The sequence below is a fragment of the Furfurilactobacillus rossiae DSM 15814 genome (assembly GCF_000428925.1).
In the GTDB taxonomy this organism is placed as follows: Bacteria; Bacillota; Bacilli; order Lactobacillales; family Lactobacillaceae; genus Furfurilactobacillus; species Furfurilactobacillus rossiae.
In genome coordinates this window covers 57,672-109,607 of record NZ_AUAW01000009.1, presented here as the reverse complement: position 1 = coordinate 109,607, position 51,936 = coordinate 57,672, and the positions used below count along the sequence as shown (strand labels likewise).

The 51,936-nt window shown below is 43.6% G+C and carries 49 protein-coding genes and 1 pseudogene; 27 read left to right on the top strand and 23 right to left on the bottom strand.

Going from position 1 to position 51,936, the window contains the following annotated elements:
• Together G400_RS0107485 and G400_RS16295 are read right to left on the bottom strand one after the other, a co-directional pair.
• Positions 1-265, bottom strand: a 265-nt coding sequence (locus tag G400_RS0107485) for a hypothetical protein (protein WP_027827217.1), incomplete at its 3' end; no start/stop codon positions are given.
• Between the two features lie 72 nt (positions 266-337).
• Positions 338-433, bottom strand: a pseudogene (locus G400_RS16295) (TMEM175 family protein); the annotation flags it as partial.
• Positions 434-537: 104 nt separating this feature from the next.
• Between G400_RS16295 and G400_RS14770 the strand changes: the two are divergent.
• Both G400_RS14770 and G400_RS0107470 read left to right on the top strand, forming a co-directional pair.
• Positions 538-1,014 carry a flavodoxin gene (locus G400_RS14770; RefSeq protein ID WP_017260936.1) on the top strand — a complete coding sequence of 159 codons (477 nt, stop codon included), beginning with the start codon at positions 538-540 and terminating at the stop codon, positions 1,012-1,014.
• Positions 1,015-1,050: 36 nt separating this feature from the next.
• Positions 1,051-1,701 carry an NAD(P)H-binding protein gene (locus G400_RS0107470; protein WP_017260935.1) on the top strand — a complete coding sequence of 217 codons (651 nt, stop codon included), beginning with the start codon at positions 1,051-1,053 and terminating at the stop codon, positions 1,699-1,701.
• 84 nt (positions 1,702-1,785) lie between these two features.
• Here G400_RS0107470 and G400_RS0107465 read toward each other — a convergent pair whose 3' ends face one another.
• The gene (locus G400_RS0107465) at positions 1,786-2,796 is read right to left on the bottom strand and encodes an adenosine deaminase (RefSeq protein ID WP_017260934.1); all 1,011 of its coding nucleotides are present in this window, start codon (positions 2,794-2,796) and stop codon (positions 1,786-1,788) included.
• Between the two features lie 174 nt (positions 2,797-2,970).
• Here G400_RS0107465 and G400_RS0107460 point away from each other — a divergent pair, with 174 nt between their 5' ends.
• From G400_RS0107460 to G400_RS0107440, 5 genes are all read left to right on the top strand, one after another.
• The gene (locus G400_RS0107460; RefSeq protein WP_042655268.1) at positions 2,971-4,326 is read left to right on the top strand and encodes an NCS2 family permease; all 1,356 of its coding nucleotides are present in this window, start codon (positions 2,971-2,973) and stop codon (positions 4,324-4,326) included.
• A gap of 63 nt (positions 4,327-4,389) precedes the next feature.
• Positions 4,390-6,162, top strand: a complete 1,773-nt coding sequence (locus G400_RS0107455; protein WP_017260932.1) for an adenine deaminase C-terminal domain-containing protein — start codon at positions 4,390-4,392, stop codon at positions 6,160-6,162.
• A gap of 189 nt (positions 6,163-6,351) precedes the next feature.
• Positions 6,352-6,891 (top strand): helix-turn-helix domain-containing protein, encoded by a 540-nt coding sequence (locus G400_RS15735; RefSeq protein ID WP_017260931.1) that lies wholly within the window; start codon positions 6,352-6,354, stop codon positions 6,889-6,891.
• A gap of 93 nt (positions 6,892-6,984) precedes the next feature.
• The gene (locus G400_RS16290) at positions 6,985-7,143 is read left to right on the top strand and encodes a hypothetical protein (RefSeq protein WP_017260930.1); all 159 of its coding nucleotides are present in this window, start codon (positions 6,985-6,987) and stop codon (positions 7,141-7,143) included.
• Position 7,144: 1 nt separating this feature from the next.
• Positions 7,145-8,110 (top strand): alpha/beta hydrolase, encoded by a 966-nt coding sequence (locus tag G400_RS0107440; protein WP_017260929.1) that lies wholly within the window; start codon positions 7,145-7,147, stop codon positions 8,108-8,110.
• An 81-nt stretch (positions 8,111-8,191) separates the two neighbouring features.
• Here the strand turns inward: G400_RS0107440 and G400_RS14760 are convergent, their stop codons facing one another.
• Complete coding sequence (locus tag G400_RS14760; protein ID WP_017260928.1) at positions 8,192-8,632, bottom strand: VOC family protein; 441 nt, start codon at positions 8,630-8,632, stop codon at positions 8,192-8,194.
• A gap of 275 nt (positions 8,633-8,907) precedes the next feature.
• Between G400_RS14760 and G400_RS0107430 the strand changes: the two genes are divergently transcribed.
• Entirely contained in the window at positions 8,908-9,675 is a 768-nt protein-coding gene (locus tag G400_RS0107430; RefSeq protein WP_017260927.1) for a flavodoxin family protein, read from the top strand.
• A gap of 14 nt (positions 9,676-9,689) precedes the next feature.
• Here G400_RS0107430 and G400_RS0107425 read toward each other — a convergent pair whose 3' ends face one another.
• Positions 9,690-10,277, bottom strand: coding sequence for a TetR family transcriptional regulator (locus tag G400_RS0107425; RefSeq protein WP_017260926.1), 588 nt, complete (start codon positions 10,275-10,277; stop codon positions 9,690-9,692).
• Between the two features lie 345 nt (positions 10,278-10,622).
• Between G400_RS0107425 and G400_RS0107415 the strand changes: the two genes are divergently transcribed.
• Positions 10,623-12,533, top strand: coding sequence for an ABC transporter ATP-binding protein/permease (locus G400_RS0107415; RefSeq protein ID WP_017260924.1), 1,911 nt, complete (start codon positions 10,623-10,625; stop codon positions 12,531-12,533).
• A gap of 25 nt (positions 12,534-12,558) precedes the next feature.
• Here the strand turns inward: G400_RS0107415 and G400_RS15730 are convergent, their stop codons facing one another.
• Positions 12,559-13,173, bottom strand: a complete 615-nt coding sequence (locus G400_RS15730; protein ID WP_017260923.1) for a TetR/AcrR family transcriptional regulator — start codon at positions 13,171-13,173, stop codon at positions 12,559-12,561.
• Positions 13,174-13,315: 142 nt separating this feature from the next.
• On the opposite strand from G400_RS15730, the gene G400_RS0107405 reads away from it, so the two are divergent.
• The 9 genes from G400_RS0107405 (at position 13,316) to G400_RS0107360 (ending at position 24,437) form a co-directional block, all read left to right on the top strand.
• Positions 13,316-14,017, top strand: a complete 702-nt coding sequence (locus tag G400_RS0107405; protein WP_017260922.1) for an ABC transporter ATP-binding protein — start codon at positions 13,316-13,318, stop codon at positions 14,015-14,017.
• 15 nt (positions 14,018-14,032) lie between these two features.
• Positions 14,033-16,684, top strand: coding sequence for an ABC transporter permease (locus G400_RS0107400; protein WP_017260921.1), 2,652 nt, complete (start codon positions 14,033-14,035; stop codon positions 16,682-16,684).
• A gap of 359 nt (positions 16,685-17,043) precedes the next feature.
• Positions 17,044-17,790 (top strand): polyphosphate polymerase domain-containing protein, encoded by a 747-nt coding sequence (locus tag G400_RS0107395; RefSeq protein ID WP_017260920.1) that lies wholly within the window; start codon positions 17,044-17,046, stop codon positions 17,788-17,790.
• A complete protein-coding gene (locus G400_RS0107390) occupies positions 17,772-18,446 on the top strand; it encodes a DUF4956 domain-containing protein (RefSeq protein WP_017260919.1) in 675 nt (224 codons plus the stop codon). The genes G400_RS0107395 and G400_RS0107390 overlap by 19 nt, the downstream gene beginning before the upstream one ends.
• A gap of 52 nt (positions 18,447-18,498) precedes the next feature.
• On the top strand, positions 18,499-19,071 hold the full coding sequence (locus G400_RS0107385; RefSeq protein WP_017260918.1) for a TetR/AcrR family transcriptional regulator: 573 nt from the start codon (positions 18,499-18,501) through the stop codon (positions 19,069-19,071).
• A 20-nt stretch (positions 19,072-19,091) separates the two neighbouring features.
• Positions 19,092-20,558 carry a CotH kinase family protein gene (locus tag G400_RS0107380; protein WP_017260917.1) on the top strand — a complete coding sequence of 489 codons (1,467 nt, stop codon included), beginning with the start codon at positions 19,092-19,094 and terminating at the stop codon, positions 20,556-20,558.
• 100 nt (positions 20,559-20,658) lie between these two features.
• Positions 20,659-21,414 (top strand): DNA/RNA nuclease SfsA, encoded by a 756-nt coding sequence (gene sfsA / locus G400_RS0107375; protein ID WP_017260916.1) that lies wholly within the window; start codon positions 20,659-20,661, stop codon positions 21,412-21,414.
• Between the two features lie 86 nt (positions 21,415-21,500).
• Positions 21,501-21,770 (top strand): zinc ribbon domain-containing protein, encoded by a 270-nt coding sequence (locus G400_RS0107370; RefSeq protein WP_035143719.1) that lies wholly within the window; start codon positions 21,501-21,503, stop codon positions 21,768-21,770.
• A 480-nt stretch (positions 21,771-22,250) separates the two neighbouring features.
• Complete coding sequence (locus tag G400_RS0107360; RefSeq protein WP_017260914.1) at positions 22,251-24,437, top strand: Tex family protein; 2,187 nt, start codon at positions 22,251-22,253, stop codon at positions 24,435-24,437.
• Positions 24,438-24,531: 94 nt separating this feature from the next.
• Here the strand turns inward: G400_RS0107360 and G400_RS0107355 are convergent, their stop codons facing one another.
• The 3 genes from G400_RS0107355 to G400_RS0107345 all read right to left on the bottom strand — a co-directional run bounded on the left by G400_RS0107355 (position 24,532) and on the right by G400_RS0107345 (position 26,933).
• Positions 24,532-25,689 carry an MFS transporter gene (locus G400_RS0107355; protein ID WP_017260913.1) on the bottom strand — a complete coding sequence of 386 codons (1,158 nt, stop codon included), beginning with the start codon at positions 25,687-25,689 and terminating at the stop codon, positions 24,532-24,534.
• A gap of 6 nt (positions 25,690-25,695) precedes the next feature.
• Positions 25,696-26,121, bottom strand: a complete 426-nt coding sequence (locus tag G400_RS0107350; RefSeq protein ID WP_017260912.1) for a MarR family winged helix-turn-helix transcriptional regulator — start codon at positions 26,119-26,121, stop codon at positions 25,696-25,698.
• Between the two features lie 416 nt (positions 26,122-26,537).
• The gene (locus G400_RS0107345) at positions 26,538-26,933 is read right to left on the bottom strand and encodes a type II toxin-antitoxin system HicB family antitoxin (protein ID WP_017260911.1); all 396 of its coding nucleotides are present in this window, start codon (positions 26,931-26,933) and stop codon (positions 26,538-26,540) included.
• 241 nt (positions 26,934-27,174) lie between these two features.
• Here G400_RS0107345 and G400_RS0107340 point away from each other — a divergent pair, with 241 nt between their 5' ends.
• Entirely contained in the window at positions 27,175-27,447 is a 273-nt protein-coding gene (locus G400_RS0107340) for a helix-turn-helix domain-containing protein (protein WP_026017048.1), read from the top strand.
• A gap of 60 nt (positions 27,448-27,507) precedes the next feature.
• On the opposite strand, the gene G400_RS0107335 is transcribed toward G400_RS0107340, so the two are convergent.
• The 3 genes from G400_RS0107335 to G400_RS14750 form a co-directional block, all read right to left on the bottom strand.
• Positions 27,508-29,145 (bottom strand): glycosyltransferase family protein, encoded by a 1,638-nt coding sequence (locus G400_RS0107335; RefSeq protein WP_017260909.1) that lies wholly within the window; start codon positions 29,143-29,145, stop codon positions 27,508-27,510.
• 101 nt (positions 29,146-29,246) lie between these two features.
• Positions 29,247-29,717 (bottom strand): hypothetical protein, encoded by a 471-nt coding sequence (locus G400_RS0107330; RefSeq protein WP_017260908.1) that lies wholly within the window; start codon positions 29,715-29,717, stop codon positions 29,247-29,249.
• Between the two features lie 100 nt (positions 29,718-29,817).
• Entirely contained in the window at positions 29,818-31,713 is a 1,896-nt protein-coding gene (locus G400_RS14750; protein WP_017260907.1) for an endonuclease MutS2, read from the bottom strand.
• 349 nt (positions 31,714-32,062) lie between these two features.
• On the opposite strand from G400_RS14750, the gene G400_RS0107320 reads away from it, so the two are divergent.
• The 3 genes from G400_RS0107320 (at position 32,063) to G400_RS16280 (ending at position 32,950) form a co-directional block, all read left to right on the top strand.
• Positions 32,063-32,392, top strand: a complete 330-nt coding sequence (locus tag G400_RS0107320) for a bacteriocin immunity protein (protein WP_017260906.1) — start codon at positions 32,063-32,065, stop codon at positions 32,390-32,392.
• Positions 32,393-32,500: 108 nt separating this feature from the next.
• Positions 32,501-32,668 (top strand): hypothetical protein, encoded by a 168-nt coding sequence (locus tag G400_RS16285; protein ID WP_017260905.1) that lies wholly within the window; start codon positions 32,501-32,503, stop codon positions 32,666-32,668.
• A gap of 108 nt (positions 32,669-32,776) precedes the next feature.
• Positions 32,777-32,950: a hypothetical protein gene (locus G400_RS16280; RefSeq protein WP_017260904.1), complete on the top strand. Its 174-nt coding sequence runs from the start codon at positions 32,777-32,779 to the stop codon at positions 32,948-32,950.
• Between the two features lie 62 nt (positions 32,951-33,012).
• Here the strand turns inward: G400_RS16280 and G400_RS0107305 are convergent, their stop codons facing one another.
• Entirely contained in the window at positions 33,013-34,362 is a 1,350-nt protein-coding gene (locus tag G400_RS0107305) for an FAD-dependent oxidoreductase (protein ID WP_017260903.1), read from the bottom strand.
• A 278-nt stretch (positions 34,363-34,640) separates the two neighbouring features.
• On the opposite strand from G400_RS0107305, the gene G400_RS0107300 reads away from it, so the two are divergent.
• A complete protein-coding gene (locus G400_RS0107300) occupies positions 34,641-35,210 on the top strand; it encodes an SdpI family protein (protein WP_017260902.1) in 570 nt (189 codons plus the stop codon).
• A 287-nt stretch (positions 35,211-35,497) separates the two neighbouring features.
• On the opposite strand, the gene G400_RS0107295 is transcribed toward G400_RS0107300, so the two are convergent.
• The 4 genes from G400_RS0107295 to G400_RS15725 all read right to left on the bottom strand — a co-directional run bounded on the left by G400_RS0107295 (position 35,498) and on the right by G400_RS15725 (position 40,304).
• Positions 35,498-35,860: a type II toxin-antitoxin system PemK/MazF family toxin gene (locus G400_RS0107295; protein WP_017260901.1), complete on the bottom strand. Its 363-nt coding sequence runs from the start codon at positions 35,858-35,860 to the stop codon at positions 35,498-35,500.
• A 2-nt stretch (positions 35,861-35,862) separates the two neighbouring features.
• On the bottom strand, positions 35,863-36,123 hold the full coding sequence (locus tag G400_RS0107290; RefSeq protein WP_017260900.1) for a hypothetical protein: 261 nt from the start codon (positions 36,121-36,123) through the stop codon (positions 35,863-35,865).
• Between the two features lie 278 nt (positions 36,124-36,401).
• Positions 36,402-39,659 (bottom strand): MMPL/RND family transporter, encoded by a 3,258-nt coding sequence (locus tag G400_RS0107285; RefSeq protein ID WP_017260899.1) that lies wholly within the window; start codon positions 39,657-39,659, stop codon positions 36,402-36,404.
• Positions 39,660-39,749: 90 nt separating this feature from the next.
• A complete protein-coding gene (locus G400_RS15725) occupies positions 39,750-40,304 on the bottom strand; it encodes an RrF2 family transcriptional regulator (protein WP_017260898.1) in 555 nt (184 codons plus the stop codon).
• Positions 40,305-40,498: 194 nt separating this feature from the next.
• Here G400_RS15725 and glpK point away from each other — a divergent pair, with 194 nt between their 5' ends.
• Together glpK and zwf are read left to right on the top strand one after the other, a co-directional pair.
• Complete coding sequence (gene glpK, locus G400_RS0107275; protein ID WP_017260897.1) at positions 40,499-42,004, top strand: glycerol kinase GlpK; 1,506 nt, start codon at positions 40,499-40,501, stop codon at positions 42,002-42,004.
• Positions 42,005-42,467: 463 nt separating this feature from the next.
• Entirely contained in the window at positions 42,468-43,949 is a 1,482-nt protein-coding gene (gene zwf, locus G400_RS0107270; protein ID WP_017260896.1) for a glucose-6-phosphate dehydrogenase, read from the top strand.
• A gap of 209 nt (positions 43,950-44,158) precedes the next feature.
• On the opposite strand, the gene G400_RS0107265 is transcribed toward zwf, so the two are convergent.
• The gene (locus G400_RS0107265) at positions 44,159-44,764 is read right to left on the bottom strand and encodes an NAD(P)H-binding protein (protein ID WP_026017045.1); all 606 of its coding nucleotides are present in this window, start codon (positions 44,762-44,764) and stop codon (positions 44,159-44,161) included.
• A gap of 58 nt (positions 44,765-44,822) precedes the next feature.
• Here G400_RS0107265 and G400_RS14740 point away from each other — a divergent pair, with 58 nt between their 5' ends.
• The gene (locus G400_RS14740; RefSeq protein ID WP_017260894.1) at positions 44,823-45,392 is read left to right on the top strand and encodes a TMEM175 family protein; all 570 of its coding nucleotides are present in this window, start codon (positions 44,823-44,825) and stop codon (positions 45,390-45,392) included.
• On the opposite strand, the gene G400_RS0107255 is transcribed toward G400_RS14740, so the two are convergent.
• Positions 45,379-46,026, bottom strand: a complete 648-nt coding sequence (locus G400_RS0107255; RefSeq protein WP_017260893.1) for an SDR family NAD(P)-dependent oxidoreductase — start codon at positions 46,024-46,026, stop codon at positions 45,379-45,381. The genes G400_RS14740 and G400_RS0107255 overlap by 14 nt on opposite strands.
• Before the next feature lie 87 nt (positions 46,027-46,113).
• Between G400_RS0107255 and G400_RS14735 the strand changes: the two genes are divergently transcribed.
• A complete protein-coding gene (locus G400_RS14735; protein WP_017260892.1) occupies positions 46,114-46,971 on the top strand; it encodes a LysR family transcriptional regulator in 858 nt (285 codons plus the stop codon).
• An 84-nt stretch (positions 46,972-47,055) separates the two neighbouring features.
• On the opposite strand, the gene G400_RS0107245 is transcribed toward G400_RS14735, so the two are convergent.
• The 4 genes from G400_RS0107245 to G400_RS0107230 all read right to left on the bottom strand — a co-directional run bounded on the left by G400_RS0107245 (position 47,056) and on the right by G400_RS0107230 (position 51,394).
• Positions 47,056-47,838, bottom strand: a complete 783-nt coding sequence (locus G400_RS0107245; RefSeq protein ID WP_017260891.1) for a matrixin family metalloprotease — start codon at positions 47,836-47,838, stop codon at positions 47,056-47,058.
• A gap of 335 nt (positions 47,839-48,173) precedes the next feature.
• The gene (locus tag G400_RS0107240) at positions 48,174-48,404 is read right to left on the bottom strand and encodes a cytochrome b5 domain-containing protein (RefSeq protein ID WP_017260890.1); all 231 of its coding nucleotides are present in this window, start codon (positions 48,402-48,404) and stop codon (positions 48,174-48,176) included.
• Positions 48,405-48,707: 303 nt separating this feature from the next.
• On the bottom strand, positions 48,708-50,180 hold the full coding sequence (gene aldA / locus G400_RS0107235; RefSeq protein WP_017260889.1) for an aldehyde dehydrogenase: 1,473 nt from the start codon (positions 50,178-50,180) through the stop codon (positions 48,708-48,710).
• Positions 50,181-50,275: 95 nt separating this feature from the next.
• A complete protein-coding gene (locus tag G400_RS0107230; protein ID WP_017260888.1) occupies positions 50,276-51,394 on the bottom strand; it encodes an NAD(P)-dependent alcohol dehydrogenase in 1,119 nt (372 codons plus the stop codon).
• Positions 51,395-51,936: the final 542 nt, after the last annotated feature.

The window sequence follows — 51,936 nt, the reverse complement described above, 5'->3', positions numbered from 1 at the left end:
TAACGATATCTAGTTGAGACAGTCCATTGACTAAGCGATCATGAACTGCGGCATTCTTTGTATCTTGCGAATACCGTTTCCATTCATGACTTGGTTCAAGCGCTTTAAAATCTTCTAATTGTTCAAGGCCAAGCCACTTTTTAAGTGTTACAAATGCGATTCCAAAGTCCTTGGTGAACGCCCTCATGCTTTTGCCTGAGTGTTTGAACTGATAAAGAGTGTCTAGCTTTTGTTCAAGACTATACGAACGTCCTTGTTTTTCCATACAAAAATCCCCTTAGAAATAGATAGACGATTTATTATTTCGTCTGTCTACTCTAAGGGGACAATAACAAGGTGTCACACTTGCTGGCTTTTTTAATTCCAGTACTAGAATGGTCATCACAATTGCAAGAACCGCGTCCGTAAATGCAGCCAATCTATCTTTATCCATAAATACCTCCTACATGGGTTGCCTTAAACTGTACTTTAAGGTGTATTGTGCGTTTGTAAATGACCAGCAAAACCGTTTGCTAGAAAGGAAACTCAAACTATATTATGAATCAACAATCCATTATTCTCTATTTCACTAGTTCCGGTACCACCCGTCAAGCGGCAAACAATATTGCGCAGTTGACCGGTGCGAAAGCATTCGCCGTCCAGTCAACACCACCGTATCCCCAAGGGTACGATGCCGTTGTTGAAGTTGGCAAACATGAACTGGATGCTCAAATCCATCCCCAACTAGATTTAACTACTCTTCCAGATATTACATCTTTTAAGAACATTTTTATCGGCTTTCCAACATGGTGGCAACAACCACCAATGATTATCCATTCTTTATTTGATCAGTTGGATTTTAAAAATAAAACTATCATTCCCTTTACTACAAGCATGAGTACGCCTATCACCGACTCAATGCCATATTTGCAAAAAATGGCTGCATCCTTTAGTGGCATCACCGTCGTTGATGGTATTCGCTACACAAATGACAAGGCACTTAGAGACTATCTAAAACAACACGAATTACTTTAATTAACACTAATCGTTCTTTCAAACGGAGGTAAGACAATGAACTTATTAATTTTGGCCGCAAATGGACAGATTGCCAGAATCATTGAGCATCGTATTTTGACTGAGCCAACCTTTAAAGATATCAATCTGACACTTGGCTTGCGCAATGTCAGTCGTTTAAACACTTTATCAAATAATCCGCGAGTTCGGCTAATTGAAGTTAATCTTGATGATACTGATGAAGTGAAAAGCGCCATGGCTAATCAGGACATGGTGTTCTCTGCCGTTGTTGACCACGATAAAACCAATCGACCCACAAAGAACATTATCGCTGCTGCCAAAGAAACGGGCACGAAACGAATTATTTCGACCAGTCTATTAGGCCTGTACAACGAAGTTCCCGGTGAGTTTGGCCAGTGGAATCAACAAATGGTTGCCGGCGGTTTAGCCGCAGCCATTAACGCTGACAAACTGCTATCAGAATCAGGTATTATTTACACAACGCTTCGTTTGCCTTGGCTAAACGACCGCGATGAGGTTAATTATCACATTACAACGCGTCATGAACCTTATGTCGGTGTTTCTGGCTCGCGCCAAAGCATCGCTGATGTCGTGTTGAAAATTGTTGCCGATCCCACCTTTGCAGCAAATGACAGCATTGGAATTGCTGATCCAGCCACTCAAGGTGAAAATCGGCCCGTTTACTAAAATAAACAGCAAATGAAAATACGGATTGGTTAGCTCTCAAAACGAGGCTACCCAATCCGTATTTTTGTATTCACACTCTATATATTAATGCGTTGCTACATACTCATCCAATTCTTTCAGGTAAAGTGCCTTTTGTTCCTTGCTAATCCATGAGCTTTCAAACGAATTCTTTGCCAATTGAACGACCTGTTCCTTCGTTAAATCAAATTTGCTGGCAATTGCATAATAGTTATCGGCAATATATCCACCAAAATAAGCAGGATCATCTGAGTGAATTGAAACTTTGACGCCCTTTGCCAGTAACTCGAGTACTTCTTTACCCTTCATTTCAGGGGAAATAAAGGCATTGGACAGTGGACAAGAAGTAAGCCCAATCTGATTTTTACTAACAAAATCTACGAGGTCAGGATCTTCAACAATATTTGTCCCGTGATCTAATCGCTCAACACCAATAATCTCTAATGCCTGTCGAATATGCTCGATAGAATCCTTTTGGTCAATATCCGCGTGAGCAGTTAAATGTAGACCAGCAGCAGCCGCATCAGCGAACTGACGTGCAAACTTAAGAGGTGGATTGTTGTGTTCGTCAGAATCCAATCCGACACCCACCAACTGATCCTTGTACGGCAATGCTTCAATCAAAGTCTGTCGAGCAGATTCACTAGTAAAGTCACGCAGGAAACACATGATCAGTGCTGCATCAATATTCAGTGCCCGAGCATCAACGATTGCGCGATGCAGTCCGTGAAGCACTGTTTCAAACGCAATCCCACGACTTGTATGCGCCTGTGGGTCGAAGAACATTTCCACATGCCGAACGTTATTAGCAGCGGCTCGTTGCAAGTATGCAAAAGCTAAGTCATAGAAGTCCTGTTCTTTTTGTAAAACATCCATTGCTGGATAATACACGGCCAAAAACGAGGCCAAGTCATCGTAATCATATGTCTTTTGAACTTCTTCGACGTTCTGTTGACCGATATCGATATGATTTCTTTGTGCCAATTTCAACTTCAAATCTGGTTCCAGTGTTCCTTCAATATGTACATGTAGTTCCGCTTTGGGTAAACCACTAGTAAATTCACGGGTAATTGGCATCGCTTGAAATCCTCCTAATATTGTTCGTGTATTACGGTTAAAAACATCATATCACATTTTTTGAATGTGTAAATACAGCAAAACACGAAATATGATATTGATTTAGTTTGTGATGTATGGAATACTTTTGTCACATTCAAAATACATTAAAACAATTTGAAGGAGTATATCGCCCTGCTAGGATTAAGCAATCAGCACAGTCTCGTTGAATCGACATTTCTAGAGCGTACATTCCATCTTTCGGAGCAAGGTACAACAATTCGGCGTGAGTTATTGGCAGGTCTTACGACTTTTGTATCAATGGCCTATATTCTGTTTGTTAACCCAACTATTCTCGGTGCTTCTGGAATGAATAAAGGAGCCGTTTTCACTGCAACTGCCTTATCTGCTATTATTGGCTGTTTACTAATGGCCTTTTTAGCGAACTATCCAATTGCTATTGCACCTGGACTAGGCGATAATGCATTTTTCACCTATTCTGTTGTTCTCGGAATGGGTATTTCTTGGGAAAAAGCAATGACCGGTGTCGTAGTCGCCGCCATTTTATTTACCATCCTGTCGTTTCTGAAAATTCGTGAAATTGTTATTGATGCCATTCCCCGTGACCTAAAGTTAGCAATGGCCGCAGGGATTGGTATTTTTATTGCCTTCGTTGGTCTACAAGGCGGCGGTCTCGTAGTGGCAAATAAATCCTCACTCGTAGCCATTGGCGCACTCAACGTACCGACAACATGGCTCACAATTTTCGGTATTCTCGTTATTGGTATGTTGATGGCACGCAAAATTCCCGGAGCCATCTTCATCGGTCTAGTATCAACTACTGTCGTTGGTCTAATAACCGGACTAATCAAGGCCCCTTCCAAAATCATCTCTTTGGCACCAAGTCTCGGGCCCACATTTGGTGCTGGCCTCAAACATTTTCCATCCCTAGTTGATCCACAAATGTGGGCCGTCGTTCTAATTTTCCTGCTCGTCGCATTCTTTGATACGGCAGGCACTTTAATCGGTCTCGCACAACAGGCTGGCATTATGAAAGACAATAAAATGCCGCGAATTGGCCGCGCACTTATGGCTGATTCACTCTCCATGCTGGCAGGATCTGTAATGGGCACAACGCCGACCTCTGCCTACGTTGAATCATCGGCTGGTATCGCTGTCGGTGGTCGAACCGGATTAACAGCTTTAACGACCGGATTATTATTCGTATTGAGTATGTTGTTTTCACCACTGCTGACTGTTGTCACCAGTCAAGTAACCGCACCTGCATTAATTATTGTCGGTGTTTTAATGGTCTCAGCATTACGGGACATTCAGTGGCAACGGTTTGAAATTGCACTGCCTGCTTTCTTAGTCGTTATTGGGATGCCACTTACTTACAATATTTCTTACGGAATCGCGTTTGGTTTTTTAACTTATCCAATCATGATGACTGTTGCTGGCAAACGAAAAGAAGTGAACGGCATCATGTGGGCATTATTATTTATTTTCGTCATATTACTGTATGTCCTCAATTTAATGCCAAAGTCCTAAACAGAATTTGAACAGACTTTTGAAACTCACGATTCTAAACAAAGAAAGTGAAGGTAATCTAAAGTGACTACTGTTAAAGAATTAAGCGAGTATATTGATGCCGGCGTAGCTAAGACACCTGCTAGCATGGTTATTGAACATGGCACCTTGGTCAACGTCAATACTGGCGAATACTACCAAACTGATGTCGCTATCTATAAAGAACGCATTGTCGCCGTAGATACAGATATTTCTGATTACATTGATGAGAATACGAAACACATCGATGCAACCGGTAAGTATCTGGTACCAGGTTTGATTGACGGTCATATTCATGTGGAATGTAGCAAACTCAGCATGACTCGTTTCGCGGAAGCGGTTGTCCCTCATGGCACTACTAGCATTGTTTCAGGTTTGGATGAGTATATTTCCGTACTAGGACTTAATGACCTGCAGGAAATCTTCAATGAAATTAAACCGTTACCGCTAAAACTATTTTGGGGACTACCTTACAAAACGCCTTATACCATTCCCAAATCCACCATCGCCTATAACGTATCAGCCGCTGATCATGAAGAATATCAGGCATTGGATCAATGCTACGGAGTCTGGGAAACCGTTCGTGAGGCCGTGCAAATAAAGGATTCTGATACACTTCAAGCAATCAGTTCGGCACAACAATATCACAAACCAATTTTTGGATGCTCGCCAATGGCCCGTGGTAAAGAGCTAAACCAATTTCTTATGAGCGGTGTCACCATTGATCACGAAAGCTATAGCCACGCAGAATTTTTGGAAAAGGCTCGGAAGGGTGTTCATGTTGTTATTAGAGAATCTTCCGTAACTAAATTCCTCGCTGAAAATATTCGGGCGATTACAGAAGGTGCAGCCGGCGTTGCACGTCATACCAGTTTTTGTACGGACGATGTTAATGCTAGCGATATTTTGAATCATGGTCATCTAGACCACATGGTTCGGTTAGCCATTAAAGCCGGTGTATCCCCAATGACGGCAATTCAAATGGCCACGTTAAATGGTGCAGAAGCCTACCACATTGATAATCAGGTTGGTTCAATCGCCCCTGGCAAAGATGCAGATATTCTTTTAGTTGATCAACCCAGCCAATTTAATATTGAAACTGTCATTAGCAAAGGGCAACTCGTTTATGACACTCAGAAAACCGTCTTACCATTTGTTCCACCAGTGCGCACCCAAAAGATTCTAAACACTGTCAAACATGTTGAAATGACCGCCAGTGAATTTGATTATCATGCTGACATTTCGGATGGACCCGTCACAGTCCGTACAATTCACAGCGTTGGCCCATTTGTCAGAAAACAAAAAGATATCGAATTGACGGCTCATAATGGCATCATTTTGCCAAGCATAGAAAAAGATGCTGTTTCCGTATCTGTCATTGAACGCTATGGTATTAACCAAAATCACGCTCACGGTTTCATTTCAGGTTGGTCAATCAAGCATGGTGCGATTGCGACAACAAGTGCTCCTGACGATAATAATATGGTTGTGGCAGGCGTTAATACAGCAGATATGGCGTTAGCCACAAATACATTGCTAAAATGTGGTGGCGGTCAAGTAGTTGTTATGGATGGTAAGGTTTTATCACTGCTGAAATTGCCAATTGCTGGCATTACAACTGACCTAACACCTGTCGAATTAGCTACCAAGGAAAATGAACTCAAACAGAAATCAATTTTACTTGGCTGCCAGTTACCGGATCCGCTATTCTATTTATCCTTCTTACCGATTACGGCAATTCCCGACTTGGCAATTACAGACGGTGGGAACGTCGACTACACAAAATTAACTTATTTTGACCCAGTCGTTGGCCATTAATTATCCTGATAAAATACATTGAAAAGGAATGAAATCTTTTAACCGATTTCATTCCTTTTTCTTTATGAGCTAACTTATGTGATAATAATTTAACCATGAAATCCCCTCTGTTATCGACATGCGCCCATTAGGTGCTACCCAGTTTCACCAAATCATGCGACACTTTGCTCATTAAGAAAGGAGCGACTTATGGAATTAGCCACTGCATTAAAAGCTGCTCGCCAACGAGCCAATTTATCACAGCAGGCCGTTGCCGATGAGCTTCATATTTCACGTCAATCCATTTCGAAATGGGAAACTGGCAAAACGTTGCCGGATATCGAAAATCTAATTCGGTTAAGTACGCTTTTCGATTTGTCTTTGGACGATTTAATTAAGGGAGATACCACTATGATGACAAAAATTTCGCATGATTCTAAAGTGTTCACAATATTAAAAATCGTGTTAGCAACGCTTGTCCTGACCATTGTGTTTGCGTTAACGATTGCTTTCACACTTGTCCAGCTAGTCCCAGGCACCGTTCACCCAATTCTAGTGTATGTGCCGATTTTGTTCAGCCTAATCGTACCGGTTGGTGCGCTCCTGTACATGCTCATCAACATTCGTAAACAGCCTAGTCGTGGAATGAAAATAGCACTTGTTCTAGCTCTAGCAGGTGTACTCTGCGTATTTACTTTGCGGATTCTGGCCACCTTTTTTCAATTACCATATTTAACAGATATCATTTAAGTTTCGCTGAACCTTCATTTGATAATCTGGTCTATAATTACCGTAATTGAAACTAACATCGTAATCGTTATCAAACGAAGGAGACGCGTGCTTATGAAAAAGTTGCTATTCATCCTCAGTTTAGGTTTTAACGTTTTATTGGTCTTTCAAATGAACTTAGCGCACCAACGGCTTGAAGCATTCCGGCAACAACAAGCCGAGACTGACAGACGAAACGGATTGTCAAACTCGCAAACAAAGGATGGCGAGTAACATGCACGTTTCAGACGATATGATTCGACCTGAATTACAGCGATTTGGCCGCATTGCCCGTCGAGCTGTGCCTTATTTGACGCCGACTAAAATCCACGTTATCAATGCCCTTGCAGGTGCACAACGCGGCATTGGTCGCAAATCACTCAATTATGAACAACACTTTATCGATCGTCCAGATGGTAGCCAACTACGACTCTGTGTGTATACATCGTTGAACCGACCACACAATGTGCCCGGCATCCTCTATTTGCATGGCGGTGGTTACGTTATGGAGCGGCCCGAAACAGAGGCGTTTGCCATTCAACGGTTTATCAATGCTACAAACGCAGTCGTTGTTGCACCGGATTATCGCTTAGCAAGTGAGGCACCTTATCCGGCTGCTCTAAATGATGCCTACCTTGCCTTAAAATGGCTTCAACAGCACGGTGCTGAGTATAGTATGCGTGACGATCAAATTATGGTCGCTGGGGCCAGCGCCGGTGGTGGCCTGACTGCTGCATTGACATTGTATAACCGCGATCATGGTGATGTTGGTATCGCCTTTCAAGTGCCGCTGTACCCCATGCTGGATGACCGCATGTTGACGGAATCGTCGCAAAACAACGATGCGCCCGTTTGGAATACATTGTCTAACAAGCTGGCATGGCAGATGTACTTGGCCAATCAGTTTTCGCCAAATGAAGTCCCAATCTATGCTGCACCCAGTCGGGCAACTGATTTCCACGGTCTGCCAGCTACGTGCACGTTCATCGGCGATGTTGAACCATTTTATGATGAGACAATGCAGTACATGCAGAAACTTAAGGATAGCGGTGTCCCAACCTTTAGTAAGGTCATGAAAGGCTGCTTCCACGGTTTTGATATGATTTGTCCAAACTCAGCAGCAGCCCAAGAAGCGGTTCATTTCTTAACTGAAACACTGCAATACGCCACAACCCACTTTTTTCAAAAACAACCTGAATAGAAAACGAGTAAACCTCGTGCAATGACTGTCGTTTCGAACAGCGTTGCACGAGGTTTACTCGTTTAATGACGATTTAATTTATTACGCTGGTTCATTCATTGGCGCTTCATCAATAACGGGCGCGTTTTGAACCCAGTCATGCGGACGACAATTAACAATCCAGTTCACACCATATTCATCGGTGAACTCGCCGCGTTTGCCGCCAAAATAAGCGTTCGTATATGGTTCCGTCACACGTACTCGACCAGAGTTGGCCACGTGTTCGAAGAATTTTTGAGCCTTAACAACGTCCGCGTTATCATCTGCGTTAAATTCCAGTAAAATCGCAATGTTTGTCGCATGTTGTGGCTGGTTCATGAAGTCGTCAGCACATAAGATTTCTGAGCCCATGACTTCAAAGCCACCATGCATCGTTGAGTTATTTAAATCAGTATCAATTAAATCTAAATCCCGCGCTGCGTTCTTTGTTACCGGAATGCGGAATAGATGGTCTGCGCCAAAAACTTCATGGTAATAGGCCATCGCTTCTTTAGCGTTGGGGAAGTGGATATATGGATGTAGTGAAGATGCGATAATCGGTCCCCCATTTCAAATGTAAGGACAGTATAGTGAACAATTCCGCCGCTGTCAATTTGACAAAACGATTATTTATGTTACACACCAAGGTCAACAACATTAAATAAGTATGCTAAAGTGAATATATATAAACCATTATAAACGTTGATTTATCAAGTGATAACAGCGATTCATACCACTTTTAAATAGCTTTTAAGTCACGAAACTTAGGAGACGATTTGATGAAAGTACTTGGTATCTTGGGCGCACATAGACAGCATGGTGTGACCGCCAAGTTGCTCGCCACAACTTTGGCCGCGGTACCCGATTCTACTGAAACGGAAACAATTTATTTGGAGGACTATGATATTCACCCAGATATTAAGGGCCAGCCAAATCCTGTTTTAGACGAGCTCACCGAAAAGCTATTGGCCAGTGACGTCTGGGTGTTTGCCGCGCCAACCTTTTGGGGCGGTCTATCCGGTGTGACGAAAAACTTTTTGGACTGTTTACGTTGGCGTTTAGTGCGCATCGATCACGTTGGTGATGCACATCCCGACCGTTTTAAGAACAAACATTATCTGTCCATTACAGACTGTTACATTAGTCCCATTAACAACTTCTTCACGGGCATTACAGACGAAACATTCAAACAAATCGATCGCGTCATGACAGCTGCTGGCGTGATTAAGATTCACGAAATCGTCTGCCCTAACACGTTTAAAAACGGTGACCACATTCCAGAAAGCAAACTGCAACTTTGCCGCAAATGGGGCGCTAAGCTCCCACAAAAATCGAAACGAGATGATAATACAATGAAACGTTACGTTGAACTTTTCTGTATGATTGCCGTGATGTCCTTAATTACGATGGGCATTCAGCGCGCTCTCAGCGGTGTCCTGACGCAAACCAACTTCTGGATCAATTGGGTGACGTTTGTCGTGATATTCTTCATATTATTGGCCGTTATCTTACATACAGTGACTTTTCTCGTTCATCGTCGCCGATAATCCCATTATCAGACCTACTTTGCCTGCTTAACTTTCACATCAACGCCTGCCATAAAGATATCGAGCCCGTAATCAAACGCGTCATCTGGGTTCGCCATATCAATCGGTGACAGTAATTGTTCAGGAAGATTAGCAGGCATTTTTTGATCGGGAACCCGCGCAAAATATTGTTCATCAGAAACGTATGACAAGACAAAGTTATTACCCATATTCCCGACCATCGTCAGGTGGCTCTCATCGACACCCATGTCACGAAATTGGCTGAGGGCAAGTTCAATTAATCGAGACCGGAACGGTGTAAATGGAAAAGTGATTTCGAAAATCCGTGGCGAATCCTGAATTCGTTTCAGCTCTTCACGCATGATATGTGCAAGTACATAAAAGTCAGCGTCATCGATTTTTTGAAGACGTTCGTAAACCCGCTCTGAAACGAGCTCTGAGATGAGCACCATCAAGTCATTTTTATTTTTTATGTGAAAATACAATGACGCAGCCTTAACGTCCAATTTTTTCGCCAGTGTTCGCATGGATAAAGCATCTAATCCATCTTCATTTAAAAGCTCTATCGTCGCCTGTTGAATGGTTGGTCTATCTAATTTCATCATTGTCCTCCAAACCTAACATTGTTAGTTCTTCAAATATAACATGGACCAATCAATTAGGACAGTTGCGACATAAATATTCAAATTCTCGCTTGACAAACATTCTAACGGTGTTAGAATTCATATTATCGTCTAACGCTGTTAGACTGTTTTAAATATCACAAATGGAGGTCATCCTTATGTACATTTTATTATCCACAATTGTTGTCACTGTCGGTGTCTGCTTAACGGCAATCATTCTCAAAGGAATGGACATTGGCACGCGCACCACTAGCCCAAAGAAATATGATGAACACTAATTTTTTTGTCATTAATCTAACACCGTTAGTTTAAAGGAGAATACCCATGTCACTTTTATCAATTACGCACATTAAGAAATCTTATTCAACTGTTGATGGACAAACATTGCCTGTTTTAAAAGACATCACAGCCTCGTTTGATACCGGAGAGTTTGTCTCAATAGTCGGAGAATCTGGTGGCGGTAAATCGACCCTTATGAATATTATTGCCGGATTGGACAGCCATTTTTCAGGGGATGTCCAAGTAAATCATCAATCGTTACGCGCCATGTCAGAACACCAGCGGGATCGATATCGGCGCGAAAACATTGGCTTTATCTTCCAATCTTTTAATTTAATCAGTCATTTAACGGTACTAGAGAATGTCCTAGTTAGCCTCGAAATGACAAATCTATCCCGTAAACAACAACACGCACGTGCCGAACATTTACTCACCCAGGTTGGCTTACATGATCGCGCCAAAGTCTATCCAAACCAGCTGTCTGGCGGGCAAAAACAGCGTGTCGCAATTGCTCGCGCTCTGGCAAGTGACCCAGAAATCATTATTGCAGATGAACCTACTGGTGCACTTGATGAACAAAACACACAAGACATTTTACATTTACTGGACCAAATTTCTGCCTCTGGCAAGCTCGTCATTGCAGTCACCCACTCACAAATCGTTGCTGATCACGGTACCCGTGTTTTACACCTAGAAAATGGACAACTTGTGCACGATACCCAGTTAAAGCCTATTAATTCTCTCAAGCAAAAAACCGAAAAGCTTGCCACACATCGTTTGGGTATACGGGCAACTTTTCTAATGGCGCTCAAACATATGCAGCGGAACCTTGGCACCAATCTGCTGATCACGTTTGGTGGTGCAATCGGTATCTTCAGTGTTGTTGTGATGTTAGCTCTCGGCCGTGGCGTCAGTGGTTACATGCATCACGAAATTAGTGGCAACCTCAACCCCACCACCGTTGAAGTAACCCATAAAGTAAAAAACGGTAATTCTGCAGCTGTACAAATGACGGCTCACGACATGAAAACTTTGAGCAATCTCCCCCATGTCACCCACGTTGAAAAAGGATACTTTATGCCTAGTGTCCAGATTCAGTATCATGGGCAACAAGTGACGACTTCATACTCTCAAACATACAATAAAACTTTCCTCAGTAAAAATCTTATCAGTGGTCACAATCCAACGGGTAATAACGAAATTATCTTAAGCCGTGATGTCGCAAAGAAATATAATCGCCATCATTATCAACAATTACTTAATCACCAAGTGACTATTTATGTAAACGCGGTGGACACCCAACAAAAACCAGTTGTTCTTTCACACAACATGAAGGTTGTAGGATTCACAAAATCCAGTAATACTGCTGTCGTCAGCTGGGCAACCATTGATAACATGGCAAAAGCACAGCGTATCAAGTTGCAACCAACTTTCTTAGCTGTTACCACAGACCGTCTAAGTCATGTTAAGCCTCTCCAAAGTAAGATCAAAAAGCTTCATTACAATCTAACCGGTGTTGATGCGTATATCGATACCATTGATCGGTATGTATGCCTCGCATCTTATGTTCTAGCTGGAATTGCGGCCATTTCATTATTGGTTTCGGCTATTATGATCATTGTCGTTCTTTATATCAGCGTTGGCACCCGTACTAAAGAAATCGGTATTTTACGCGCACTTGGTGTACAAAAAGCTGATATACGATCACTATTTGTTTCAGAAGCACTAATTCTAGGTATCGTGTACAGTCTTCTTGGTTTACTTCTGGCCAAAGGTTTGTCGATTTCGATAAATAGTGCGGCACACAGCTTCATCCACTACCCAATCATGCAAGTCGCGCCAGCGTTTGCCCTATTCGCACTCGCCACTGGCATCGTCATTAGCCTAATTGCGGCATGGGCACCCGCTCATAAAGCCGCCAAACTCGATCCTGTCGAAGCGTTATCTTATGAATAATCTCCCTACTCTCCGTTTTAAAGAATTAGGAATCTTTAATTTTAGAAAGAGATTGCGTTACGCCCGCTAAATTTACCGGTGCCATAAATCGCGAATTAGTGAGAATGTCGGCAACTTTCTCAATCGAATCAGGATGTGAATCCATGACCCAAACCGTTACGATACCGACGACACTGTCAAGAACAAGTTCCTTGGCGTACTTTTCTGGAATTATCGGGTGCGAATACTTTGTTTTAACATGTTCAAGACTGTCCTCAACATACCATAAAAACATCCGTTTAAGCTGATTGGTAAACGTAATATCCCCTTGGTCACTCATCAGAGCATTGAATAATGGTCGTTCAGAATCAATGTAGGTTAATGCCGTAGTGATCATGACTTTAATTTCTGATAATGGTCGTGGCATCAACGGCTTATAACCATCAAAGATAATCTTCAAGTGGTCAATTAACGTTTCCTCATAATGGTCAATCAGGTCATTTTTATCCACATAGTGTAAATAAAATGTGCCTCTATTAATCTTTGCGCCCCGCGTAATATCCGAAATTGATAATTTAGCTAATGATTTCTGCTTAATTAATTCAATTACGGTCGCTTTAATTGTTGCCTCTGTACGGGCGATTTTGACATTATCTTTCATTTTTAGTCTAACTCCTTTAAACGAAATGAACATTTTCACTTAAATTGACGATTGATTCATCTTTGAATGCTAGTAGTATAAGCGTCGAATAAAAGATAATCAACACGTTGTTCATTTCGTTTTCATTAAAGGGGTTTTATTTATGGTCATGATTAAGGTTCAACACAGTTCAAAAATTTATGGCAGTGGTGAAACTGAAGTTCGCGCAAACGATGATATCAGTTTTGCTATTCGTTCGGGAGAACTTACGGTTATTGTCGGTGCATCCGGGGCGGGCAAATCAACTTTACTCAACATTATTGGCGGGATGGACACTAATACTAAGGGCAACATCATTATCGATGGGACCGACATTAGCCAATACTCCACAAAAAAATTAACAACCTATCGTCGAAATCAAATTGGTTTTGTCTTTCAATTTTACAACCTTGTTCCTAACTTAACTGCAATCGAAAATGTTGAGCTGGCTTCAGAAATCGCACCCAACGCATTGAATCCGGAAGATATTATGCGTGAGGTTGGGCTTGGCAACAGAATGACTAATTTCCCGGCACAGCTTTCTGGTGGTGAACAGCAACGAGTCGCGATTGCTCGGGCAATTGCGAAGAACCCTGATTTACTACTTTGCGATGAACCAACGGGTGCGCTTGATTACAAAACGGGGAAAAGCATTTTGCAATTACTTCAAAATTTCTGCCATGAAAACCACAAAAATGTCATCATCGTCACCCACAACGGTCTAATCAAACCAATGGCTGATCACGTAATCGAAATTGGTGACGGTCAAGTAAAGCAGGATACGCGTAACACTGACCCCACACCAGTTAGTGAAATTGAATGGTAGGAGGCCGAAGATATCATGAAATTGCTCAATCGTAATATTCGTCGCGAATTCAAACTATCAATGGCCCGCTTTATTTCCATTACAATTTTAATCACGCTGGGTGTGTTTATTCTTGTAGGTCTCAAAGCTACGGGGCCAGACATGAAAGTAACGGGACAACGTTACTTTTCACAGCATCACCTTGCTGACGCAGAAGTCACCTCAACCACTAATCTGACTCAGTCGGATGCTAAATATTTGCGGACACTCCCACATGTTAAAAAGGTTATCCTTGGTCAACAAGTTGATCTGCGTTTGAATGACAACGGACAACGTGTGACACGGGTTATGGCACTACCGAAAACGTTGTCCACGGTTTCCTTAACAAGTGGTCATCTACCCACAGCTGATAACACGGTCGCGTTGAGTAACAAACTAAAAAACCGTTATCACATCGGTCAGTGGATTACGCTAACGGCAAACAGCGACCGTAAGAGTTCACAATTAAAACACCGCTTGTTTAAAGTAGTTGGCTTTGTTAATTCCGCCAACTACATCAAGGAAAATGATCTCGGTAACGCTAACGTTGGTAACGGCCAACTGACTGGCTTTGCAGTCGTTGCCCACAGTGCATTTGCAACAAACAACTATCAGGTGGCACGAATTAAGTTTAATAACACTCACGGAGCCGCCTACTCAGACCGGTACGAAAAACAAACGAATCGTAACGTCAACCAATTACAAAAAGAGTTGAATCATCACGCTCGGAATCGGCGTACTCGGTTAACTAACAGCGCCCAAGAGAAAATCAATCAACAATCACAAAAACTCCAAACCTTACAACAGCAATTATCAACCCAACAAGCTGCCTTGAAGCAAACCACTCAAGACACTGCCTCGACATCACAAGCTCAGCAACAACTTCAACGTCAAGAAGCGCTATTAGCTAAAAAGGTTGCCAAACTTTCGTCAGCCAAACAGCAGCTCAGACAGATCAACAGTCTTAAGTACACTATCCAAAGCCGGAATGATTACAACACCGGCTACAACGAATATGGAGAACGCGCTAACCGGATCAGCATTCTCTCGAACACATTTCCAATTATCTTCTTTGCCATCGCAGTACTGGTATGCACGACGACAATGGGACGAATGGCTGAGGAAAAACGAATTGAAATGGGGACCTTCCGTGCACTCGGTTTCAGTAAACAAAATGTTATGAAAGAATTTGCGGTTTACGGTGTTTCGGCCGCAGTAGTCGGTTCCACGCTTGGTGCCATTCTAGGGATTATTTTGCTTCCCCACATCATATTCAGAGCATACACCGCAGGAATTAATGTCGGTACGCTCCAGCTTCATGTTCCTTGGCTATGGTTAAGTATCTCCGTCGTGATCGCACTATTATGTACGACCCTGCCTGCCTTGTGGAAAGGTTATCAGCTGCTGAAAGAAATTCCAGCTACACTGATGCTACCAAAACCACCTGCCAACGGCTCCAGAATTTTGCTGGAGCGCATCACATGGTTATGGCGTCGCTTGCCATTTTCACAAAAGGTAACGTTTAGAAATCTCTTCCGCTATAAAGAACGTATGTTGATGACGATTCTTGGTGTCTTTGGTTGCGTTATGTTACTAATTACTGGATTTGGTATTCGTGATTCTCTGCAGGATTTGGAACATATCCAGTACTCTCAGATTATTCACTACGATGCCTTAGGGGTTTATAACAGTCAGGATAGCGATCACAACGTTCATCAATATCAGCAGACGGTCACGCAAAGTAAGTCTGTCAAACGATCGATGCTGGTACATTATCAATCCATGTACGCTAAAAATAGCGCGACATTGGATAATCAAAGCATTACCATGATTGTGCCAAAGTCAACCAATCACTTTAGTAAATTCGTCACTTTACGCAATCGCCAATCCGGAAAAAAGATTACGCTCAATAACAATGGTGTAGTGATCAGTGAAAAGTTGGCCAACCTGTTCAATAAAAAAGTGGGCGATCATCTCACAATCAAAGATGCCCAGGGTCATCGCACCAGCGTTAAAATTAGCGGCATCACCGAAATGTACATTGGCCATTCGCTATATATGACATCAACTTACTATAAAAAGGTATTTAATAAGACGGCGACTGCGAATACAGAAATGATTCAGTTGCATCATCACAATGCAGCAAATGTGAACCGTTTGTCACGTAAACTCACTAAACAGTCAGCCAGCCTCAGCGTTGTTCAATCACTGACGAACAAACGCATTATTTCAGGCATTCTTGGCGGACTAAACAATGTCGTCCTAGTTATCATCATTTGTGCCTCTCTCCTCGCCTTCGTCGTTCTATATACGTTAACGAATATTAACGTGTCCGAACGCATTCGAGAACTGGCTACAATCAAAGTGCTAGGATTCTACCCTTTTGAAACAACCATGTACATCTATCGTGAAACAATCTTGTTAACGATTGCGGGAATCCTATTTGGTTTTCTCGGTGGTGATTGGCTCCATCGTTATATCATCGCCGCGTTACCGCCTGAAACCGCCATGGGTGTACCTTCCATCCTAGCCTCGAATCTTGGTGTTTCAACTTTATTAACCGTCATATTCTCGCTTATTGTTATGGGATTAATGGCACGTAAAATTAATCGTGTCGACATGTTGGGGGCACTCAAGTCCGTCGATTAAACATTATCTCTAACTAACTAATCGAACGACCAGTCGACGAATTCATTTTGTCAACTGGTCGTTTTTTACGATTCATCACCAAATACAACTTTTTCTCAAAGTATTTTATCCTATTTCGATTCACAGCTGAATCCGCGGATACATTCTCACGTTAACTCATCAATTAATTAAAATTGATAAGACAAATTAGCACAGGTGTCTCATTCTTGTGTACAGTGTTCGACAACGATGATATACTGTATCGATTGTATGAGTAATTACTCAAAAAAAGTCCGTTTATCGGCGGATTACATACTAAAATCACAGCCTGAATTATCTTTAAAAAATTAGACAACGGCACAACTCAAGGAGGCCTTAACATGCTCGCCAACCTGGCGGCACCACAAAAAAGTGCGGTGCCAATGGTGTTTGAACGCCATGAACAAAAATATGTCATGGATCAGTCCACCTATCAACAATTACTTAAAAAATTAGGCAATCAAATTCGCATGGATCAATATGGTAAACAGACGATTTCTTCCCTGTATTACGATACCGAAGATTACATGTTTGCCCGTCGTCAACTCGACAACAGTAAGTACCGTGAGAAATTACGTTTGCGTGCTTATGGCGACCCTGTTGATCATCATCAACCGGCCTTTGTGGAATTGAAGAAAAAAGTCAATGGTGTCACTTACAAACGGCGCGTTACCCTGCCTTATAATCAGGCTCACCGATATCTTGCCAGTCGCAGCGGTAGCATCAGCCGTAACGATGATATGAACGCACGCGAAATTGACCGTTTCACACACTCGCATACGTTAACACGGCAAACAGCAGTCATTTATGAGCGCACAGCGTACAGTACGGCTGACGGTCTGCGACTGACGTTTGATGAAAATATTCGTTGGCGCTCTCGTAATGTCAATCTAATTAACCACAATCAGGGCATCCCTTTACTGGCATCAGGCATGGTTGTCATGGAAATCAAACTGCCACGTGCACTGCCCTTTGAGTGGAGTCAATTATTCGCCTCCCTCAGACTTTATCCACAACCATTTTCAAAATACGGCCTGATCTATAAATACGGCATTCAGGGAGGGCAACAATGCTTATCAGTTATTTAGGACCCAAACACCACCTCGTGACGTTTGAACAGATTTTCATCACGACGCTAGTCACGTTGGTACTTGGTCTTATAATCGCCTTTGTTTATATGTACCGGAATCACTATTCCAAACACTTTATTTTCTCGATTGCGTTACTGCCGATCCTAGTCCAATCCATTATCATGATTGTTCACGGAAATCTGGGCGCCGGGATTACTGTGGCTGGGGCCTTCAGCCTGGTTCGTTTCCGATCGGCACCGGGTAATGCTCGGGAAATGGTCACCATCTTCTTTGCCATGACGATTGGTTTGGCAACAGGCCGTGGTTACCTGCTTTATGCAACTTTTTTCACCATCGTCGTCAGCTTAGCGATGTTGTTGTATACGATGCTCGACTTTGGTGCCAGCAATCAAAACGAACGGTTAATGAAAATTACCGTGCCGGAAAATCTCGATTACGAGCATGAATTCGACGCTATCTTTGACCGTTATGCAAAAGAAGTCACCCTCGATAATGTTCGAACGACTAATTTGGGGAGTCTGTTTGAACTGCAATATCGACTCGTGCTTAAGAAACCGGATCAACAAAAAGCCTTTATCGACGCCTTACGGGAACGCAACGGAAATCTCGAAATTTCCATGCGGACAGACGTCACCAGCAACAATTCACTGTAATCGTTTAGGTTAGGAATCACTGTTTCAAGAGGAAGTACCAAGGAGAACAGTTATGAAAAAAGCACTATCACGCGACTACATTGTCACGGAGGCCTACCACGTTGCTGAACAGGACAGTCTGCAAAAGCTCTCTCTACGCGGCATGGCCCGTCATTTGGGTGTGCAACCGCAAACGTTATACCATTACTTTCCAAGTCTGGATGATTTAAAGGCGGGCGTTGCCGATTACGGTCGTCAACTCGTCGAACATGAGCTCTACACTAAGCTCGTCCCTGTTTCTGGCAAGGATGCACTTAAGGTTTTCGCCATCACACTCTTTTCGTTTGCCCAGGACCACCCATCCTTCCAGGAAATGTTAACGACGGAACATCACGGCTTTCGTTCACCACTCAAACTCGAAGACGCACCCGCTGGCGCAATCGTAAATATTCTGCGCGATATTTTGACACCAATGGTTACTGACGAGCAGGAACGTGAGCGAATGATGCGGTTCTTTTTGAGTACCCTGTTTGGATACGCCAAACTGTCGTTTAACGGTTTCTTCCCACAAAGTGTTAACGCAGAAGCAGACCTGAGTGATCTTATTGATATGGTCACTCAAGTTATCCCCAATGGATCGAAATAAATCACGGAGGGTCTTGAACCATGTCTAAAAAACGCCGCCCACGCGTGGCGCTCATCAGTTTAGTTGGCCTCATTCTAGTCTTGCTGGTGGGTACGTTTACGTGGCTTCATTTTAATTCCACGCGTCAGTTACCGCTGGGTTCACGGCAAAAAGTTGAGCGTTTGCCACGTGTCAAAATCAAGGGTGCTGTCTCACAAACAGTCGATAAGAACCCCACCGTCCGTTTTTCGTTTAAAGACCGTAAAACGGGTGTTCAAGAAGACGGCTACGCCACCATGAAGTGGCAGGGTCAAAGCTCGCGCCGTTATCCGCAGAAAAACTGGAAAATTAAGTTTTATAAAGATAAGTCACTGAAACACAAACTAAAGTGGCGGGCAGCACCGGGGTGGAAAAAGCACAGCAGCTACGTGTTAAAGGCCAACTATATTGATGCCACGCAATCGCGTAACGTCGTTAACTCACAGTTATGGTCAGACATGGTTGCCACCCGTTCTGGTGCTCCAAAACAGTTAGCTGACTCACAAAATAACGGTGCCATCAGTGGCTTTCCTATTGAAATGAAAGTTAACGGTGACCGCTGGGGCCTCTATACACTTAACACGCCTAAAGATGCCAAGCTGTGGGGGCTTGATAAACATGACCCTACCAACATCGCCATCAGCAGTAATGAGTGGGATAAAGCCGACATGTTTTGGTCCGACAAGGTTCGTTACAACGCGACCGGTTGGACCCCTGATGTGCCTGATTCGTTAACTCGTCAGCAAAAACAAGACTTTGAACGGTTGGTTCACTTCGTTAATACCAGCGACACGCAAACGTTTAGACAACATGCTCCTGAATATTTAGACGTTAATTCCGTCATTGATATGTATTTGTTTGCCAACCTTATTCACGATCAGGACGGCCTTGGACGCAACCTTGAACTGCTCACTTATAACGGTCAAATCTGGCACGCCACCATGTACGACCTCGATTCCACTTGGGGTCTGTACGAAAATGGTCGCCACATTTATCCTTCTGGTGAAGCAGTTTCTCATAACTATCCGAATCACGGTGACCTCAAAACGGCAGAGGGCAATCGCCTGCTACAACAAGTGGTCCAAGCCTATCCTGAACGCGTTCAGTCGCGTTGGCGTCAGTTACGCAAATCCACACTGACACCGACTAAGGTTAATGATGAATTCACAACATTCATGACCACAGTTGGTGACCCTAATTATCAAGATAATTTCCAGCGTAATCCTGGGATTCCATCTAAAAAGATCACGAGTTTGATGCAAATTCGCAATTCAGTAAATCGTCAATTTAAGGACTGCGACGCACTTTTCAACGACTATACAGGTAACGTCAAGCGACTGAACTTCAATTACGTTGCCCCGACACCGACTGAATCCGAAAAAGCAAGTTCTCGTGCAAAGGCTAGTTCAGCGAAGGCTCAGTCTGAAAACAGCCGCAATGACGATAGTAGTGATGTCAAACTCCCATAGCTAACTCTGCCTGCATAAGGTGTAAACTATTGTTGACTGAAGTGCTGATTGATTAACAACTATTGTCAGCACTGTTAAACATACGGAGGAAGGCCCTATTATGCAGTATGAAGGCGCACAATTGGCACATTATGTGGACCGACCAAGTCGCTTTACATGCCGAGTTGAACGAAACGGCGAAACCATTGAAACTCATCTAAAAAATACGGGTCGCGGTGCAGATCTGCTAATTCCCGGCGCAACCGTTTCAATCGTGCCAGCTAAAAATCCTGAACGAAAAACACACTGGGATATGGTCTCCGTCATCAAACGCACTGACCATGGTGACTTCTGGGTAAACATTGATAGTGCCATGCCAAATAAGGTAACTAAGGAAGCGGTAGACGCTGATCTACTCACCTTTCCTGACTTACCTGGCACAATTACAGAATTTCGTCCTGAAGTGCCGTTTGGCGATTCCCGTGTCGACTTCAAAGGTAAGACAAGTACCGGACAAGAGTTCTTTGTTGAGACTAAGGGCGCGACGTTAGAAAGCCACGGAATCGTCGGCTTTCCAGATGCACCAACGATTCGGGCAGTGAAGCACGTTTATAATCTTGAACATGCGATTGACGAGGGCTACATGGCCTACCTATTTTTCGTCATTCAGATTGATAATATCGATGTGCTCACCTTGAATCACCACATGGCACCCAAACTTACAGCTGCTATTAAGGCGGCTGTGCCACACGGGGTTAAAATTGCCGCCTACTGTTCAAAAGTCGACGAAAATGGCATGGCATTGCACCGACCGGCTGAGTTTCGGATTGATGAACCATTTATTGATCCGCAGGTAGAGATGGGTTTGATTAAATAGATTATTCAACAAGCACATCTGGTGAAGAACAAGTGTCGCTCATGATATGGTTAGGCCATAACTAAACCGAAATGAGGTACACGCTTATGAACGAGGTTTGTCAGAGTTGTGGTCTACCCCATATGAACCAGTTTGGAACAGAAGCCAATCAACGCGCTTCAAACATTTACTATCATCGTTGTTATCAGAATGGTGAATTTGTTGATTCCGCCATTACGTTCGATGAAATGAAAGTTCGCGGGTTAACCATTATTGATCAGCTAAATACATCTACACTGAAGAAACGCTTCATGAAATTCTTCTATCCGGGTGTGTTGAAACGAACTAAGCGTTGGCGTCAACCGGAAATAAGTTAACTGCCGAAACTGTACCAAGCAATTTAGTGTATAGAAAATAATCTCTTTTGAACTCACCGAAGATGATACCTGTCTGATGATTTCTAAAGGGATTATTTTTGTGCAATTTAGGGCTAAAGACACTATTTTCAATAGTTACTGTTGCGGCATTGCATTCAGTTTACAAGCTGCTATTAAACGCTGCTCGCACGAAAACAGCTGTGGAGCCAATAGGAGGGCGTCAACAGTGATACCGAACCGTGAAAGTGTTGTTAATCCGAATGGCTCTCTCGGATTTACAACACGGACGGTCACCAAGACTCGGTTTCCCACGAGGCTTGATGGCGAGGTGAAAGACTTCGGGTTTCAGAAGGTTCGAACCGGTCCCACGGTAAGCGTGTCACTGTTGACAACCGAAAGCACCACTCAACACTTCTTCAAAAGTCTGACACGAACACGTATAATTAAACCTGTAACTCGCAGGATTTAATCGGAGGAAATATGGCAACCCAACTTGATTCAACTTTACTCAAACAGGTGGCTGATGCCTTACCAGACATTCGGTCACGGCAGATTACTGCCACGCTTAACCTATTGAATGATGGCAACACAATTCCGTTTGTATCACGGTACCGGAAGGAAATGACCGGCAGTCTTGACGAAGTGCAGATTCGCACCGTTCAAGATACTTGGAACCATTTCGAAAAACTGGCTAATCGAAAAACGGAAGTCATCAATAGTATTACTGAACAAAAAGCCCTGACACCGAAGTTGCAGCAACAAATCACCGCTGCGACAACGGTTCAGGAAGTTGAAGATCTATATCTACCCTATAAACAAAAGCGGCGTACTAAGGCCACCATTGCTAAGGAAGCCGGTTTAATGCCGTTTGCCAAATGGCTACTCGGTTTTCATAAAGAATCTGTTGAAACGGAAGCAGCTAAATATATCAACCCAGATAAGGAACTCCCTGATGTTGAAGCTGTTCTTGCTGGGGTTCACGAAATCCTGGCAGAAGCTTTCAGTGAAGAAGCCTCATTCCGTGAATTTATCCGTGACTATACGCGTAGTCATGCCAAATTAACGACGACGGTTAAGTCAAAGGGTAAAGAAGCCGATGAAGACGGCGTTTATCAACAATATTATGAATTCGAACAACCCTTCACGAAGATGGCAGCGTACCAAACTTTAGCCATTAATCGTGGTGAAAAAGCTGGCGTGTTGCGTGTGAGTCTCGACGTTGATACTGACGCCATCATGAACTTCTTCCACTTTCGGACTGTCGGCCATCGGCAGGGTCCGGCAGTGGCAGTGATTGAGGATGCTTACGCAGATACTTACAAACGGTTTATTGGCCCAGCTATCGAACGTGAACTACGTAATGAATTGACTGATGCGGCCAATGAACACGCCATCAAAGTGTTTGGTACCAACCTGTATCACCTGCTGATGCAGGCCCCGATGAAAGGTAAGATTGTGCTCGGCTTCGACCCTGCCTACCGGACTGGCTGTAAGCTCGCCGTCATGGACGCTAATGGCAAGTATCTCGATAAACTTGTTATCTATCCACATAAGCCTGCTCCTGCTAATAAACGTGCAGCAGCCGCTGGCGAGTTCCATGATTTTCTTGAAAAATATCAAGTCGAAATGATCGCCATTGGTAACGGAACTGCTTCGCGTGAATCGGAAATTTTTGTCAGCGATGTGTTAAAAGGCATCAAACGCGACGTCGAATACGTCATCGTCAACGAAGCTGGTGCCTCCGTTTATTCTGCCAGCCAAGCTGCTCGTGACGAATTTCCCGACTTACACGTTGAACAGCGTAGTGCCATCAGCATTGGCCGTCGTTTGCAAGATCCGTTGGCTGAACTGGTTAAAATTGACCCTCAAAGTGTTGGTGTTGGTCAGTATCAACACGATGTTCCAAACAAAGAACTGTCTGCTCAACTGGACACTGTCGTCGAAACGGCCGTTAACCAAGTCGGCGTTAACCTCAATACCGCTAGTTCAGAATTACTGGAACACATTTCTGGTCTGAACAAAACGATTGCCAACAACGTGGTCGCCTACCGTAATGAGAATGGCCGCTACACGGACCGTCGTCAGTTGAAAAAGGTTCCCCGTCTTGGACCTAAAGCCTATGAACAAGCCGTTGGTTTCCTGCGCATCATCGGTGGTAAGAATCCTCTGGATAACACGGATGTCCATCCAGAAAGCTATCCTGTTGCTAACGAGATTCTGACGCTGACCAATACAGATGTCGATAGCCTGGGATCCGATGAATTTAAACAGGCTACCGCTAAGCTCGACAAACATGCGATTGCAACGGAAACCGGTGCTGGTCTAGAAACGGTCACCGACATTCTCGATAGTTTGGCTAAACCAGGTCGTGACCTACGTGACGATATGCCGGCCCCACTGTTACGTCATGACGTGCTGACCATCGAAGACCTGAAACCCGGTATGGAACTTCAAGGTACCGTCCGCAACGTCATCGACTTTGGCGCGTTTGTCGATGTTGGTGTGAAGCACGATGGCCTCGTCCACATTTCCAAACTAACAAAACGGTTCGTCAAGAATCCGGCTGAAATCGTCTCCGTTGGCGATATCGTCACCGTATGGGTTGATTCCGTTGATTTGAACCGGCAACGAATTCAGTTAACGATGCTGAAGCCAAATGAAGAATAGAAGCTAGAAAGGGACCATCAACAGGCTCAGAAAAGCTGTTGATGGTCCCTTTTACGTTAAATGGCGTAATTACTCAGACAGGCATCGGCTTTTGTTACGCCAATGCTCGCCGATTGGCTAGATAAACCAGTACAATCAATGGTAGCGTCAACACCATAACTGGATAGAGCCATTTCCACGGCAAAAAAGCCGTGATTAATCCCGCTAGCATCGGTCCGCCTGACATACCTAGGTCCACACCGATATAGAATGTACTATTCGCTAATCCGCGATCCGAGGCCGGCACCAGCGTCAACGCTTTAGCCTGACAAATTGAAAACATCAGACCATATCCACCAGCAAATCCAAATGCCCCAAGAAACAACATAAATAAATTATTTAAATCGGTCAGCCCGATTAATCCCAGCAAATTCAGTCCTAAACACAGCCAAATAAACCTTTTAAACGGCACGTGGTCAAATGCATCACGCAACACCATTCGCATAACTAACAAAATAACGGCGTATGTCGGAAAGAAAAGTCCGGCTGGTACCGCAAAATGGCGATGGGCAATGTAGCTCACAATGTAAGTTTCTGTTGCGAAGTACGGCAACGAAAACAACATTAGAATTACCATCACGGGTACAGCTTTAGGTTGAACGAACTGCATTTTCTTCTTAGTTGGCGTGGTCGTTTGCTTCGTTGGGCTTGGAAGGCCTCGATTGCCTACAAACTGAATGACGAACAACATTAAAACGCTAAACACTGATGCCAACCAGAAAACACTTTGGTAACTATAGTGTTGATATAAATAAACACTAATCGCGGGTCCAATAGCCATCCCCAAAGCACTAGCTAATCCATAAATACCCATTCCAGAACCAATCCGGTCCGCCGGCAGTAGGTCCGTCATCCAAGTGGCCATGCATACTGAACATAATGTATAGCCAAGACCATTAATCACTCGAAAAACCATGATCAACGCCACATTAGTAGTAAACGTATAGCCTAAACTCGCCAATAAAATGAAGACGCCACCAGCTAAAGTTAAACGATACTTAGAAACACGATCAGTTAAATTGCCCGCTAGTGGCCGTAATACTAGTGCTGTTAGGTTCATTGTCCCGGCAATCACGCCAGCCAAAATGCTGTTAGCCCCAACATTGGATGCAAAACCAGCAATAATCGGGTTAATCAACATTGGACTCATTAAATAAAAAAAGCTAGCCGCTAAAACTAATTTCACATCTTTTGTATATAGACGCGTTTTCACGCTAAATCATTCCCTTTCCAAGTTGGCATTAGCTCGACGCGCTAATGTTAAAAAGCATTGTCGTTCCTCAGGCGTAAACCCAGTAAATAGTTCCTCACTTGTTTGCCACCCATGTTTATCTAACTGAGCATATTTAGATGCCCCAAGTGGCGTTACCTGCACTAGTTTTGATCGACCATCATTAGGATTGGGTATCAAAGTGACAATTCCCAAGGTCACCATATGTTTCACGATCACCCGTGCAGTTTGATGCGTAATTCCTTGATAATCTTTGAACATTGCGATTGTCTGATTAGGATTTTCTGCAAAATACTTCAACGCATCACCTTGACCCAGAGTTAAATTCAAATCCTGGATATGTAAATTTCGACGTTGTTTAATTCGCCGGGCCAACTGTAACAGTTGCCGTGAAATCATTTCATCTTCATTCATAAGATCACCTCATGGACGAATTGTACAGCATACTGTATATTTTCGTAAGCACTAATTTATTTTCAAAAAAATTAACTAAGATCATTTTTCGCCAACCATTACTAATACTGCGAAAAAACGCCATCGCCTTCTGAAAGTGGTCAAAAACATACTATGATTTACCTATAAAACAAATAGGACTGCCAATGCTCAAAATGAGCTTCTGGCAGTCCTATTTGTTCCTACATAATAAAATGTACTCGTGAATAGTACTTTCCCCAACACTATTCAGACCAACTACTATTACGAGTTGCGGCCTTAGCTAAACCCTCATTAGTCCTAATTTCTAGCATTTAACTCTGTGTGTCTGTGTAATCTTTTTTAATTTTGAATAAACCATATGCGAATAATGTAGTAGCTCAAACTTTTGCTTCCATTTAATCATTTGCAAGTTCTCTGCGTAACCCTTCGGTCAGCACATGCGATAACACAATGTGCCGTTCTCGGGCTTCATCGCGTAAACCTTCAGGAATCGTCACAGTCACCTTCACCTTTTTGGTTTGTTGCTCCCGACTGCGATATTCATTGAGATCCAATGGCACAATCACCAGTTGGTCGCCTGGAACGAGTGGAATTTCAGCGACATCAGTTGGTTCTGGATAATGTTTTTCAGAAAACAAATAGCCGCCAATAACGTCTTGGGCACTGTGAAACGCTGTCATCATATCATTGCCATACGTCACCGCACCTTTTAAATCTGGCACTTTAACGGTGAAAGCACCGTCCTCTTGATGGTGAAAAATAGCGGGATAAAATACTTCATCCTTAGACATAATTACTTTCCTCCTTTAAACATACGTTGAACCATACTAATTTTTCAATTAAAAATACGTACCATACGTCCCAATAAATAAGATTTTAACACGTATTTGACATCTTTTGATCTTGTGATTTAACATAAACGATTTTAATATCGGGCATATCAATATTTCAGCCAAAATAATTGAATTACGATAGCAAACTTGCTATTGCTAAAGATGTTCGCGCTCAGTTTATGAAAGGTCGTGAATGATCATGCGGACAATGAATGATATTTTACAGGAAGAGTTGAAAGATCCAGAATTCAGACAAGGCTATGAATATTACCTGCGAGCTGGAGAAGCCGCCGTTGCGGTATACCAACTACGCAAAAGTTTAGGCTTGTCTCAAGCAGAATTGGCAAAAAGGGCGGGCAAAGCAAAATCCACTATTGCACGAATTGAGAATGGTAATCTTGCGCCTCGTCTTGATACCTTACAAGATATCGCTAATGGCGTCGGCAAGGAAGCAAAAATCGTATTCATCTAAAAAATCCACCATTGGAGCGTCTGCTAACGCTCTCCAATGGTGGATTTTGAATTCTACTACTTATTTCCGATAATGAACCTGCACTGTTTTAGTTCCACTTGGCACGTAAACCTGTACCGTCCCGCGTTCAGAAACACTCACATGTAATCGCTTGGCATCACCCGTTCTCACCACATAATGCTGACTGCCGTAGTTAAAAACCGGTAAGTCTACCCGGTGACCACTTACCGTCTTGGGCAACTGAATGGTCATCCCATTAGGTTGTGCAATCATCTTTACATGTGGATGACTAATGGCTTCATCGCCTTCAAAGACCACTGCCTGATGTGCATAGATAGCTTTCAGATGATGCACACTGCGTTTGGGCGCGTAATCGAAATAATTCGCATCCGTCGCAAACTGTTCATAGCTATTGGCACTCACCTTTGGCGACGATACCCCGGCATAGACGAATCCGGTCACCATCGTGAGTAACAGTGACAATCCTACAATCCAACCCTGCCAGTTGAAACGTAATTGCATGCGATCAACTAGGATGACAAAGGCGACCAGGACAAAGAAACTGATAAACGTATAGAACCGCCATGGATGCTGAATTAGGTTGATCGGCGTATGTTCCAGAAAACGCCATGGAAAGAGTTTTGTTGTCATCCAGAACAGAACCGTGCTTAAAATAGCCAGTGTTTTGCCAAACCGATCGAGATGACGAAAACCGATCCATAGCGCCACAAGCGCCAACAAGACAATCGTGCCCAAGGTCACGCCGTGCGTCAACAAGCCCGTTTTCGTGACATTGCCAATACTAAAGACGACTGCGACGAAGGGTGAAATCGCCTGTTTTGCCAGCGAACCGATCAACGGTGAGGCCACTGTTACTTGTTTCGTAGTACCAAGCATCCCCAGTAGTTCTGGCAAACTTAGCAGACCGGTTACTACTGCTGTGAGTACTAAATCCAGCCATGTTTGCCACCGATTAAGGTAGCGCCAACCAAGAGCTAGAACAACAACGACCGTCCCCGCTGCTAACAAGGCTGACAAGACGTGCGTGTATACGAGCATCGTCGCGCCCAGCGTTGTCAGCAACCAGCCACGTCGGTGTTCAGTCAGTGTGAGATATAGGCCCAAAAATAAGATGGGATACCACATCATTGATTGTGCTTCGGGCAAGTCGAAACGCACGGTTTCATTAAAGACCATGTAACCAGACAGGTTATACAATATGGCGAATAACCATGCCCCGGAGATTGGCCGCCGTGCTGCTCGCAGTTTTAGAAATACGCGCATACACCAGTATGAAATCCAGCAACTTGCGATGATATAAAAAGCATTGCCTAGGTATAACGCCATAATCCCCGGTAGGCCGACTAACCTCAATATCGCATACGGATACAGAAAGACATATGGATAAAAGATTTGAATGCCAAGACCAGACCCACGAAACGTGTATGTGCTAATCGCGTTATGCCATACGCCATTTTTAGCAGAGAGATACAGTTCTTCGATACGATTGACGTGGAATTGTTGGTCCCACCCGCCGAACAGGTGATTATTCAATAAAAACGGCAGCTCCACTGCTATGGCGACGAGTACAAACGTTAACCACAGCCAGAGTTTCCGGTGTTCTCTGGCCCAACCATAGAAGCCAGCCGTTCGTTGATGCTGACTTCCTTGTGCCATTAATGATTCACGATAGTCCACAATGTTCACCCCAAAATTAAAAATAACGTTGGTATCTTACCATAGTTAAAGTGAAGACAAAATGAACACCGCATGAGAATCCGTTATTGATGTGTAACTTTCTACAACCACGTTTGTTTTACCTTGAAGAAACTACCACGAATTTCACCCGCTAGCTTAGAACGTTGATGAGCAAACTTAAATTTACCTTCCAACTCAGGTGGTACTGGTGCACCAACTGCTAACTTGATACCAACAGCACGTTTGGGCTTTTCACCCGTTTTTTCGTATAGCACATTCAATACCATACCGTTTTCAAAGTAAAATTCTGGCCAGTACAGATCATCGTCTTCATAAACGGCGACTTCTAACAGTTTCTCACTGAATGTTAAATCGCGTTCCGCCTTAATTAGCTTTTCAAACCAGGCTACTTCTTCCTGCTTTTCACTGGCTGGGTAGGTCACGTATTCAAACTTGTATTTGTTCCAGAAATAACGGGCTTCGTTTGCCCGCAAGCCTGCCAGTGCATCGGCGACCGGTGAACTTTCCAATCCAACTGGCGAAACTTCTTTAAAATCAACTTTGTATGCCATTTGCATAACCTCATTAACTGATGTTTTTAAACTGAATCATGCTCATAGTTTATCGCCGTTTCGGACTGATTGACAGTTTTATGACCACGTCAGTTTAGAATTATGACTGGTGCCGATCATCTTGTAGCTGACGCATCTGTTTGTCCAGCTTCTTCTGCGCCTTCATGGAGCCGCGATCCAGATCACGCTGGAACTTATAGTCATCGTACTTCTTAAATAACCGTGTCATGTCATACCCTGCAGGATATAAATCAGCCGCTTTACCTAGTCGAGTTAATCGCCGTTCCGGAATCGTTTCAAACTGATTGTTGACGTAAACAGTCACCGTCTCGGCTTGCTTGTCTTGAGCGTAGACGAGTCCTTGACGACCATCTGTGTTAAGACGAACACGATCCCCTTGTGTGTAAGTAATTTGCTCACGTTTTTCAACGTGTTGAACGGCCTTCATCTGGTAAATATCCGTCCGATAATCATGGTCAGTTAGATAATGATCTGCTTGCTCGATAATGTTTGGATTCAATTTCAAACGACGGGCCAGCCAAAAGGCATTACTATCGCCAACCTCATTCATCAATAACTGATATTTCGGCATCAAGGTCGCTTCATCAAACGCCATCGCCGCAGTGGTAAAGGCAGGATGCTGCTGAGCATACCGTTTGATTTCACCATAATGCGTTGTGACAACGACGAGTGCGCCATGCTGATACAGATATTCAATCACCGCGATAGCCAGTGCTGCCCCTTCATTTGGTTCAGTCCCGCTACCAATCTCGTCGAGCAGAACTAAACTGTGTGGCTTAATCGCATTCGTGATGGCCGTTAAATTAGTCAAATGACTCGAGAAAGTACTCAAGGCATTCTCAATGCTCTGGTCATCCCCGATATCAGCAAACATCTGCTGCAAGATTGGCAATTCAGTTGTATCGGCGGCTGGCACCTGTAGTCCACATTGGGCCATGATGATAAAGAGGCCAATTGTCTTTAGGACAACCGTTTTTCCACCGGCGTTTGGCCCGGTAATAATCAAACCACGATGGTCATATCCCAACCGGACAGATAGTGGTACCGCATGTTCGCCCAATAGTGGATGACGGCCTTTGTCGATTCTCACTTGATCTCGCTCATTCAGATGTGGGCGCACACCATTGATCGAGGCACTGTACTTGCCGCGAGCCATGATTTCATCTAACGCCGTGATGACGTCTAGATTACGTAAAATTGTGGTTTCATATTCACTAACGCGAGCGTTTAAGCCAGCCAAAATTTGATAAACCTCAGCTTCAACGCCACTCGTTACTTCGGCCAGTTCACTATTCAATCTGATGGCAGTTTGCGGTTCAATGTAAATCGTCGAGCCCGTCGCAGAACTACCGACAACCGTACCCGGAACCTGATTTTTAAACGTCGCTTGGACGGCCAGCACAAGCTGATCGGCTTTGGTGACTGGCAAACGTTCCTGAAGCATCCGTGCGTATCGCTGACTCGCCTTCTGCACAACCGCTTGAACCTGTGCCTGAACATCGCGTTGATGACGCCGCAGCTTTCGCAGATTCCCTGTTGCATCATCGATGACCTGGTTGTTATGAATAACGTTATAAATATCATCTGCCAGATCGGTCACTGACGTTAAGGCGTCCGCGTAACTGGCTAGTGTCGGTGCAATCGTTGCGTTACGTTTGAGCACCGTGGCTACGTCAGCATTGCCACGAACAAAGTCGGCCACTTGCACGAGTTGTTCGGCCGTAAGCAAATAACCACGGTGCAGCTTAGTTAATAAATTTTGAACCGTATCCAGGCTCAGAAATGGCAAATGTACATTAGCATCAAGTAACTGCCTAGCCTCAACCGTTTCTGTTTGCAATGCTTGAACTTCAGCTAGGTTCGTTAGGATGGTCATGTGTTGCAAATGTGTCTGCGCTGCTTCACTCGTAGCAAGTTTGGCAACCTGCTGGCGAATAACGTTAAAGTCCGTTTTTTGATAAGTTTCTTCATTCATGATGGTTTGATTCTCCTACAATTCCGCATTTGTGCCGGAAAAAAGTGCACAAAAAGACCGTGCTTATTGCGTTTCAGCAACTCACACGGTCTCCATCATGGATTAACTCCATTTTGTCTGGCGTGCGAGTGTCCTAACCTTTAGTCCAGCACAAACTAACCCCTGTTTCGGGTTCGTTCAAAAACTAGTTACTAAAGATTAATCACACTCATACAGCCCAACCTCGTTTTAATTGATACGAATAAGGTAACACACGTCACGTATAACTACAACTGGCATGATCTAGACTCTCAGTGGTACATTATTATTGAATCATTAATCATACATAATATTCACAGGAGGAATAACTATGTCAACTAACGATAAAGAAACCATCCTCGGCCTTTTCAGTGAATTCAAACGGGCTGTTGCCACTGCAAACGAACAAGAGAACAATCGTCAACACTTATTAGAAATCATTGACCAATCCAGTGAAAAGCTGGCTCATCAACAACAAACACCACAAAACGAAGCGCGCTCTGTCTACCAGAACATCAACACGATGTGCTTGGCTGATCACCTTAAGCTAACCGCCGATGAAGGCGCGGCTCTTAGAAAGATCGGTGATGCCGCACAACCTAAATCAGCTTGGCAAGGTTTGAATAATTTTAATACAGTCAATACTTGGCCAAGTAACTAAACAATTCGAAACAAATTAGTTCCCTTATTTTGTTGATCGTAGTAAAACAATGTTCAAATATAATCATTTTGTGCAATTTAACTGCTCTCAATGAAACGAGGTCTAATTATGACAAAAAAGGCGCTTGTTTTAAATCTACTCATTTTGGTGACAGCACTAACAACAATCTTCGGCACATTGTTTATCGGAGACAATAGTCTGATCGTCCAGTTATCTTATATCACCATTTTGGCCGAAATGTTTGGTTACTACACAATCTTTGACGATGGAAATTAACTTTTATTGCAATAATGCACGCTTTTTGTTTACAGATGAATGTTTCGGCAGATGTACTGAGAGTAAAATGAGTTCACTTGAATAGATCCGCTGAAATGAGGCCCCATTATGGAGACTAAAGATTTCGTTTTACGTTTGTTAATGCTCTTCACACTTGTTGTCGCACTATTTGGGACTTTTGCAATCGGATTTGACAACAACATTGTCCAAATCACATACATGGGGTTAAGCCTGGAAGTTCTAGGTTATTACACACTCTATAAGAAAAATCACAAAAACTGATTCACTATCATGGCCTTAGTCTTAAGCCCTGATAATGAACCAGTTTCTTTTATTTCATAAAATTAGTTTGTTACCTTTTCGTTAGCCTTGGCAACCGCGGCCATGGCCACCGCATTGATCCAGTTTAATGGCTGGTCAAAGTTTGGTTGGAACAGCATGTCAACCATGGATAAGGTTTCAATGGTCATTTCTGTTTGAATAGCCATGGAAATAACGTTGGCTGATTGTGAAACATCGTGATCACTGTAGAAGGCGCCACCGAGAACTCGGTGTGTTTCAGGATCCCACGTTAAGCTACATTGCACCGGTGTGGTACTCAACATGAAGTCTGGGCGGTAGTCCTGTTCAATCGTCACGGAGTCCACATCAACGTTGCGAGCCTTAGCACCCTCAGTTGTTAAACCGGATGCAGCAATTGTCTTGCCAAACAGCTCAACGGCTGATGAAGACTGCGTGCCAAGGTATTTAACCGTTGGCTTCTCGATGTTGTGACCGACTAAGATACCTTGGCGAACCGCGTTAGTAGCTAAAGGAATGTAATCATTCTTGTGCGTTGGGTTGTAGTGAACGGCAGCTGAATCACCGGCAGCAAAGACGTTTGGTAAGCTCGTCTGCATGTATTCGTCGGTCACAATGGCACCGTTTGGTAACATGTCGACCTTGTCCTTCATCAAGCCGGTATTTGGACGGAATCCAGTACATAAAATGGCAATATCGGCAGTGTAACTTCCCTTGTCGGTGGTAACCGTTACTTGATCATCCCCGCTGAAGCCAGTTACCATTTCGCCCAATGCTAGCTTGACCCCATGATCCGTGTATTCTTTTTCCACACGGTCCGTGATGTCCTTGTCAAAGTTCTTCGCTAGAACTCGTGGCAAACCATCGATCAAAGTCACTTGCTTGCCCGTCAATGCATATTGTTCTGCCAGTTCTGCACCAATATAGCCAGCGCCAATTACAACGGCGCTCTTGATTTTACCAGCCAAGTTCTTCAGTTCATTGGCGTTCGTCCAGTTCTTACATAGGTAAACATTCTTGTTATCAATCCCGTCGATTGGCGGAATAACGGGCCATGAACCCGTGGTGACAACCAGTTTGTCATAAGCGACCTCGCTGACTTCGCCTGATTCCAAATCCTTAACCGTAACGGTTTGATTATCCGTGTCGATGTCGGTAACATCATGCTTCATTTCCATGTCTGCACCAAGTTTAGCCAAGGCTTCTGGACTTGAATAAAACATCTTGTCTGGGTCTGACACATGACCTCCGACCCACAAAGCAATCCCGCAGGACAAGAAGGACAAATTATCGTTTCGTTCGTAAACTGTGACGTCATAATCCGGGTGTTCAGTCAAAATCTGTTGAGCGGCAAACGTACCTGCATGTGTAGCACCAACGATGATTACTTTCATGGTGAAGGCCTCCAAAAAATTTAAAGTTGAATTTATATTGTGTACAATTTAATTTAAACATACTACCAGTAAATGTCAACGCTTACACTTTGATATAGCGCTTCTTCACAAGCGTTGTTTGCTCTCATCAAAACGTTTAAAAACACTTTGTGAAATTAATTCAGGGCGTGTTATAAAATCCATCTTTGTAGTGAAACTTTTCCAACTACTATTTCGATTTTTGGTCGTATACTAACATTGAAAATACTATGTTACACCATATCAGAAAGGTCATGGATATGCGAAAACTTCTACAAAAACGAGCAGGTTTCGTCACACTAACTGTCATCTATGGTTTACTAGCTATTTTTCTGTTATTTAGATCAACTAAACAGACATTACTACCGCTAATCGGGGTCTTGGTGATTGGGGTTGCATTAACAAGTATCTGTGCCGTTTGGATGGATAATCATCAAACTAATTTTGCAAAGGGATTAGAGGTTCCGACAAATTACACGTTGAGTTTTGATTTATTACTTTTAACATTCGCTATTTGGCCAAGTTTCCTAAAACCAAGTTTGGCAACTGGCATCGGCATACTATTTTTCTTAATTGGCGTTGGAAGTCTATTCATACCACAAAATCATCTGATGGGCATTCGCATTCCACCAACCTACAGGTCACCTGAAATGTGGCATAAAGTGAATTACTTTGGCGGTTGGCTGATTGTGGCGGCTGGCTATACGATTATCATCCTCGGTAATTTTTGGCCGGCTAAGACCGTAACGTTTATGTTGACAACCGTGGTTATCGCACTTGTGCTCACGATTGGTTATGCTTATTTACCGCAACGACCGAAAACGCCGTAATAGTTACGAAAAAGCGTACTGTATTCTCACTCTCGAGCATACAGTACGCTTAAATATTATTATAACCATTTTACTTTTACTTGCAGGCACAGATTTTAAAACAACCATGCATACAGTAACTTTTTTTAAAGTGTGACGTTTAAAAAGGGAATTTCAGTTCCATATATTACGATTTCACAAGTTTAAAAAGGTATGCTGTATCATCATCCTCTAATACCAATCAAAGTGGCTGATTTCACACCATTTCTTTATGCAACATGCTTTTTTTGTAAATCCATTTCACTATTTTACAAATCAAAAATGTCCTTCACCCTCGCTAACAATGTGTTCAATAAGCGAGGAGAAACATGACCAACAATTCTGCCATGGCGACCATCAAAATCATAAAATGGCATTTGCCAAAGAATAATTGATCCGTGAACACCACTTGTCCCATCGATAAACTGCATAAACCGTGTGTTATCATCCCTCATCTCATGTGTGATTGGCATTCCGCTAACCATACCAGTAAATTGGTTATAACCAGTGTTACTTAGCACTATTAATGGGCGTTGAATGTTGCCATGCCTAGGATCATGTCCGCCAGTCTCATGTCCTGCATGTGGTTCAGCATCGATAAAAATAATGTCCCCTTGTTCTGGGTAGGCCATTCTTACAATTCCTTTCCAACACGTCTTTCCATGCCAATATTGATTTCAGCTTCTTTCATACCACCACGAAAATCCACGTCAGCGTATTTACCATTCAACCAAGGATTTTCATTTGACAACGGCTTAAACTGAATTACACCATCGCTCCCCTGTGAGAAACTAACTTGATCGCCTTTATGCACATTTATTCCCTTGGGAACCGTAACCACAAGTGAGTGTCCGCTTTGTCGGACTTTAAAAACACCTAGTTCTCTATTTTCCATAATGTGTACCTCCGATTTCAGTCGTTTGAAATCATCAACTCATTTACATAAGTAATTATATACGTAGATACATGTAGATACAAGTATCTACATGTATCTCTTTTGTCATTCATTAATTTTCTTTGTTGAAGGAAAAAAGGCCCAAAACTTACAATTTAAAAGCGAAAAATGGGCTACTTAATGTCATCTGTTCTCTTCGCATTCCAAGTGAACACAAAAAGCGAATGCAACTTCGAATAAGAGTTACACTCGCCTTTTTTCAATCCACATAACATATTTTATTTTTGATCATCATTCAACCGTGACTCCGGCGTTGGATACGTAATCTTCATCACTGCTGGCATGATAATCGGAATCAAAATAACTAGTAACAGAATCCCGACAATCACAACTAGCGCCACTTGAATCAACGTCATCACACCAGACGGAATCAGTGCGGCGAATGTTCCGCTCAGGATAATTCCCGCTGAAATAACCACGGTTCCAATAATCGTCGTTGCCTTGAGCATCTTAGCATCGGTCGAAATTGGCTGATGCAGGAACTCACGGTACTTCGCCATGAGGAAGATACTGTAATCAACACCCAGTGAAACCAACATAATGAAGGCAAAGAATGGCGTGTTCCAGGTCAGCATGCTTTGACCTAGGAATGCCTTCACCAGCCAGTGTACGATGTTCGTTGCGCCACTGTAAGCAATCAACAAGGTTCCCTCAATCGCGATTGGTTGAACCAATGAATGGGTAACAAACATCAACGCAATGAAGATTCCAGCTAACATAATGATGGCGGTACGACTGAAGTCTCCAGCCGCCATTTCATTGATATCATTGGTTTGCGAGGTACTACCACCAAACGCAACCTTGGCATTATTCATCGATGTTCCTTTAAGAGCGCCACGAACAATGCCTTCCAACCGTGGCAAACGTTTCATCGCAGTCTGTGAGCTTGGATCGTCCTTAAGAATGACCGTCATCTTCGTGATCTTGCGATCCGGCGAGAAGTACGTTTTAAGGACCGGGGCAAACGTTTTGCTCTTTAACTGCGCAGCTGGAATATAGTAGGTTTCCGCTGCGCTGGCATGTTGCAAACCACTCAAGTACTTATTTGCCTGACCTGAACCAGCGGAAATCTTGCTGAGCCCGTCTGTCGCGGTTCCTAAGCCATTGGACAAACTAGCTGTTTGACCGCCAAGTTGTGACAGTTTCGAAGCCATTTCTTGGTTTCCACTCGCAACTTGGTTAGCGCCACTGACTAGTTGACCAGTATTGCCATTGATCGTACCCATCGCGCTGGCTAACTGATTGGTGCTACTACTCAATTGTGAGAGACCACCGCTCAACTGCGTGATTGCTGTCGCAGACGCCGGCAATACTTGATTCGAGGCTGTGTTCAACTGACTAACGGCTTGCTGCAATTGTTGCGTTGACCCTTGCAGGCTCTGTAATTGACTAGCAACGGATTGATCACTGCTACCAATGTTTTGTGCATCAGCACCAATTTTGCTTAATGAACCTGCCAACGTTTGTTGCAAACCAGCACTGGCCTGACTCTGCTGTTTCAGTGCTGCATCAATCGTCGCCGTGACAACTTGTTGCTGCTGAGCGTTTAAGTTAGCACCTTGGCCCTGCATTGCAGCAACTAACTGACCAGCGTTAACATTTGGCGTGCTAATGCCCTTCATCGCATTTTGAATGGCACCTAGTTGACTGCCAATATCACTGGCAGAGCTACCGATGCTAGTCAGGGAATTCGTTACGCCACTGGTCGAACCAGTTGAAGCAGCGTTAACCTGATCATTCAAACTGCTGATGGCCTGATTCAATTGTGGTAATGCCGTCGTTAACTGTTGCAATTGCGCCTGTTGACTACCACTAGTACTATTTTGAAGCTGTGCGTTTAATTCATTCACACCTTGAGTCACTTGGTTAATCCCGGAACTCAACGTTGATGTCCCAGTAGCAACCTGTTGCGAGCCAGACGCTAACTGATTAGCAGAATCAACGCCACCACTGATATTAGCACCGTCCAACTGCTGTTTTGCTGACCCTAGGCCGCTATTAATTTTATCCAGTCCTTGTTGTGACTTAGTTAAACCACTGGTGACCGTTGCCATCTGATTACGAACATACAGTGCCTTAATGGCTGAACCACCAGGCTGTGACGCGGACAAAACCGTTTTAACGCCGGCTGAATTCTGCAATTGTTTGGTCAAACGATCAATAATTTGGAGCGACTGTTCGTTGTTCAAACGATGATCACTCTGAATGTAAATCGTTGTCGGTTCAGCAGTCCCCTTTGAAAAGTGTTTTTGAACCACTTGAAAACCACGTTTGGCAGGGACATTGTCAGCAATTTCAACGGTATTGTCATAATCCAACGTGCCGTGGCCCATTAAGGCTAACGGAACCATCACGATCGCCATCACAACTAGCGTCAAAATCGGACGAATCATAGCCGTACTGCCGAGCGCGTGCCACAACTTGCTGTCACCTTCACCGGCTGACTTACGAACCGGCCAGAACATGTTTGGTCCGAGAACGGTCATAAAGAACGGATTCAGTGTGAGCAAAACTGCTAGCAACACGACGACCCCAACGGCAATGCCGACCGCCGAACGATACAGGGAGAACTTGGCAAACGCCAACACGGACATCCCGATTAATACAGACAAGCCGGAGTAAAGGATAGTCCGACCACCGATTTTGATCGCACTGGCAGTTGCATCATGCGGATTCTTGCCATGCGCCATTTCCTGCCTAAATTGATTGTATAGGAGAATGTTGTAGTCCGTTCCAATCCCAAACAGCACAATGATAATGAACACTTGCGTAAAGTTTGAAAACGGAAAGTTGAAGTGCTGGACCAAGTTGGTAACCACGCTAATGGATACCAAGCCCGACACTGCGACGGTTAATAAAGAAATAATCGGTGTGATTGGTGAACGGAAGACCAACAGCAACACCACGAAAATGAAAATCGCCGCAATTACCTCCGTCTTTCGCACCCCAGCCTGAGTGGCATCCGAAAAGTCTTGGTTCAAAATATCTGAACCAGTGACATAGGTTTTCACACCGCTCGTTTTAACCGCTTTCGTCAATTGATCACGGATTAAACTTCGCGTGTGCGTTTTACTCAACTTAACGTTTAACTGAACCAGCTGGGTTGTCTTGTCTTTGGATACCAACTGTTGTTTAGCGGTAGCACTGTCTTGAGCAGTTGTAATGCCCTTAATCTGATACTTTGACTTATCAGACTTTAGCTTATCAATAGTCCGTTCAATCGCAGCATTCTGTGCGGGTGTCAGTTTGTCATCACCATTACTGAACACCGCGACAACTGCCGTCGTATTTTTCTGGTCGCTACCCCACTTTTTTTGCATCTGCGTAGCGCGGACACTTTGATATGTACTAGGAATCTTAATTTGGCCCTTGTCGGCCACCAGCTTCCCCGTATCAGGCGTCATCATGATGGCAGCTACTAAAACGATCAACCACCCTAGTAATCCCCAAACGTGATTTTTAGTCATCCACTTCATGTTCTCTCTAACCTCCTAAAACTTACCGAGCTGCGGCATAACCCGAAAGCCGTTCCATTCGGAAACCCACCGAATGTGACGCCTTCCACGTTATTGCTCAACTTCTCCCTGGGCCTGAGCATCACTCTTCGCTTGCAACCATGGCGTCCAATCGATTGTGATCAGTTTGCCGTCACGATGCGGGCACAACTCATTGAGTGTGGACGCAGCCAACTTGTCGCGATAACTCTTCTCGGCCTCCGCAAAGATTGCCAACGCCTCTTCCTTGGCATCCCCAGGATTATGCCCCTCATCCAAACGTCCCATGTGATAACAAGCATCAAACGACGGATCCTTGGACATACCGAAAACATGATCGGCAAGTCCGGATGAAACCCCGAACGGACCAGTTCCCTCAATCGTGTTAAAAACGTCCAGCATCGTAATTTGATCCGGCTCGCGATTGATCACGAAGCCACCATCTTTTCCAGAAACAGATCGAACTAAACCGGCCCGTGACAGATGCTGAATAACTTTCTTGGTATATGAATCCGATAGTCCCAGCCGTTGTGAAATCAAAGTACTGTGTAATGGTATTTCACGTTTTTGAATCGCCAAGAGCATCAACACACAGATGGCTTGTTCCAAACTTGGTTTAACTTTCATTGCGATATCCTCCAGAAATGCACGTTTATAAACACGACATTCGGTATCCTTTTTATTAACAGGATATATAATATCCCGTTTAAAAATAAATACAAGATTAAATTTTAATTTGGAGTTTGTTCATTACTCATTGATTCGCTATACTGACAGCATTAGTAACCGGTTACAAAGGCAAAATAAAAACGAGGCAAACTATGGCATTCGTCACTGAACATTACATTTTGGCCGTGGATCAAGGCACCTCTGCATCGCGGGCAATTATCATCAACAAAAATGGCCGACGGGTTACCGCGGCTTCCCAACCATTACCACAAATCAATCGCCATCCAGGATGGGTGGAACACGATCCGAATTTACTGTGGAATTCCGTTCAATCAGTAATTTCGTCTGTCCTGATTAACGCTGGTATCCATCCGGACCAAATTGACGGGGTTGGCATTGTCACACAACGTGAAACGACCATTATCTGGGACCGGACAACCGGTGAGCCAATTGCACCGGCCGTTGGTTGGCAGTCTAAGCAAACGGACGATGTTACCCGGCAACTCATCAAAGATGGTTACGGTGAGATGATCCACCAAAAAACAGGACTCTTTATTAATTCTTACTTCTCAGCCGCCAAGATTCGTTGGTTACTTGATCACGTCGAAGGCGCGCAAGAACGCGCTGAAAAAGGTGAGCTCTGTTTTGGCACGGTTGATTCGTGGCTGGCCTGGAAATTGTCGGGCAGTGCGCTGCATGTCACTGATTACTCCAATGCCAGTCGAACAATGCTGTTTAACATTCACACATTGGACTGGGATGATGAAATTCTCAAGCTGATGAATATTCCCCGTGCCATGTTGCCTGAGGTCAAATCATCTTCTGAAGTCTACGGTCACACCCAAAACTATCAATTTTTCGGTGCCGAAGTCCCTATTGCTGCCCTCGCTGGTGACCAACAGGCCGCTTTGTTTGGTCAGATGGGCTTCGATAAGGGTGTCATCAAAAATACGTATGGTGCTGGTGCCTTCATCGTGATGAATACGGGTGATGAGCCGTTGATTTCAAACAACGGGCTGCTCACAACCATCGCCTACGGTCTAAACGGCAGTGTGCAATACGCCCTTGAAGGCTCTATCTTCGTGGCCGGTTCGGCGATTGGCTGGCTTCAAGATGAAATGAAAATGATTCCCGACGAGCCAGCCGCCAAACGTGCCGCGTTAGCTTCAACCGATCACGATGAAGTCTACGTAGTCCCCGCTTTCTCTGGCTTGGGTGCTCCCTATTGGGATGACGCGGCTCGTGGTGCTGTTTATGGAATTACCCGCGGGACAACTCAAAACGATTTTGTTAAGGCAACCTTACAATCGATTGCCTACCAAACACGTGATGTAATCGAAACCATGCGAAAAGATACGCATCTTGCCATCCCCCGTTTAAAGGCCGATGGCGCCTCATCACGAAACACTTATCTTATGCAATTTCAGGCAGACATTCTCAATATGGAAATTGATCGTTCCGCTGATGAGGAAACAACAGCACTAGGTGCGGCTTTTCTAGCGGGTCTCGCCGTTGGCTTTTGGGATAATGTCGACGCCCTTCAAGCTATTTACCAGCAGGGCAAGACATTCTCGCCCAATATGCCTGAGGACCACCGTCAACGTTTATATCAAGGCTGGCAAACAGCGGTCAAAGCAACAGAATTGTTCAAACTATAATTAAACAATGAATTTCAATTTTCTAAACTGTTGGTCCATCTTAATAATGGATTCAGCAGTTTTTTAGTGGCATTTTGCAGAAGAGTACTGGACTGTTGACTGATAGCTAGTCGATTGTGCTGTTATATGAGCGAAGGGCGTCAATGTTGCCAACCGTAGGCGTCAGCCTCTCACCTAAAGATAATATCGAATCAATCACCAGACCTTGTAGAAAACTTTTTTCACCATTTTTTTCCATAAATGTAAATTTTTTTGAAATTCATTTTGGTGGACCAGACCAATGCTAATCGTTGATATGATAAGTTTTCATAACTAATTCACGGCCTGAACCTAATGAAACCGGTTGCTCACGGTGGTGCATCGCGCTAGATATTGTTATATAATGAACCAGTCAACGACAGAAAGCGGTTACGTTTTCTGTCAATACAACCCTACATTTACAGGCATTTAAGGAGTGAAAACCGTGGCAACAGAATACAGCTCATTGTTTACTTTCTTTGGTGGTACTGGTGACCTTGCCAAACGTAAACTGTACCCATCCCTCTTCAAACTTTACGTTCGCGGAAACTTAGGCGAACATTTTGCCGTTCTCGGAACTGCTCGTGATAGCTGGACCGACGACAAATTCCGTGAAGTCGTAACACAATCCATTAAGGATGACCAACCGGATGCAGATATGCACGCGGCAGAAATTTTCGTGTCACATTTTTACTACATTGCACACGATGTTACGGATAAGGCGCACTACGCTGTGATGAAGGACCTCGTTGAAAAGCTGGACAAACAGTACAGCATCAACGGTAACCGGATCTTCTATCTGTCCATGGCACCACGCTTCTTCGGTGAAGTTGCCCTCAACTTGAAGTCAGAAGGTTTGCTCTCTGAAAATGGTTCAAACCGTTTGGTCATTGAAAAACCATTTGGTACTGACTTCACGACTGCTGAAACTTTAAACGATCAATTATCCGGTGCATTTGATGAAACTCAAATCTACCGAATCGACCACTACCTTGGTAAGGAAATGGTTCAAAACATTCAGGCTTTGCGTTTCGGCAATACGCTTGTTGAATCTCTGTGGAACAACCGTTACATCGACAACGTTCAAGTGACCTTAAGTGAAAAACTTGGTGTTGAAGATCGTGCCGGTTACTACGATACCGCTGGTGCATTACGTGACATGGTTCAAAACCATATCATGCAAATCGTTTCTCAGTTAGCAATGGAACAACCTGTTTCATTCACTGACGCCGATGTTCGTGTTGAAAAGATCAAGGCATTGCGTTCACTCCGGGTTTACAGCCCAGCCGAAGCAGCCAAGAACTTTATTCGCGGTCAATATGGCGCTAACGATACTGAACCTGCTTACCGTGATGAACCAAACGTACCAAAGGATTCACACAACGACACATTTGTTGCCGGTAAATTATTATTCGACAACTACCGTTGGTCAGGTGTTCCTTTCTACGTCCGGACTGGTAAGCGTTTGGCTGACAAGTTTACACGGATCGACGTTGTCTTCAAGAAGCCTTTGATCGACATCTTCGCCTTCCCACAAAACCGTGATAACTCATTAGCACCAAACGTTTTGACCATCTACGTTGAACCAAACTCAGGCTTCTCTCTCCAATTGAACGCTAAGACTGCTGGTCAAGGTTTCGAAACGGAACCAATCCACTTGGACTTCCAGCAAGATGTTGCTCAAAAGGAAGAAACTCCAGAACCATACGAACGTTTGCTGCATGACACCTTGAAGGGTGACCAAACGAACTTCGCCTCATGGGATGAAGTTTCATACGCATGGAAGTTCGTTGATGTTATCCAGAAATTATGGGATTCAGAAACACCAGACTTCCCTAACTACATCTCCGGTTCTATGGGACCAGCTGCATCAGATGAACTGTTGCAACGTGACCACCGGGCTTGGGTATATCGCTTAAACCGTTAATCAAAATTGACGCGAAAAAGTTGAATTGAATTCAGCTTTCAAACTTAAATATTTCAAAAAGGCAGTAAGCAGCTATTCAATTAGTTGCTTACTGCCTTTTTGATTATAAGGATAGCGCCTAGCCCAAAGCTGAGCCATTCCCCTTCTCACTATTATTCATTCTTGTCCTTTTAGGATTGATTCAGATTATTGTGAGCATACAATCTATGTTATTTGTCATTGATACCAAGGTTGCGACCATTATATTCCTGTGGATTTCGAATAATGTTCAAAACGAGTTTGGCCATGTTTTCAGGAGACACGTCGCGACCACCAAATGGCTGCCCTTTTTCAGTGACCTCATAGTCTTGTGCAGTCGGACCTTGGTTGATCCAGCCTGGCCGAATTACCGTATAATGCTTTGCACCTTTTTCAACGATATCGGCAGCTTCTCGATAGGGTTTTAAAACGGCATTTTCGTTCAAATTCCAATTGGACCCCATCGCCTGAGGAATTTCATTATAAACACCAAGGGAAGATACAAGAACCAAATATTTATCAGTCCCCTCAATAAGAGAAACTAAATTCTTAGTTACTGAGATAATTTGTTTGCCACTAACTGCAGAGAAGATAAAATCTTGATTGCCTATTAATGGTTCGATGACATTAATATTTGTCGCGTCACCGGTTTTTATCGTTTCTCGTTTCGAGTCTGTCGTTAAACTTCCTGCTGACCGAGAAAAAAGAGTAACATTAATATCAGCTTCAATCTGTAATCTCTTTCTAAGTGCACTACCAAAACTTCCGGTAGCTCCAATAATTAAAACGTTTTTCATCTGAATTTCATCCTTTCCATCATCAACTACTTTATTTAAAGAACTAGGAGACCCCTTTTTGAATAAAAATCGACTTGAAGCATTTTCTGATGGTGTTTTTGCAATCATCATAACGATTATGGTCTTGGAATTAAAAGTGCCTGAAACACCACACTGGTCGGAAATAAGCTCTATTATTCCAACCTTCTTTGCTTACTTAATGAGTTTCATATTTGTTTTGTCTTTCTGGGTGAGTCACCACAGAATGTTGTTTAAGCTTGAAAAAATTGACGTATCTACCCTTTGGCTAAACGGACTCTTCTTATTTACACTTTCAGTCTTACCGTTTTCAACTGGCTGGGTTGGACGCTTTCCAATGTCTGCTGCTCCTGAAGTCACTTACGGTATTTCGTTTGTAATTAGTAACCTCGCCTTTCGCTGGTTATCCAGCAATATTCATGCAGAAAAGACGAAAAATAACATTCCTGATGCGGGTTATCGAAAAATCCGGTTTGAAGTGCTCACTTTAACGGCCGTACAAGCAGTTTTAACGGGGCTCGGTTTCTTTTTTCCAATTATCGTTTTTACTGGTGTTTCGATTATTGCTATCTACTGCGCAATATCACAGGGGCAAATTAATCGTAAATAATTTCATGACTTTTCCGCCGCGTATACAATTGCCAATATTGATCAGCAATATTCGTCGCCGAGAAATGTTCATCTTGATCTATTGTTCCCATAATTGTCACAATTCCCGCAAAGATTCCCATTGGTTCCAACTCTTCGGCTAACACCAACGCCAGATTTCGCAACGCCGCTTTATCAAGCGACATCGTCGTATTGGATGCGGCAGGAAAACTGGAAAAGCCGCCACCTGTAAACAATAACGTTCCTTCGCGATTGTCTTTTTGCATCGAAATCACTTGTTGTGCGGCGGCTAGTGCACCAACAACATCAGTTTGATAGTGTTCTAATAGCTCAGCAGGCGTTAGTTCTAAGGGGCGGTTTCCACTCATCATGGCGACATTATAAACTAATACGTCAACCCGATTGTACTTTCGTTTCAGCTCTGCAAAAGCCGTTTGAATAGACGCGTTGCTTGCCACATCAACAACGAAATAATCAGCATCTATTCCTTGTGACTTCAACGATGCCACATATTCCGCTAGTCTCGAAGCGTTTCTCGCCATCAAGACAACGTTAAAGCCTTCACGGCCAAACCTTTCAGCAATATGGTGACCCAGTCCTGCTCCTGCACCAACAATTACAATTGTTTTTTTCATTCGATTTGCCTCACCTTTCTTACCATGCATTGTAGTGAGAACAAGGGAGCGCATCAAATACATTTATCGGAATGTGAGGATACCCGTTTGGCTATCAACATGCACTGGATTAAAATTTTTATCATGGTTGCTCGCACTGGCAGTTTCACGCAAACTGCGGCTGAAATGTATATCTCACAGCCCAGCGTTAGTAAATCCATTCATAATTTAGAAGCGGAACTAAACGTTAAACTATTTATTCGTGATCGTAAAAACGGCCTGTCATTGACGGATACTGGCAAAAAGGTATTAAAGACTGCCCAACAATTATCCGAAGATGAGAACCTCTTGTTACAGACAGCTTTCGAGGCTAACCATCAACTAGGTGGTCGTTTACGAATTGGTTCTTTGCCAATTATTAGTACCACCGTTTTAGCTAAAGTATTTGGTATATTTAAAGCTCAGTATCCACTAGTCGAGATTGAGTTAACAGAAGGCAATGCCCGCGATATCAAACAATTATTACAGGACAACGCCATCGATGTTGGTATTACGACCTCTCCCAATAATCTTCAAAACGGGCAACGCTTGTTTACCGATCACATGGTTGCACTCTCTGCCGAAAGTTCCGAACCGGTTGATTTAACCGACAGTGAACAAACTTTCATCTTTTGCAAGGCTGGCGCAGAAACCGTCATTGATACTCTAAATAAGAAAAATAATTTCAATGTCAATAACTGGTTGATTGTTGATCGTGGTGAAACCGTCGTTGCAATGGTCGAAAATAACGTTGGCACTGGGATTATCTCTAACTATGTGCTCGAAAACACTGCTCATCCAAGCAAAATTCATGTCAAGACAATCTTGCCGAAGATAGATCTCGATTACGATTTACTAATTTCTGAAAACATTAAACATACATCACTAATTTCAAAGTTTGTCGAAATACTAAACACCTGCAAATAATACTCAAAATATTATTTGCAGGTGTTTTTACGCCACGTAAAGCAATGACTTTGATATTCAATTAAACGTGAACCAACATCACAATTAGTTCTGCGAATAAATCGCCTTCAAGCCAGCAATATCCCCGCTAGTTAACTGCACACGTCCTTGCGTTACTGGGTACATGACCGAATTCGGATCACTACTATGATCAAGTCCCAATGCGTGACCAACTTCGTGAATAGCGACCGCATCATTGTATGAACTCAAATAGGCTGTATTCAGCTTGGCACTTCCATGATTCGTTGCGTTAGCACAACTAAAATTCGTTTGGTAAATTTCTGGACCGCCGTGACCTACCTCGACCGCACCATCGCTAGCTGCTTTTGAAACTTCATGATAGGTGCTAAACGTCAACTGGTTTTGTCCACTCCCCGCGTGCCCGGGTTTAAGGGTAACGATACCGGTTGCATTATACGTTTGCACGGCAGTATCAAACGCCAAGCGCACTGCTGGCGAATCGGAGGCCGCGTATTCGTAATAGTACGTCGGTTGCAAATGAACATTGCTGACAATCGATTCAACTGGCGTCGCGTCAGTGGTAGTCGAGTTCGCTGTGGATGCCGCGACGTGTGGCGATGGTTTGGTACTAGCCGATGTGGACTGCGAAGCCGTAGAGTCCTGAGCGCCAGCATTGGCGTTCAAAGTGACGGCCGTAAAAAAAGTATTTACTTGATTATGGATTTTTTGAAATGATCGTTGAATGTTAGCTGGACCTACCTGATCAGCCAACTGTTTTTCCAATGGCGGGTGATTTTGTAAAAACAATGCGCCGCCAATGATAACAACGACAAGGCCTACAAGTCGACCCAAATAATTCTTGCGCATAAATAATAACCTCGCGTGAGCCAAACTCACTTTCCAAACGAGACAAATTCCTTAAACTACCCACAAAGTATAAAGGCTAAATACAGAGCCTTTCAATGTTATTGCTATTGATTAACAGATGTTTAAAGAATGAAAGCATCTGATTTGCAAAATGGAGCTTTGACACAAGTCCGGTTTGAGAACGAGCATTAATGTAAAACTGACCTATTCCCCAAGTTCGGGAATGGGTCAGTTTTAGGTTAAGCGGAATTCTCAGGACTTTGGAGCGCGATATTGCTTATATCATTCGTCCCCAATAAACTTATGTCACAACCTCGTTGTAGTATTTGATATTTTTATGAAACTAATTGGCCAACGACCGGTTTATCAGTTAACGTTTTTTTACCGTGCGGAGATTTTTTGATCATTTCCGTGAGGTCTCTGCCCGCCGTCAGACCATGGTGGTTTCCGCCCCGCCAAGCCTCAACATTCGTCAGATCATAAACAGTTCCGTCTACCGCCACATAGGCCTTATGACCATCTTTGCCATCAAATTGCTTTAGTTCGTCCACAGTGAAATTTTGCATTTGTAAGCGCCTCCTTATGTTTGCATTGAGTATAGCACCTCAATTAACAAACGCGGTAAATTTTGATTAGGTCTTTGTAGATTAAGTGCTGTCGCAAACGCCGTAAGTAGCTGAAAAGAATGTGTCTGCACATGAGGGCGAGGACTTTGCGAGACCAAATTTTTGCTGCTATATTGTCGCAAACGCGTTCACACCCCCAAAAGCCTGTGCATAACACAAAACAACCACCACAAAGACAAAGTACGTCTTCACGGTGATTATTTTACGTTATCGCTCGGCTTTTACCCCGGGGGTGTTCACGCTCTATTCATTTCCCTTTTCCGGATGCCTTTGCAAATAAACAACGTGGGTGTTCAAGAATTCATCCAAACCGTGTTTGCCATCAGCACCGCCAACACCGGACTCCTTCCAGCCGGCGTGGAAGCCTTGAATAGCCTCAAAGTTGTAACGGTTGATGTATGTTTCACCGTCTTGCAATTCGTTGGCAGCCTTAGCGGCGTTATCCAAGTTCTCAGTGAAGATAGATGACGTCAAACCTAGGTCGTTATCGTTTGACATCTCAATGGCTTCATCCAACGTCTTAAAGGTGACGATTGGGAGCACTGGTCCAAAGATTTCGTGCTGGATAATCTCAGAATCCTGCTTAACGTTAGTGATAACCGTTGGTAAGTAGTAGAACCCTTTGTCGATGTCTGCTGGGTGACCGCCAGTAGTTACTTTGCCGCCAGCCTTAACCGCACGTTGAACCATGCCATCAACGTTGTCCAACGCTGCTTTGTTGATCAGTGGACCCATGCCAATGGTTTCATCCTTGTTCGGGTCACCGACCGTGATCTTGCTCATCTTGTCGGTCAGCTTCTTAACGAATTCGTTGGCAACATCCTCTTGTACATATACTCGCTCGGCGTTGTTGCAAACTTGCCCATTGTTGTCGACACGTGAATCGATGATGGCTTGGACAGCCAAGTCAATGTCCGCATCCTTGCAAACAATGGCAGGCGCCTTCCCACCTAATTCAAGTGAGACCTTAGCTAAGTGGTCAGCAGCATCGCTCATGACTCGACGGCCAGAGTCAACGGACCCGGTCAAACTGATAATGCCAATCTTCTTGTTCTTGGATAATTCACTGCCAACGACTGCCCCAGGACCAGTGACAAAGTTAACAACGCCCTTCGGTAGACCAACCTTGTCACAAATCTTAGCAAACGCCAAAGCGTTGTTTGGTGTATCGGAACTTGGCTTGATCACAATGGTGTTCCCAGTTACCAAAGCTGGTCCCATCTTCCGAGCAATCAGGAAGAACGGAAAGTTCCACGGCAAAATTCCGGCAGCGACACCAATCGGCTGTTTGGCAATCATGATGTTTTCGTTAGGGTTGTCAGATTGAAGAACTTCGCCTTCATACATCCGTGCTGCGGCAGCCATGTAATCGAAATAGTCAGCTGAAAACATGATTTCCGTTTGAGCTAAGGATTTAATCTTCCCTTGTTCTTCCATCAAAATGGAAACTAAATCGTCTTCTTGGCTCCGAATTTCTTCAGCAATTTTATGCAGATATGCACCACGGGTTGCGGCTGGAACCTCTTTCCATGACTTTTGTGCTTCAAACGCATCATCAATTGCTTCACGCGTTTCTTCAACCGTTGCGCTTGGAACGGTTGAGATTGGTTGTTCATCGGATGGGTTAATGACAGTTAGTGTGTTACCTGATTTTGAGTCAACAAACTGACCATTGATATACATTTGATAATGCTTTAACGCAATTGCTTCAGACATAATGTGCTTCCTTTCTGCCTTGTCGCTTGTGGCAAGGAAACCTGAAAACGTCTTTTTGAATTTTGTTACCTGAATACAGTTATTGTGAGTCACGCTCACTCTGGCTTATACTGATCATCAATTACCAAAACTGGCTTGATGGTCTTGCCACTACCGGAATCGGCGTTAGCCTCGTTAATTTGCTCAAATGGATAGAACTTTTCCGTCTTGTCAAAGTCAAACATGCCCATCTGGTAGAATTTGATCAAACGAGGAATGTCGACTTGTGGAATGGAATCGCCCATGTTGACCCCAATGATAGAGCGATCGTTTGTGCAAAGGTCGTTCCATGTATCTAGGTCAATGTGGTTAGCTGTAACAGCAATAGTTGCGGTGGTTCCGCCCTGGGCGAGTGCCTGAATGGAATCTTCCATAACTTTCGTCACACCAGTGGTATCAACGGCATAGTCGACACCTTTGCCATCCGTCAGCTCCTTGATTTTAGCAACGGCATCTTCGTTCTTGCTGTTGATTGTGTCAGTTGCGCCAAGTTCCTTGGCTAATTGCAAACGTGAATCGACAACATCAACGGCAATGACAGTAGTACAGCCAGAAATCTTACCAGCCATCATGGCTGCCAAGCCAACGGCACCAGTCCCGAAGACAGCGATAGTTTCGCCAGGTTTTGGTTTCAATGTGTTCAGAACAGTCCCACTACCAGTTACATAACCACAACCTAAAGGTCCAAGACGGCGCAAATCCAAGTTCTTAGGAACCTTAACCGCGTTACGTTCGCGAACAACAGTGGTTGTCGTAAATGATGACTGATCAAACATGTCACTGACACGATGACCATCCTCAGTAAAGTGAGCACTACCATCCGGACGAACACCAGATAAATTATTCGCTGCATAATTTAGACAGCGGGTCGGCATCCCCTTCAAACAGTTCTCACAGTTACCACAACCGTAGAATGACAAAACAACGTGATCACCAACCTTGAAGTTCTTAACTTCTGGACCCACTTTTTCAACTATTCCTGAGCCCTCGTGTCCCAAAACAATTGGGTAGCCAATTTCAGCATCACCTTTTCTTAAGGCTTCGTCTGAATGGCAAATGCCACTGGCAACCATGTGAATTTGTAGGTCATCAGCCTGCATTTCGGATAACTCAACATCATCCTTGATCACAAACGGGCCACCCTTTTTTTCAACAACTGCTGCTTTAATTTTCATGATGTTTTTCCTCCAAATGATTATTTGGTGAATTATTGAGCAAATGAGCTCGCCAAGAACAACTTCAATTAAGAGCAACTGTAATAACATCTTTATGTGCTTGTTTATCTTTCCAGGCACATCGTTGATATGTAATTATAGCTACTTTGGAACGTTCCACGCCTTCATGGTATTTCTAAATGTAATCGGTTTCAACCCCTGCGTGCATAATTCAGTGAAATAAAATTGTTTATTTTAATTATCTTTGAGAATTACTGATCAAAACAAATTGATTCTCAAAATCTAATTAAGAATCATGTTTAACACCGATTTACGTCCGTCTTACTGCGCATAACTGGGACAAGTTTTTAACTATTGAGCAACCAAATAAAAAATCGAATTTTGTAATTGTAAGCTGACCGTACAAACCCTTTTCTTACCAATTAAAAACGATTGGAGCATAACACTGACATTTGCTAATCTAACATAAAATGGATGTTCACGGGAAAGTCACCCATAAACATCCATTTTTCGTTGCCTGAGAAAGCCAAACCGTGTTATGT

Excerpts from the sequence above, each read along its gene's own strand:
- G400_RS15735 (WP_017260931.1), top strand. The coding sequence starts at position 6,352 with ATGGAATTAGCCACTGCATTAAAAGCTGCTCGCCAACGAGCCAATTTA.
- G400_RS0107415 (WP_017260924.1), top strand. The coding sequence starts at position 10,623 with ATGTCACTTTTATCAATTACGCACATTAAGAAATCTTATTCAACTGTT.
- G400_RS15725 (WP_017260898.1), bottom strand. The coding sequence starts at position 40,304 with ATGAAAGTTAAACCAAGTTTGGAACAAGCCATCTGTGTGTTGATGCTC.
- G400_RS0107295 (WP_017260901.1), bottom strand. The coding sequence starts at position 35,860 with ATGGCCTACCCAGAACAAGGGGACATTATTTTTATCGATGCTGAACCA.
- G400_RS0107425 (WP_017260926.1), bottom strand. The coding sequence starts at position 10,277 with ATGAAATTAGATAGACCAACCATTCAACAGGCGACGATAGAGCTTTTA.
- G400_RS0107345 (WP_017260911.1), bottom strand. The coding sequence starts at position 26,933 with ATGTCTAAGGATGAAGTATTTTATCCCGCTATTTTTCACCATCAAGAG.
- G400_RS0107440 (WP_017260929.1), top strand. The coding sequence starts at position 7,145 with ATGCACGTTTCAGACGATATGATTCGACCTGAATTACAGCGATTTGGC.
- G400_RS0107240 (WP_017260890.1), bottom strand. The coding sequence starts at position 48,404 with ATGCAAAATTTCACTGTGGACGAACTAAAGCAATTTGATGGCAAAGAT.
- G400_RS16280 (WP_017260904.1), top strand. The coding sequence starts at position 32,777 with ATGGAGACTAAAGATTTCGTTTTACGTTTGTTAATGCTCTTCACACTT.
- G400_RS14760 (WP_017260928.1), bottom strand. The coding sequence starts at position 8,632 with ATGGCCTATTACCATGAAGTTTTTGGCGCAGACCATCTATTCCGCATT.
- glpK (WP_017260897.1), top strand. The coding sequence starts at position 40,499 with ATGGCATTCGTCACTGAACATTACATTTTGGCCGTGGATCAAGGCACC.
- G400_RS0107405 (WP_017260922.1), top strand. The coding sequence starts at position 13,316 with ATGGTCATGATTAAGGTTCAACACAGTTCAAAAATTTATGGCAGTGGT.
- G400_RS0107290 (WP_017260900.1), bottom strand. The coding sequence starts at position 36,123 with ATGGAAAATAGAGAACTAGGTGTTTTTAAAGTCCGACAAAGCGGACAC.
- G400_RS0107385 (WP_017260918.1), top strand. The coding sequence starts at position 18,499 with ATGAAAAAAGCACTATCACGCGACTACATTGTCACGGAGGCCTACCAC.
- G400_RS0107380 (WP_017260917.1), top strand. The coding sequence starts at position 19,092 with ATGTCTAAAAAACGCCGCCCACGCGTGGCGCTCATCAGTTTAGTTGGC.
- G400_RS16290 (WP_017260930.1), top strand. The coding sequence starts at position 6,985 with ATGAAAAAGTTGCTATTCATCCTCAGTTTAGGTTTTAACGTTTTATTG.
- G400_RS0107430 (WP_017260927.1), top strand. The coding sequence starts at position 8,908 with ATGAAAGTACTTGGTATCTTGGGCGCACATAGACAGCATGGTGTGACC.
- sfsA (WP_017260916.1), top strand. The coding sequence starts at position 20,659 with ATGCAGTATGAAGGCGCACAATTGGCACATTATGTGGACCGACCAAGT.
- G400_RS0107305 (WP_017260903.1), bottom strand. The coding sequence starts at position 34,362 with ATGAAAGTAATCATCGTTGGTGCTACACATGCAGGTACGTTTGCCGCT.
- G400_RS0107300 (WP_017260902.1), top strand. The coding sequence starts at position 34,641 with ATGCGAAAACTTCTACAAAAACGAGCAGGTTTCGTCACACTAACTGTC.
- G400_RS0107255 (WP_017260893.1), bottom strand. The coding sequence starts at position 46,026 with ATGAAAAAAACAATTGTAATTGTTGGTGCAGGAGCAGGACTGGGTCAC.
- G400_RS14750 (WP_017260907.1), bottom strand. The coding sequence starts at position 31,713 with ATGAATGAAGAAACTTATCAAAAAACGGACTTTAACGTTATTCGCCAG.
- G400_RS15730 (WP_017260923.1), bottom strand. The coding sequence starts at position 13,173 with ATGAAAGATAATGTCAAAATCGCCCGTACAGAGGCAACAATTAAAGCG.
- G400_RS0107390 (WP_017260919.1), top strand. The coding sequence starts at position 17,772 with ATGCTTATCAGTTATTTAGGACCCAAACACCACCTCGTGACGTTTGAA.
- G400_RS0107330 (WP_017260908.1), bottom strand. The coding sequence starts at position 29,717 with ATGGCATACAAAGTTGATTTTAAAGAAGTTTCGCCAGTTGGATTGGAA.
- G400_RS0107285 (WP_017260899.1), bottom strand. The coding sequence starts at position 39,659 with ATGAAGTGGATGACTAAAAATCACGTTTGGGGATTACTAGGGTGGTTG.
- G400_RS0107470 (WP_017260935.1), top strand. The coding sequence starts at position 1,051 with ATGAACTTATTAATTTTGGCCGCAAATGGACAGATTGCCAGAATCATT.
- G400_RS16285 (WP_017260905.1), top strand. The coding sequence starts at position 32,501 with ATGACAAAAAAGGCGCTTGTTTTAAATCTACTCATTTTGGTGACAGCA.
- G400_RS0107370 (WP_035143719.1), top strand. The coding sequence starts at position 21,501 with ATGAACGAGGTTTGTCAGAGTTGTGGTCTACCCCATATGAACCAGTTT.
- aldA (WP_017260889.1), bottom strand. The coding sequence starts at position 50,180 with ATGTCTGAAGCAATTGCGTTAAAGCATTATCAAATGTATATCAATGGT.
- G400_RS0107350 (WP_017260912.1), bottom strand. The coding sequence starts at position 26,121 with ATGAATGAAGATGAAATGATTTCACGGCAACTGTTACAGTTGGCCCGG.
- G400_RS0107465 (WP_017260934.1), bottom strand. The coding sequence starts at position 2,796 with ATGCCAATTACCCGTGAATTTACTAGTGGTTTACCCAAAGCGGAACTA.
- G400_RS0107400 (WP_017260921.1), top strand. The coding sequence starts at position 14,033 with ATGAAATTGCTCAATCGTAATATTCGTCGCGAATTCAAACTATCAATG.
- G400_RS0107395 (WP_017260920.1), top strand. The coding sequence starts at position 17,044 with ATGCTCGCCAACCTGGCGGCACCACAAAAAAGTGCGGTGCCAATGGTG.
- G400_RS14770 (WP_017260936.1), top strand. The coding sequence starts at position 538 with ATGAATCAACAATCCATTATTCTCTATTTCACTAGTTCCGGTACCACC.
- G400_RS0107340 (WP_026017048.1), top strand. The coding sequence starts at position 27,175 with ATGCGGACAATGAATGATATTTTACAGGAAGAGTTGAAAGATCCAGAA.
- G400_RS0107265 (WP_026017045.1), bottom strand. The coding sequence starts at position 44,764 with ATGAAAAACGTTTTAATTATTGGAGCTACCGGAAGTTTTGGTAGTGCA.
- G400_RS0107360 (WP_017260914.1), top strand. The coding sequence starts at position 22,251 with ATGGCAACCCAACTTGATTCAACTTTACTCAAACAGGTGGCTGATGCC.
- G400_RS0107245 (WP_017260891.1), bottom strand. The coding sequence starts at position 47,838 with ATGCGCAAGAATTATTTGGGTCGACTTGTAGGCCTTGTCGTTGTTATC.
- G400_RS0107230 (WP_017260888.1), bottom strand. The coding sequence starts at position 51,394 with ATGAAAATTAAAGCAGCAGTTGTTGAAAAAAAGGGTGGCCCGTTTGTG.
- G400_RS0107320 (WP_017260906.1), top strand. The coding sequence starts at position 32,063 with ATGTCAACTAACGATAAAGAAACCATCCTCGGCCTTTTCAGTGAATTC.